We start from the raw sequence: 43554 nt of genomic DNA on the forward strand, positions 1-43554 counted from the left end.
TGTGACTGACGACGTCAGCGGGGGACGACGCGTGCTGGCGCCAGTCGGAGGAGCGAGGGTGTGCGGGCATGCACACAAAATGGCGGGTCCGGTCGATCCCGAGAACCGCTGGCCGTCACGCGCCTGCAGGTCCGGGGCGCGTCACGTGCGCGTCACGGACACTCAGGGCACCACGTCGATGCGCACCGAGCGCACGAGCGCCGTGTCGTTGCGCGCGGGCTGCGCAAACCGCATCACGCGCACCTGCACGGTGGTCGTGCCGGGCTTCGCGGCCAGCCACCGTCCATTGCCGACCTGCCGCACGCTGCTGCCGGCGGGGATCGGCCCCAGCAGCGGTACCACGCGCGGGACGAGCACTCCGGCGGAATCGAGGCCGCTCACGTGCAGCGCGATGAAGGGAGACAGCGTGTCGCCGACCCGCGCCACCAGGCGGTCCGGCTCGACCTGCAGCACCCGCACCCGCGCGTTCACCGCATCCGCCTGCGCGCGACTGTCGCGATCGATGCTCGACCCGGTGGGAATCGCCCGGCCGCTGCTGTCGCGGCGGATGACCGATGTGCTCCTGACGATGGTCACCGGTCCGGCGGCATCGCCCGTGGCCTGACTGGCGGGAAGCGCCACCAGCTCCACGTCGATGTGCAGCGTCGAATCCGGCGGCGTGTTCGCCGGATATCCCGTCCGCCGGCTCAGCGCGGGCGGCACGACGAGCAGTCGCCGTTCGCCCACGCGCATGCCCGTGACGCCCTCGTCCACGCCGGCGATCACCTGCCCGCCGCCGAGCAGGAACGTGATCGGTGCCCCGCTGCGACTCGTGTAGATCAGCCGGCCGCTCGGTAGCGTCGTGGTCTCGTGGATGGTGACCCGTTGTCCCGGCACGGCCGCGGGACCGTCACCGCGGCTGAGCACGCGGTACTGGAGTCCGCTCGGCGTGGGGACGAGGGCGGGGCGCGAGGCGCACGCGACGAGCACGACCGCCATCGAGAGCCGAGCCACGCGACGAAGGGAGAGGTCTGGCATGAGGTCTGGGGCTACGATCACACTGCACCAGTCTGCAGCGGGGGCAATTCGGGACAATCCGGTGACAGGGACAATCCGGTGACAGTGCACCAATATCCCCGGCAATTCGGTGACAGACAACAATCCGACAATCCGGTGACAGTGCACCAATATCCCCGGCAATTCGGTGACAGACAACAATCCGGTGACAGTGCACGAATATCTCCGCCACGCCGCGGCACACGACAATCCGGTGACAGTGCACCAATATCCCCGAACAATCCGGTGACAGTGCACGAATATCTCCGCCACGCCGCGGCACGGCCTGCCCGGCCGGGGGTCGCTCAGCGCGGAGACCGGTTCGCGTTGTCCATGTCGGAGGTGATGCGCCACACACCGTCACGCTCCCGGCGCAGCGTCAGCGTGAACTTGCCCACGTCGCTCGTGTCGTCGCCGTAGCCGTACCCGCCGACGATGTATCCGACCGTGCCGGAGACGGCGGCCGCGAGTGCCCGGAGCCTCAGCGCGTTCCCACCATGTCCGGCGTAAGCGGCGGCGATCGCGGCCCTGCCGCGCACCGGCGGATGGCCATCCTGGAGCACGAAACCATCCTCGGTGAAGAGGGCGGCCAGCGCAGCGGGGTCGGCGCGTCGCCAGGCCGACTCGTAGTCGCGAAGGACGCGGTCCAGGTCGGCGGGCAATGCCACCGCTGGCAGCGGCGTCGGTGCCTCGACCACCTGGGCGTCGAGTTGCGGCGCGCCGACCAGGAGTGCCGTGACCGCCAGAAGGACAGACCAGCGCATTGGAGCAGGGGCGAATGGTGACGGGTCAGTACGGTCAGGGGCAATACGGTGAGCAATACGGTGACAGTGCACGCATTGCTTCAATACGGTGACAGTGCCCACGAAAGCGCGCAATGAATGCACTGTCACCGATTTAGTGTCACCGATGTCGATGTCACCGATTCCGAAGGGGCCGTTGCACTCTGCGCGGCCACAGGCAATAGTCAGGGCTGCGGAGGCGCGCAGCGGCGCGCGCGGCTGGGTGCGATCATCACGGCGCTGCACAGGAGCACATATGTCGATCTCGTCCGTTCTGGCACGTCTGCGTCGTCTGGAGGTGCTGGCGGTATCGACGCTGACACTGGCCGCCTGCGGAGGTGGGGGCGGCGGGGGACCGACGGGTGGGGGCACCACCGGCTCGATGAGCGCGTCGATCGACGGGACGAGCTGGTCGAGCACGACGGCGTCGGCGACGGCGACCCCCGGCGGCATCTTCACGCTCACCGGGGTGCAAGCCGGCTCAGGCGTCGGCGTGACCATGACGATCTACCACATCGGTGCCCCCGGCACCTACCCACTCGGCGTCGGCAGCACGGTGGCGGGCGGACTCGCCTCCGTGGTCGAGGGCACCTCGGGCTGGTCCACGCCGCTCAGCGGTGCAGCGGGCACCGTCACCGTCACGTCCGTGTCACCGACTCGCATCGGCGGCAGCTTCGCGTTCACCGCCCCGCGCGTCACCGGCGCGTCCGGCCTCGCGACCCGGGCGATCACCACGGGCCTGTTCGATGTCCCGGTCTCCGGCCCCGCCACGCTCGTCGTGCCGGACAACGCCGGCGGCAAGATGACCTGGGGTGTCGGGTCCACGGCGCACACGGCGTCGTCGATCGCGTCGGTCTCCGCACCCTCGGCTGGCGTGCTGACCTTCGCCGGCTCCAACACCGCGCAGACGCTCAGCATCATCGTCTCGGAGTACACCGGAACTGGCATCTACATCCTGGGCAGCGGCGCCTCCCGCTCCGTGCGCCTGACGCAGGTCGCGCCCGGCGGCGTCTGGGGCGGCACGAACGCCAGCACGACCGGGTCGCTGACGGTGACCACTGCGACGGCCTCGCGCATCATCGGCAGCCTGTCGGTCACGCTGCAACCCGTCGGCGGCACGACGGGCGGAACGGTGCGGGTGTTCGCGACATTCGACATTGGGATCTGACGCGGCGCCTCAGCCAAGCGCATCACGGTTCACCGTGCTCCCTGCTGCGTGCGCTGGAACTGATCCCCGGCCGCACCCGGCTACCCGATCCGCCCGTCACCGTTGATGTCCTCTCCAAGCTTCTGCTCGAGGCGGATCATCAGCTCACGCACGACCGCGCGCGTGTCCTTCAGCTGGCGTTCCAGCCGATCGACACGCGCCTCGATGTTCTCCGCATCGGCGCGCTGATCCGACAGGCGCCAGTCCTGAATGAGATCCCAGAGCATCGGGTTGCCGGAATGAGGTGGATGGTGACGGCCACTGCATGGAGATACGGTGACACCGTGCCCATGTCCACCTGGGGCGCAGCCTGTCGCCCACCCGGCGGCACTACCGCTTCGCCGCCCCCTTCCGCGCCCGGTCGGCCTCCCACTCCTCGAACGGCCCGTCGAAGTCCACCAGCCGGTTCCCGTCGAACGACCACACCCGCGTCGCCACCTGCCGCAGGAACGCCCGGTCGTGGCTCACCAGCAGCACGGTCCCCTCGTACTCGTCGAGGGCGTCCTCCAGCACCTCGATGTTTTCGACGTCGAGATGGTTGGTGGGTTCGTCGAGCACCAGCAGGTTGGCCCGCGCCAGCGTCATCAGCGCCAGCGCCATGCGTGCCCGCTCGCCGCCGCTCAGCGTGTGGATCTCGCGGAACACCTCGTCGCCGCTGAACCCGAACGCGCCAAGATGGTTCTGCACGGCGCCGCGGCTCCAGGTGGGTCGCTGCTCCTGGATCGCATCCGCAAGCGACTTCCGCAGTGGCAGGTCGGACAGGTCCTGCCGGAACCACGCCGGCGTGATCGAGCCGCCCACGCGGACCTCACCACCCGCCGGCTCGCGATCGCCGAGGAGCGTGGAGATGAACGACGACTTGCCGGCTCCGTTCGGCCCGACCAGTGCCACGAAGTCGTTGCGGCGGAGCACGGCGGTGAAGTCGTCCACCAGCACGCGTCCCGGCACCTCCACGCGAAGCGCCTTCATCGTCGACACCTGGTCGCCACCGCGGTCCGCCACGTCGAAGCGCAACGACATCGCCGACGGGTCACCGGGCGGCGGCGCAAGGCGCGGCAGTCGCTCGAGCCGCTTGCGCTTGCCCTTCGCCTGGAACGAGTTCACGCCCGCCAGGTTCCGGCGGATGTACTCCTCCTCCTTCTTCACGTACGCGCGCTGCTTCTCCAGCTCGCGCTCGCGCGTGAGCCGTCGCTCCGCACGCTGCGGCACGAACTGGCTGTAGTTCCCCTTGTAGCTCTCGCTCGTCTTCGCCTCGACGTGCAGGATGTTGGTGCACACCGCGTCCATGAACGCGCGGTCGTGCGACACGACGATCACCGTCTCCGCCGCCTCGCCCAGCCACTCCTGCAGCCAGGTGGTGGTGTCGAGATCGAGGTGGTTGGTGGGCTCGTCGAGCAGCAGCAGGTCGGCCGGTGCGATGAGCTGCGCCGCGAGGCCCACGCGCCCGCGTTCACCACCGGACAGGGTGGACACGAGCCGCACCTTCGACTCCTCGGCATCGAATCCAAGCCCCTGCAGCACCGCGTCCACTCGCGCGTGGTATTCGTATCCACCGAGGTCCGCGAAGCGCTCCTGCTCGCGCCCGAACCGGTCGAGGAACTCGTCGGTGACCTTCTCACCCATCTCGCCAAGCTGCATCGCCAGGTCGGCGATCTTCTTCTCGAGGTCCACCACTTCACGCCAGGCGGCCGCTCCCGCCTCCCATACCGTGGTCGCCCCCTCGAAGGCGCGGTGCTGGTCGAGCAGCGCATGACGCAGGCCCGGCTTGCGCGCGACGCTCCCCACCGTGGGCTCGTACTCGCCGGTGATGATCTTGAAGATCGACGACTTGCCGGCGCCGTTGCGCCCGATGATGCCCCACCGCTCACCCTCGGCGACGGTGAAGGTGATGTTCTTGAAGAGTTCAGTCGCGCCGAAAGACAGGCCGACGTTCGAGACGGAGAGAAGGGTCACGCGGAGTTGGAAGGGGGCCGGTCAGCCGGCCGGAGAGCGCGGCATCGAAGCGGTGGAGAATACCGGATCCCGGGTGCGGGGACCATGTCGCGTGCACAGATCGCGAGGCCCGGCGAGCCACTGCGCTCCGGAACGGGCACCGACGGTTGTCCGCGCCGGTGCGAAGTCCCGCAGCGCTCAGTCGTCGATCGGCTCCTTTCCCGCGATGCCCTCCTGCATCGCCTGGATCTCCTCCGGCGTGTGGCCCTCCCACGCCAGCAGCTCTTCGACCACCCGCAACGGGTCGCGCGACCGGTACGACTTCGTGGGATTGCCGGGAAACTTCCGGTCCGTGAGGTTGGGGTCGTCGACGTAGGCACCGGTGGGTTCGACCACGTAGATGCGACCGCGTCCCTCACCCCGCGCCAGCTCCGCGCCCCACGTCGCGGCGCCGAGGGTTGCGCTGAAGTACGCCCACGGCGAGCGTCGCTCCGTGTAGTTGGAGGCGTAGCCGGGGTGAATCAGGTCACCGGGCGCCAGGTCGGCGCGGGTACCGTGGAAGAACCGTGTGCTCGGCGCGTCAGGTGCGGGCGGAGTGGACATCATGTGGTCAGCATCCCGGCCATCGATGTGAAAACCGGTGACAGTGCACTCATTGCGCGGAAAAACCGGTGACAGTGCACCCATCGCGCGACCTGGAACCGCCGTCATCGACTCAGCGGATCGAGTGCACTGTCACTGAATTGTTGTCACTGAATTGTGGTCGCCGGATCATCGTCACCACCCGCCGCCGCCACCTCCGCCGGAGCTGCCGCCGCCACTGCTGCTGCTGCCTCCCCCGCTCGAGCTGCTCGGTGCGGACACGCCACTCGACATCGCGCCCACCGCCGACCCGAAGGCCACCGTCGCGCCCGCGCCGCTGAAGCCGCCGCCGCCGCCGAAGCCGCCGAACGACCCACCACCCGACCCGCCGCCCGACGCGCCCGAGCCCTGACTGGCGACGCCGATGCCGCTGCCAGAACGGTCCGCGTCCTGGCCACCGAAGGCCCGGAACCACTTGTCGACGTGTCGCCCGAGCCCGAACGCGAGCAGGTAGGGGTACCAGCGGTCGTCCAGGGCAGGCGCGGGCTTCCGCAGCTCGACCCGGCAATACTCCCGCGCCGAGGCGAGCGTCTTGCGGAGCAGCAGCCGCTCGCGCGTGACGAGCGAGCGCGCGCCGTTGAACACGGAGCGCCAGGCGGCGACCAGCAGCACAGCCAACCCCACGGATGCGACGAGGCCGAGCATCCCGAATCCCGTCGCGAGGCCCCAGCAGAGCGCGCCGGTGAGGAGCGCCAGCGGGAGCAGGACGCGCACAAGGTGCCGCCCGGGGCGGACCACGCGCCGTCGCCAGAACGCGGCCTGCAGACGCGCGAAGAGGAAGCCGGGCACACCCGCGAGTGCGAGCGTCAGCAGCGCCAGCACGGCGTCGGCCTGCCGCGTGACGATCGTCAGCAGGATCAGCACGACACCCGTCAGGCACATCGCCAGCGTGAGTGGCCACCGTCGCGGCTGCGCGGCCGTCGTCGTCGCCATCCCGGACATGTGCGTGAACTGCTCCTCCAGCGGCCGGCGGATGATGGAGGACGGATCGAAGCCCTTGCTCTTGTAGCGCTCCCGGATGTCGTCGGTGCTGGTGGTCGTCTCATCCGGCCGGAAGAAGGCATCCACCAGTGACCGTTCGTATCCCTGGAGCGCGCCGCGGGGCACCAGCAGCTCGAGATGTAGCACGTGGCGCGCCGTCCAGCGCCCGCCCGACGATTCGACCCGGCTCCCCAGCTTCTTCTCGGTTACGAGTCGCGCCAGGACGGCCGAGACCTCAGCCGGTCCCACCTGCTCATCCCAGATGTAGCCCACGAGTTCCGGTCGGTACGGGAGGACGTGTGTCTCGAGCCAGGCCCGGTCGATGCTGCCCAGTGGCGTGAGCGGCACGAACCGACCGGCCGCCACCTCGGCTCGCACGAGCTGTGTGGTCATCACGACGATCACGAGCAGCACGGCCGCCGCGAGCCCGAGCCGCAGCGGGAGTGCCGGGCTTCGACGCACCGCCGAGGGGAGGCCGGCCGCGCGCCAGGCAAGCGGGATGTTCACGACGTATGCGACGCCCGGCTGGAGCACGGGCTGCCGGAAGGTGCCGGTGAATCCGTCGGGCGTGCGCCAGGCCGGGTCGACGCGCAGTGTGAGGTCGAAGTTCGCGATCGTGCCTGCCCGGTCGCGAAAGGCGAACTCGTGGTCGAGCCGGTAGCGTGACCCTTCGGAGACGAGGATGTCCGCGTATTCGTACTCGAGCACATACGTGATCTTCGTGTTCAGGAACGGCGGGTCGCCGGGCAGCCGGCTGCGCCAGCGGAGTGTCCGGCCCCCGGTCATCTCGTAGCCGTCGACGTCGTCGAGCGCCCCCTCGCGCATCGGCACCTCGGCGCCGGTGAGGCTGTCCACGCGCAGGATGCGCCGGAAGGCGAAGCGCTGCCCCTGCCGCAGGTCGAAGCGTCGCTCGCCGCCGTTCCAGTCTCCGGTGAAGAGCATCTCCTGCCGTTCGCGGACGAACAGGGTCCCGGTGCTGTCGAGCCGGGCCTCGACGGAGAAGGCGGTCCAGTCCAGGCTCTTCGCCGCCTGGGGAGACGCCGGGGCGGCGGCCAGCACGAACGCGGCCGCGAGCGCCGCGGCGCGCCGGCAGAGGGCCGCCAGAAATCCGGTGACAGCCAGAAATCCGGTGACAGTGCACCAATTCTCTAAGAATGAGTGCACTGTCACCACATTTCCGCCGAGTGCACTGTCACCACATTTCCGCCGAGATATGAGCGCACTGTCACCGTATCACCTGTCACCGTATTACCTCGAGATATGAGTGCACTGTCACCACATTTCCTGTCACCACATTTCCGTTGTCACCACATTTCCGTGTCACCACATTTCCGCTGAGTGCACTGTCACCGTATTTCCCGGGGTTGCCCGCGCAGGATCTTCTCCATCACCCTGCCGCGGGCGAGTTCGTCGATGAGCTTGTCCAGCTGCCGGATGCGGCGCATCAGCGGGTCCTCCACCGCCTCCACGCGCACGCCGCATACGGCCCCCGTGATCAGGGCGCTGTTGGGATGCATCGCCGGCGCCTGCTCGAAGAAGGCCCTGAAGTCGGTGCGGCGCTCGAGCTGGTCCCGCAGTCCGGCGTCGTCGTAGCCCGTGAGCCAGCAGATGATGCGATCGACCTCGGCTTTCGTGCGGCCCTTTCGCTCCGCCTTGTTCACGTACGCCGGGTAGACCGACGCGAAGGGCATCGAGAAGATCCGGTGTTCGGCCATGGGACGCCTCCTGGACAGGTGTGCAGCGAGTGAGGGTACCGCCCGCCGGACGTTCGAGGCAGCGCGGGAAGTCGCGGCCCGCCTACTTCCGCGCGAACGAGCGCAGTCCCTGGTGCAGGTACACCGGCTGTCCTGCGGCGTCGCGCACGATCGTGAAGACGCGCACCTGACCTCCGGGCGCGGTGACCTGGAGCTTCTCGGAGCCCACGAGCCGGGCGGGGAGCGCCGTGGTGCCCTGCACGAACACGAGTGCCCCATCGCGCTCGGCGAGAGCCACCGACACCGCTCCCATGGCGTACGTGCCGGCGAGCTGCTGCCGTTCCACCGCCGTCGCCTCGCGCGCCGGCGCGGACGGGGGCGCAGGCGGCGGCGCGATCCCCGCCACGCGCGATGCGACGGCATCGATCACCCCGTTCATCGGCGCACCGCCGCGGTTGTCCACCAGCACCACCGACAGCCTGCGATCGGGGAACATGACGACCTGTGCATCGAAGCCCGTGATCGCACCGCCATGCTGCCAGACGCGCTCACGCCCGCGCGTCCCGATCACCAGGCCGTAGCCGTACTTCGAGGTCGGGTCGGCGGGCATCACCTGATACCCGGTTGTCATGCGCCGCACGGCGGCCGTGTCGAGCACACGCGCACCATCGAGCATCCCGCCATCCATCAGCATGCGCGTGAACTGCGCCACCTCGGCCGCGCTGGCCATGAGGAAGCCGGCCGCCCATTGCGCCGTGTTCTCGGTGTAGGGCCGCACCACCGTCGGCGCACCGTTCCCGGAGGCCAGGTGCCCCTGCGAGAAGTCACGTGTCATCGCCTCCAGCGGGCGGAACGTGGCGTGTGGCATGTTCGCCTTCTTCAGCACCAGTCGGTCCACCAGCGCGGCGTAGCGCGCCTTCCCCGCCACCTCGGCCACGTACCCCGCCATGGAGAAGGCGGGATTCGAGTACGAGAGCACGCGACCCGGCTCGGTGAAGAGGAGCGTGTCCGTCACGACGCGGAACACTTCGCCCAGGGCACCCTCGCCCATCCGGCCGTACGCGACGGCGTTGTCGAGCCAGCCGGCCGAGTGCGTCAGCAGCTGGTGCGTGCTGACCATGCCCACGCGCTTGCCGGTGAGTTCCGGTACGTAGGCCTGGATCGGCGCCATGAGGTCGACTGTCCCCTCGGCCGCCAGCTGCGAGAGCGTGGCCGCCGTGAACATCTTCGTCACCGAGCCGACGCGAAACAGCGTCCGTGTGGTGACGGGGCGTCGCGTCTCGGCGTCGGCCACTCCGTACACTCCCGCATAGGCGAGCTGTCCGTCCACCACCACGGCGAGTTGCGCGCCGGGCGTCCCGGTCCGCGCCATCTCGCGCTGCACCAGCGAGTCGATCGAGGCCGCCCAGTCTGGCCGGGTCGAGGACGGCTGTGCGATCGCGAGCGCGGGAACGGTCAGCGCCAGGCAGAGGGAGCGAAACGTGGTCATCGTGGCGCGTGGTGAGAGGGCGGACGCGGGCTCCTGCGGCAAAGGTATGCGTCGAGCCGTACGATGTGCCCCAGCGCGTGTTTCGCGCCACCGCCACGACTTGTGTCCACTGCCGCCCGCCCGTACCCGTGCGGCAGTCGCGCCCGACCTCGTACGCATACGCGGATGCGCACGATGCGTGATCACGGCAATCGTCCGGCTCGGTATCCGGGGAGTTGACGTCGCGCGTCGCGCATTGCCATCACGCTGGGAATGACAACGTCCCGCAACCGCGGGTGAGCCGGTCCGAGCGGACGTCGTGTGATGGTGCACAGGGGGACATTCCGGGAACCTCGCGCTGCGGTGGCGCATAGCTCACCGGCTGCCTTCACCCGTTTCTGTGACCACCCGTGATCCCACTGTTCACACCTCCCTGGATCGCCGTCGCCCTGACGCTGCTGGCCGGCGCCGCCGACACTGGCCGCGTCCCTCGCGGGTGTCAGCACGCGCTGCTGACCTTTGCCGACGATGGGTTGCCGCGTGCGCTCCCTTCGGGATGGGCCGTCCGTGCAGTCCGTGGGTTCAGGGAGCCGCTCAGCGAGGTGGTCGATTCCGGTGGTCTCCGATTCCTTCGCCTGTCGGGGACCGGCCGCGCGGCGTTCTTCGTGCGCAGGCTCGAGACGCCGTTGCGATCGACCTCCGGCCGCCTGGGCTGGACCTGGCGCGTGCCGGTGACGCCCGTTGGTGCGTCCGCCGCGTCCCCCGCGACCGATGATGCGTCCCTGCGCGTCTTCGTCGTCTTCGAGCGGCACGCCACCTTCGCCCGCGCGCCGCGCGCGCTGTTCTACACCCTCGGCGACGGAGACCCCGCACAGCGCACCGCAGGGCGCGGGGCGGTACAGTCGATCAATGCCGGTCGTCCCCTGGCGGCGCGACACTGGGTCGATGTCCTGGTCGATCCCGTACGTGACTACGAGCGCATCTGGCGCGCCGCGGCGCCGGCGATCGTCGCGGTCGGGGTGATGCAGGACACCGACCAGACGGGAAGCGCCGCGGTCGGCGACATGCGTCGCCTCGAATGGACGGACGATGCGACACAGTGCCGGTAGTCCGCTTCGCCTGCTCGTGCCGCACTGCGTCGTGCTGCAGTGGAGCACGTCGCCCTTCAGCGGTTGATCACACCGATCCCCTTCAGCCATGCCGCTGCCAGGTCCGGCCACCCCGACGCCGACAGCCCAGTCTGTCGCAGCCCGAACGCGTGTCCGCCCGTCGCAAAGATGTGGATCTGCGCCGGCACACGCGCGCGGCGCAAGGCGTCCGCGTAGAGGAGCGAATTCTCCACCGGGTTCATGTCGTCGTCACGGGCGTGGACGAGGAACGTCGGCGGCGTCCGGTCGGTGACGCGGATGCCTGGATTCGGCCTGAAGTTGCTGTGCCGGTACGCCATCCGCCCGGGATAGAGGACCAGCGCGAAGTCCGGTCGCGAGCTCACGCTGTCGGCGGCATCCACCGGCGGGTACGTGTGCGAGAATCGCGTGCTGCTCATGATGGCCATGTGCGCGCCGGCCGAGAAACCCAGCACGCCGATGCGGCGGGGATCGATCGCCCATTCGCGGGCGCGTGATCGCACGAGGCGCATGGCCCGCTGCGCGTCCTGGTGCGCCTGCGGGCACTCGCGGTAGGCACCCACGTGCGCACACGGCACCCGGTACTTGAGCAGTACGCAGGTCACGCCGTGTGTGGTCAGCCAGTCACACACTTCCGTGCCTTCGATGTCCATGGCGAGCACGTTGAAGCCACCGCCCGGGTACACGATGACGGCCGCGCCTGTGGTGCGAGCCGTCGGCGTGTAGAGCGTGATCGTCGGCCGGGTGACGTTCTCGATGTACGAGTACGGCTTGCCGCCGACGAGGTTCTCCACGCCCGTCCGGGCATCGACGGCGACGTGCACAGCCTCGCCGCCGACGCCGGGTCGTGCGTTTGGCGGGGTGCCTGGCCAGAGGGGGATCTGCGTGTGGCCCGCGACCGGTTGCCAGCCCGGTTGCGCGATGACGTGGCTGGGCGAGCTGGTGCACAGCGCGAGGGCGAGCAGCATCGCACCGGTGCGAGGGAATCGATCAGGCACATCGGGACGTGACCGGGAGTCGGGAGGCACCTGCCGTTGCCTCGCATCTGCACGCCGCGCCAGCGCCAGCGAGCCCGCGGCGAGACTCGCGCTCCCGATCATCAGTGCGGGCCCGAAGAGCAGGAACTCCTTCACCACGTCCCCGCCCCGGTATGCGGCGCCGGCGGTGATGACGCTGGCGATCGCGAACCCACCCAGGGCGCCCCAGCCGGCGAAGCGCGGCAGCGACAGTCGCGACGCACCACGACGGCTCGACAGCACGAGGATGGCCGAAAACGCGATGCCTGCGATGAAACCGAGCGGGGCGAAGGCGAGCGGGAGCGGCAGATCCGAGTTCACGCCAGGCAGGCGCGCGATGACGAAGCCGATGGCGGATCCGGCGGCGGCCCAGGTGAGGCTGACGCTCAGTGCAGCACGGAAGCGTCGCCACATCACGCGACGCGTGCCCCGAACGACGCGAGCAACGCATCGACGGCTGGATCTCCGCAGGGATACTCGGCCTCCCGGACTTCCGCGCCAGCCTCCAGCAGCGACTGGATGACGGCCATGTGCCCTGGCTTCGTCTCGTGGACTGCAGCCCACACGGCGGCCCCCAGCACGGTGCCTCCGTATGCGTTCCGCGCCTCGAGCGCGGCGCCCGCACCGATCAGCACCAGGACCACCGCGGTTTGTCCGCGGTTCGCCGCCCAGTGCATGGCGTTGAGCCCCGTGCTGCGTCCGCCGTCGGGCGGCACACCAGCACCGATGAGATACTCGACGGTTTCGACCGCACCAACGAACGCGGCGCAGGTGAGTGCTTCCGCGAGTGCTGCCGCGTGGCCAGCGAAGCACCCGTCGCGGTACAACTGCACCATGCGGGAGTCCGTGTGTCCAGCCGACGTCACGACGGGCGCGAGGATCGTGAAGCTGCCCTCGCGCAGGTGACCCAGCACGACGTCGCAGCCGACATCAGCGTCAGGCGGGAACGGGAGTTGGTTCACTCAGGATCCTGTACGGCGGCCCGGGCGCGCCCATCGGCGACGCAGTGCGGCCCACCCGCCGAGCACGGCGAGCGCCCCGTCAGCAGGACGGTGGCAAGGGTGTGCGCCAGTGCGAAGGTGATGACGAATCGGGCTCTGCGCTGCATGCTGGGTGCGGTCGTGCGTGTCGGCGTGTGGAACCGGGACGAAACAGGTCGCGGCGGGTGACGTTCAGCGGACGATACCCCGCGCCCCATCGCGCTGGCAGCCCCGGGCGTGGCGGGCGACGCGTCGATACGTTTCCGGGAACTCAGCGAATGATGCACCCGTGATACGATCCGAGGATGTCGTAGAGCTCTATCAGCACCTGGACCGGCTTGGCGTCGCCATCTGGATCGACGGAGGCTGGGCGGTCGACGCAGTGGTCGGGCGCCAGACACGCGCGCATGACGACCTCGACATCGCCGTCGAAGCCACGTCGCTTGCCGCGCTGCGACGATTCCTGGAGCAGCGCTCGTTCCGCGACGTCCCCACCGACGACGCCTCGCCGTGGAACTTCGTGCTTGCCGATCCGGAGGGACGACGGATCGACGTGCACGCCGTGGTCCTCAGCGAACGTGACGGCGTGTGGGGCGATCCGCTCGATGGGATCGCGTACCCGGCCGGCTCCCTGACGGGCCGAGGCGACATCGCTGGCACGTCCGTCCGCTGCGTGTGCGCGGACGCGTTGCTGCGGTTCAAGACCAGTTACCCGCCGCGTCCGATCGACCGGGAGGACGTCGCCGAGTTGTGCGCGCTGCTGGACCGTCCGGTGCCTGAGACGCACAGCCTGGGCGGCTCGGGCGTCGGCGAGTGATCGCCAGCAGGTCGGTGGCTGACGCCTCATCGGGCGACGGTGCGCCGGAGCTGGTCCAGGTGATGTACTTCATGATCAGCGATGCGCCTCGCGTAGGTGAGCACGGTCGCGTCGCGCCCCGATGTCGTTCCCGTGACTGTCGCGCGACGAGACCAGCCGGCCGCGTCGAGGAGCCGCACGCGGTCGAGCAGTCTGGCTCGCGCCTCAGAGAACTCTCGCAGTGAGACCCGGAAGCCCTGATCGAGATAGTCCGTCTTCCTGATCCACGTGCGGGGTGACACATGCCGGATCGTCGGGTGGTCTTCCGTGATCATCCGGTCGATGCAGCGCCCCCACACCGCCGCGCAGGCCCGCAGGTGCGCCACGATGTCGCGGGCCGACCACTCACCCGCCGCCGGCTGACGCAGAAGCTGCCGATCATCATGCCCACGGACGATCCGGGCGATCTGTGTCGGCGTACTGGCCAGCGTCTCCAGTACCAGCTCGATTTCGGGCGGAGTGTGCGCTGCGGGCGGTGTCATCGCCATGCTCCTTGCGGGACCGCCGGGTCTGGCCAGGACCGCTGCAGTGTGCTGCAATGCAGACTCCAGAAACGACTCGTGCGCGCCAGCCTGATCACAGTAGCTCCGTGGCCGTGGCGTCAGCAACCCGTGCTGGAGGGAGGACGGCTGTGCGGATCATGCTCGCCCGTGGCGCGTGACGCACGGCAATCGCGAGAGGCGCGCGGCAGCCGGTTGTGGCTGACGACAGCTACGGACCCGGCTCGTGTGACCCAACTACCCGAGCTTCGACGCGTCATCGATCAGCGCCAGCGCGAGCAGCGACAGGGACGTCCACGCGCCGATCGCGAAACTGCGCTGCGGCGCGCACCGTACGCCCTGCCAGCCCTCGCTCGCTCCCCCGACCGCCCAGCAACTTCCTGGTGCCCACGCATGCCCCACGCAGAGACCGTCCCGCCAGACACCATCGCGGCGATCCGCCGCACCGCACGGCTCACGGGACTGTGCTATCTCGGCCTCGCCGTCACGGGAGTGTTCGGGTTCCTCCTGATTCGCGCACGGCTGTACGTTGCCGCTGATGCCGCAGCCACCCTGGCCAACCTCTCGACGCACACCGTACTGGCGCGCGCGGGCATCGGGATGGAGATGGGCATCGTCCTCGCGCAGTCGCTGGCGGCTGTGTGGTTCTACAGGCTTTTCCGCAGCATTGACACGTTCGCCGCCGGAACACTCGCCGCGTTCGGACTTATCAACGCGATCGCGATCCTCGGCAGCGCTGCCCTGCTCGCGAGCGCTCTTGCTGTCGCCGGCAACGCCACGCTCGCGGCGGGTGGTGATGCGGCCGCCACGGTGCAGCTGCTCTACGTGGTGAGCGGGAATCTTTGGGGTGTCGGCGCGATCTTCTTCGGGCTGTGGCTCATCCCGATGGGCTGGCTCGTGCTCCACTCCGGATGGATGCCGCGCGCACTCGGCCACGTGCTCATGGTGGGCGGTGTCGGATACGTGCTCAATGCATTCGTCGGCCAGACGGTCCCGGGGATCGGTGCGGTCGCTGATGCGCTCACGATTCCGGCCTCGGTCGGCGAGTTCTGGATGATCGGGTATCTGCTGTGGTTCGGGGTGCGCGAGCGGCCGTCAGGCCGGGCGGACGGCCGCAACTGACGGCGAAGCCAGGCATGGTGCCGGACGTCGGCGGCGGAGTATGTCATCGCCACATGCACGAGCTCCGCCGCCATCGCGCTGGTGATGCCACGCCCCTCCTCGCCTGGGAACGCGAAGTACGCGAGTTCCCCGCGACCGGACGCATCCGGTCCGCTCTTGAATCCGCACGTGCCGACCACGCGGTGCGACGTGCCTTCCAGCGCGAGGTACCCAAACCACGGCACGGAGACTGGAGCAGCCGCCAGCATGGCAGCCGTGGCCGAAGCGATGGCGACCGTCGTCGAATCGTGGGGCGCACGAGTTGTCGTGTGCTGCCGTCGCGTGTCCGGGATGGAGGGGCATCATGCTACGGCACCCGCGCCGGCGCGCCCCGCAGCGTCCGCACCAGGAACTCCGCCGCCGCCTCGTACACCCTTACCGAGTTTGCATGTCGCATCCAGTGATGCGTGTCGTCCACGATCACCAGCTCCTCGAACGGCACCCGCTGCGCCGTCAGCCGCTGTACCAGGTCCGTCGTCTGGCTGAAGCGCACGTTGCGATCGTCGTCGCCATGGATCAGCAGCACAGGTGACTTCCACGTCGACACGGAACTCACCGGCGACGACGTCCACGCCACCTTCGCGGCCTCCGCGCGCGCGGCCGGGTCCACCTGCACGTTGTTGAGCGCGGCCGCCAGCGCCGTGCCCGCGCCGGAGCCCGGCACCGTCATGTCGTGCACACCATGCAGGTCCACACCCGCTGCGAAGAGGTCGCTGTCGCGACCCAGCGCCAGCGCCGTGAGGTAGCCGCCATACGAGCCGCCGTAGATGCCGATGCGCGCCCCATCGACATCCGCACGCGCCTTCAGCCACTCGCCCGCCGCCTTCACGTCGAGGTACTCACTCGCGCCCTGCGCACCCGCGTGCGGCGCGCGGTGAAACTCGTACCCGTAGCCGATGCCGAGCCGGTAGTTCACCGCGAGTACGACGAAGCCGCGGCTCGCGAGGTACTGGTTCATCGCATACGTGGCCGAGTAGTAGTCGCTGTAGTGCCAGCCCGTCAGCATCTGCCGTGGCGGACCACCGTGCACGAACACCACGGCCGGCTTGCGCGCGGGACCACCTGCCGGCATGAAGAGCTGGCCGTACACCTTCCCGCCATCGCTCGCGGTGAACGTCACCGAGGTCGGCGTCACCAGTTGCGCGGCCGGATACGACGCGATCGCCGCCTCGCCGAGTAGTCGCGCGCGCGGCTCGCCCGCACCACGCACCGCCACCTGCGGCGGGCGCTGCGCCGTGGCTGCGATGTACGCCAGCGTGCCACCGCCCGTCACGGTCGGCGTCCACTCGAGCCCTGTGCCCGGTGTCACCACCACGGGCGCCGCCGTGTCCACCGGCACGCGCACGAGGTGGCGGCGATCGATGTCACCCGGTGTGCGCCCCATGTTCCCGCAGAACCACACCGTCGAGCCGTCCGGGCTCACTGTGATGTACTCGGCCATGCCATCACCCGGCGTGAGCAGCAACGGTTGGCCGCCCGTGCTCGCGATGGAGTACAGGTGCGGCCAGCCATCCACGTACGACAGGAATACGATACGGTCGCGCGCCGCCCAGTGCAGGTTCACGCCGCCCTCGGTGCTGGGTGGCGAGCCGCGCAGCGTGAACGGCGCCCGCCATAACTCGGTCGCCGTGCCGCGCGCGACATCACCGATCCACAGCGCCCAGGCCTGCGGCTGCGCCTCCAGCATCGGGGCCGGCGCGCCACCCGCACCCGGGCGCCGCATGAATACCAGCCGGGTGCCATCCGGACTCCACTGCGGCCGCGCGTCACGCGACGTGCCCGGCGCGACCCACTGGATGGGGGTGTTCGCGTCGGCGTAGACGCCGATGAAGGCGTGGTCGCCGCGGTCCGACACGAACGCGAGCCGCGAGCCATCGGGGCTGAAGGTCGCGCTGCCGTTCGTGCCGCGCGCCGCGACGATGCGCTGCGCCGCCGACGAGCCGTCGATCGGCACCGACCACAGGTGGCGATCCTTCTCGAACACCACGACATCACCCTTCGGCGAGATCACCGGCGCATCACCGTCGCCGAGCAGGTGCGGCTCACCGCCGCGCGTGGACACGCTCCAGAGCTGCACCTTCGGTGGCAGCGGCATGCCGACTGGGTTGACGGGCAACGCGTCGTCCCAGTTGGAACCGTGGTCGCCGCCGCGCACGTACACCGCCCACGCGCCATCGCGCGAGAGGGCGACGCTCGTCAGCTCCTGGCCATCGTCCGCCGTGACGCTGGTGAGCTGCTGCGGCGCCCACGACGGGCCTGCGGCCGTGAACAGGTTGCGACGGCCGTTGTCATTCGAGGCCCACGCGATGCGGTCGGCGCCGGCCGCGGCAACGAGCTCGTTCGGGAACGGCGCACCGCGGATCGCCGCGTACGTCAGCGGCGCGGGGCGCGCCTGGGCGTGGAGGGCGTGCGGTGCGACGGCGAGCAGCAGGCAGGCGGCCTGCCGAGCGCGGAGGAAGACGAGGGGTGTCACGGGATGCCTCTCGAAAGGCTCGGCGATGAGGGAGCGACGGCGTGCCATCACCATGCGGCACGGTGCAGCGCACCGCAACGGCACCGCATCTTCAGGGATCGGTGCCGATCCCCAGCTAGCGCTGCGCCACCCAGCCGGCCATGCCGGTACGCGAGTACACATCGGGGCGCCGGTCGTGCACGACGGCGGCGATCAGATCGCTGCCAAGCTGAACGCGCGACCGCGCAAACGCTTCAACTGGCAGGCCCCGGAGAAGCGGTATGTCCCGCAGCGCCAGGCAGTGCACGTCAATGGTGACTCAGCTGGCGCGCGCGAAGATGCTCACTTCCGACCGCAGGCGCCCACCGAGGCGGTCCTGCTCGACTTCGAGATCATACCGACTCTGCAGGTTCAGCCAGAACTGCGGGGAGGTGCCGAAGTAGCGCCCCAGGCGCAGGGCCGTATCCGCGGTCACCGCCCGCGTGCCGTGCACAATCTCATTGATGCGGCGTGGGGCGACACTGATGTCGCGTGCGAGGCGATACTGCGACAGCCCAAAGGGCTCCAGGAAGTCCGCCAGCAGCACTTCGCCCGGGTGAATCGGTGTCAGCTTGGTAGCCATGGTCCGACCTCAGTCATGATAGTCCACGATTTCGACGCCCTGCGGTGCTCCTTCCTTCCAGCGGAAACAGACGCGCCACTGGTCATTCACGCGGATGCTGTACTGGCCTGCGCGATCTCCCTGCAGCTTCTCGAGGCGATTGCCTGGCGGCACGCGCAGTTCGTCCAGCGCTGTCACGGCATCGAGCTGGACGAGCTTCCGCAGCATCACACGGTGGAGTTCGGCAGGAAACCGCCGCACCCGGTCGCGCTGGAACAGGCGCTCCGTCTCGCGATCCGCGAAGCTCGTGATCATGGACGATAGTAACGCGTCACGGTAATACCGTCAAGCGTTACTAGTGGCCGGTGGTGCCAGCGGACGAGGATCGGGCTGGTCCACTCAGACCGCCACCAGCACGATATGCCGGACCGCTGACGGAGCGCGCACGCGCACCACCGCCATCACCCCCCACGCACCACCTCACCCACTCCCGCCACGAACTCCTCCGCCACCACCGATCGCCCCACCTCCTTTCTCCACACCGCCACGATCTCCCGCTGCAACACCTGGTCACTGAGCGGCAGATACGCACACCACGGCGTGTTGTACCGCACGGCCGCCATCGCCGGCACGATACTCACCCCCACCCCCGCCCCCACCAGCTCGAACACCGTCGCCAGCTGCGCACTGCGACACACCACCGGCTGGCGCACATGCCGGCTCGCACAGAACCCCTCGATCTGCTCCCCCAGGCAATGCGCCGGATCGAGCGTCACCGCCGGCGACTCGCGCAACTGCGCCAGCGTGATCCGCCCCGCACGCGCCGCCGCATGCGCACTCGGCACCGCCACCACCAGCGCATCCGTGCCGATCAGCTCCACATCCAGGTGCTCGAACGCGTACGGCACCGCCGCGATCACCACGTCCAGCGCACCGTCGAGCAGCAGCTTCGCCAGCACCGCGCTGTAGTCCTCGCGCAGCTCCACCCGCACACCGGGCCCATGTCGCGCCCGCAGGCGCTGCACCGCACCGGGCAGCACGTACGGCGCCACGGTCGGGATCGCGCCAACCCGCAGGGTGGCCGACACCGCCGCCTGCTCGCCACGCACCGCCACCTCGGTCTCGCGCACCGTGTCGAGAATCCGTCGCGCCCTCGGCACCAGCGCCGCCCCAGCCTCGGTCAGCGTCACCCCGCGCGCATGCCGCACGAAGAGGCGCGCACCAATCGACGCCTCGAGGCGCTGCACCTGCGCCGTGAGCGAGGGCTGCGACATGCCGAGCTGGCGCGCCGCCGCACTCAGGGTGCCGGCGTCCGCGACCTCGAGAAAGCTCCGGAGCAGGGTGGTGTCCATTACTTGAAGTATAGCCGCATCCTATGCCTCGCATTGGCATATCACCAATTGCCGGCTATGACTCGGCCGCCTACCCTCCCCGTCACCACGCAGACCCACGACCCGAGGGGACCCACCAATGGAAGGACATCCAGCCAGCACCGGCGGCACCTGCCCCGTCAAACACGGCGCCCTGCCCACCGAGGAGCCGCGCCACGCCCGACGCGCCAGCGCCCACCGAGGCGGACGCGCGAACCGCGACTGGTGGCCCAACCAGCTCGACCTCTCCATGCTCCACCAGCACTCCGCCCTCTCCAACCCGATGGGTGAAGGCTTCGACTACTCGGCCGAGTTCCGCACGCTCGACCTGGCCGCCGTGAAGCAGGACCTGCTGACGCTCATGACCAGCTCGCAGGACTGGTGGCCCGCCGACTACGGCCACTACGGCCCGTTCTTCATCCGCATGGCCTGGCACGCCGCCGGCACCTATCGAACTGGCGATGGCCGCGGCGGCGCGGGTGCCGGCACCCAGCGATTCGCACCGCTCAACAGCTGGCCCGACAACGGGAACCTCGACAAGGCGCGGCGCCTGCTCTGGCCGATCAAGCAGAAGTACGGCCGCGCCCTCTCCTGGGCCGACCTGCTCGTGTACACGGGCAACGTCGCCCTCGAGTCGATGGGCTTCACCACCTTCGGCTTCGGTGGCGGGCGCGAGGATGTCTGGGAGGCGCCGAGCGACATCTACTGGGGCGCCGAGGCCGAGTGGCTGGGCGACAAGCGCTATGAGGGTGATCGCGAGCTCGAGAACCCGCTCGCCGCGGTGCAGATGGGCCTCATCTACGTGAACCCCGAGGGCCCGAACGGTACCCCCGATCCACTCGCGGCCGCGCGCGACATCCGGGAGACGTTCGCCCGCATGGCGATGGACGACGAGGAGACCGTCGCACTCATCGCCGGCGGACACACCTTCGGGAAGACACACGGCGCCGGTGACGTCGCACACGTGGGCCCGGAGCCGGAAGGTGCCGCGATCGAGCATCAGGGGCTGGGCTGGATCAACAGCCTGGGCTCCGGCAAGGGTGGCCACACCATCACCAGCGGCCTCGAAGGCGCGTGGAAGCCCAACCCGACGCAGTGGGACAACGGCTACTTCGACACGCTCTTCCGCTACGAGTGGACGCTCACGAAGAGCCCCGCCGGCGCACACCAGTGGACGCCCACCGATCCCGCGGCCGCCACCACCGTCGTGGATGCGCACGACCCGGCGACGTTCCACGCGCCGATGATGGCCACCACCGACCTCGCGCTGCGCCTGGACCCGGTGTACGAACCGATCTCGCGCCGCTTCCACGCCAACCCCGACCAGTTCGCCGACGCCTTCGCGCGCGCCTGGTTCAAGCTCACCCATCGTGACATGGGCCCGCGCGTGCGCTACCTCGGCCCGCTCGTGCCCGCCGAGGATCTGATCTGGCAGGACCCGATCCCCGCCGTGAACCACCCGCTGATCGACGCGCAGGACATCACGGCGCTCAAGGCTCGCATCCTCGACTCCGGCCTCTCCATCGCACAGCTCGTGCAGACGGCATGGGCCTCAGCCTCGACCTTCCGCGGCTCGGACAAGCGCGGCGGTGCCAACGGCGCGCGCCTCCGCCTCGCGCCACAGAAGGACTGGGAGGTGAACCAGCCGGCGAAGCTGGCGCGCGCGCTCGAGATCTTCGAGACGATCCAGGCCGCCTTCAACGCGGCGCAGGGTGGCGGCACGCGTGTGTCGATCGCGGACCTGATCGTGCTCGGTGGCGCCGCCGCCATCGAGGCCGCAGCGAAGCGGGCCGGCCATGACGTGACGGTGCCCTTCACCCCCGGGCGCATGGACGCCGCGCAGGAGCAGACCGACGTGGACTCGTTCGCGGTGCTCGAGCCCATCGCCGACGGCTTCCGCAATTACCAGAAGGGTGCGTACACACTCACGGCCGAGCAGCTGCTGGTGGACAAGGCGCAGTTGCTGACGCTCACCGCACCGGAGATGACCGCACTGGTCGGCGGGTTGCGGGTGCTGAACGCCAACCATGGCCAGTCACGTCACGGTGTCTTCACCACGCGCCCGGAGGTGCTCACCAACGACTTCTTCGTGCACCTGCTGGACCAGGGCACGGCCTGGAGCCCGATGACCGGCTCCTCGGAGCTGTTCGAGGGCCGCGACCGTGTCACCGGTGACGTGAAGTGGACCGCCACGCGCGTGGACCTGATCTTCGGCTCGCATTCGCAGCTGCGTGCGATTGCCGAGAGTTACGCCGAGGGGGGGTCACCGGCGCTGTTCATCGACGCGTTCGTGAAGGCGTGGGTGAAGGTCATGGACGCGGACCGGTTCGAGCTGGCCTGATGTGAGCACTCCCCCGGAACGCCCTCGCGCCGGAGGCGTTCCGGGGGTGCAGCAGTGCGGTGACGTTGCGCCGGCCGTCGTGACAGGCCGCGCGTACCACGGTCCGCCCGCACAGACGACTTCCACGTCCTCCCGACACCGGGCACCGCCGCGACCTGGACCATCCATGCCGCGACCTGCCGTTCGTCGAGGTCATCGACCGACGTCGGCTCCACCCCGCGCGTGACCATTCCGATCGCGACTGGCATGAGCGGCGGCACCGGGTCGTACGCCGTCCCGTTGATGAACACGAGCGTGACATGATCGGCGAACCCGCCGCAGGAGAAGCACCAGCCGTTGCCCGGCGCCGTCCTGCGAGCAGCAGTCAGTCCAGCGCCCACGCTGCCGCAATCCGTCCGACGTCCGCGAGCACCGCCTCGTGACGACGCTCCGTCTGCGCGGTGTATTCGCCGCTGTCGAAGTAGGCCGCGATGACGATCGGGCTCCTGCCGGGCGGGAAGGTGATGGCAATGTCGTTGCACTTGTTGGTCGTGCCCTCCGTGCGTCCCGTGCCGGTCTTGTTCCCGGTGCGCCACCCGCGTGGAAGCCCGGCACGCAGCCGATTGGGTCCGGTGTCGGTGCGCTGCATCCAGGACAGGAGGCGCTCCCGTGAGCCGTGCTGCAGGATGTCTCCCGTCGTGATCCGCCGGACGAGTTGCGCCATCGCCAGTGGCGAGGTCGTGTCGCGAAGGTCGGCCGAGAGCACGAGGCCCAGGTCCGGTTCATAGCGATCGAGACGGGTGACGGTATCACCCATCTCCCGGATCCTCGCGGTGACGGCGGCTGGACCGCCAAGGCGCCTGACCAGGAGGTTCGCCGCGGCGCCATCGCTCATCTCCTGTGCGGCCTGCGCCAGCGTGGCAATGCTCAAGCCGCCCTTTGCCAGGTTCGGGCGCGTGACGGGTGCCCATGGCAACAGGTCCGCCTCGGTGTACGACAACACCTCGTCGAGACGCAGCCGGCCCCGGTCCGCCTCACGCAGGCAGGCGGAAACCATCGCGAGCTTGAAGGTCGAGCACAACGCGAATCGTTCGTCCATCCGCGTGCCGCTCACTTCGCCCGTCGCGGTGTCGAGGAAGCAGACGCCCAGTCGCGCCTGTCCCACTTCCAGCGCCCGGAGTCGCGCGGCCGCATCGAATCGGCGCCGAGTGGATCGCAGGACCGGTGGCTTCGACAGCAGCGTGGCTGCGGTCACCGATGAAAACACGAAATCACGCCTGCTGATCATGCTTCTTGCACTCCTCTGGTGGTTGGGCAGGTGACGTGCAGTGCGGCTGCGGCGCGCTCCCCCGCCATGATCGTGCGACGATGCACGAAGGTACATGCGCACCGTCGCGACGTCGCCCGGAAGGGTCGGGGCGGGCGCCGCGGGCACGTCGCGCAGGACGCGGCTCAGGTACAGGACAGGCTGACGATCAAAAGGGCGGCGCTGGCGGCGCGGGCGGCGCGGGCGGCGCGAGCATCAGGGCCGGCCGGATCCCCCGAGCCAAGGCGGCACTGTCGAAGGCGGCGTGACGCGGAATCGGCAGTTGCCGTGTCTGGAGTCGAGCGTGGTGCGTGATGACGGCGACGACATGGGACAGCGGCATTGCAGCGCCATCGGACGAGCGCTCGCCACGGCCCCTCCGAATGCAGCACGGCTCGCCCCCGTGGCGGTCGCACCGTCCGCCACAGCGGCACCCCGTCACGAAACTTCGCCGCCGCCCTGCCGTAGCTGTCCGTGAGGGGCCACCACGTCGCGTCCACCCTGGCCACGCATGCGCACAGTCCCGCTCACTCTCGCAGCGCTCCTCGCGTCTGCCTCAGCGCCACTGGATGGCCAGGCACCGCGCGACACCCTGCGCACCAACTCCCGCGCACTGCTGGTGCGCGACGGGCACAGCACGACCGACTGGTGGGTCGAGCCCGGCGCACAGCCGGACACCTACTTCCTCGACTTCCCCCTGGTCGGCGGCGGCGTCACGTTCATGTCGGATCGCGACACGATGCATATCACCGTCAGGCCCGGCGAGCATCACGACTTCATCGTGCGCCTCCGCGACAGCATCAGCGTGCTCACGCGGGTGAGCGCAACTGCCATCCATCCCCGTCCCCGGATCCTCACCGGCGACTCCCTCGCGGTGCAGGTCGTGCCGTTCACGATGCGCGACGGCCGCATCCACGTGGAAGGCACGATCAACGGGTCGGCGCCGCTCCTGATGCAGTTCGACCTCGGTGCCGCGGGACTGAACTTCAACCGGCGGTCAACGGGCAAGGCGCCCGTGCGATGGGACGCCACCGATGTCCTCGTCAACTCCGACGGCCGCAACACGGTGCCGTCCAGCCGCAGCGTCACCATCCGCATCGGGGCGATGGAGTGGACACGGCAGTCGATGGTGCAGACGGGCAACATGGAGGAGTACGAGGACGTGATCGTCGGCAACTCGCTCTTCCGTGATCGTGTGGTGGAGATCGACTACGACCGCCGGGAACTCCGCGTCCACGCCAGGACACCGCCGATCGCCGCCGGCTTCGTGCGACACCCGCTCGCCCTCGACAATGGAGTCCGACCGCTGCTCCAGGCCGAACTGCTGGCAGACGGCGCCTGGCTCGAGTCGTGGTACCTGTTCGACACGGGACACACCGGCACCCTGCTGCTGTCGGCCAGGCAGCACCGCGACCAGCAGCTCGCGTCGCGACTCGGCTTCCGGTTCGGTCTCGGTGACCGCCGCGTGTTCCGTGCGCGTGGCTTTCGGATCGGCGGGGTGCAGATGCCGCCGGCCATGGCCGTGGTGCAGGTGATGACGGATGTCGATCGCGGCCTGCGGCACAGCCTCGTCGGCAACCGCTGGCTGAGCCGATTCAACGTGATCCTCGACAACCGGCAGGGTGCCATCTGGCTCGCGCCCACACGCGAGGCGCGCGCGGCGGCCGTTCGCCCGTGAGCCGGGAGCTGGACGACCTGCAGCACCAACGGCCGCCGAGTGTCAGCGATGATCGCCTGCCGGCAGCCGCACCGTGAACGTCGTCCCGACGCCGACGTGGCTGGCAACCCCGATGATCCCGCCCATCCCTTCCACCAGCCGCTTCGTGAGGGCGAGACCCAGCCCCATGCCGCCCGTGGCGCGATCGCGCGAGGCATCGACGCGGTAGAAGCGATCCCAGATCAGTGGCAGGTGCTCCGCCGGGATGCCGGTGCCGGTGTCGGCCACCTCGATGACCGTCGTCCCCGCGCCGTTGCGCCGGACCGTCACGTCGATCCGGCCATCCGTGGGCGTGTGTGTGATCGCGTTCTGGAGCAGGTTCCGCAGCACCTGCGCCAGCCGGCGTGGATCGGCGAACACGGGAAGACCCGGCTCCGGCACGGTCACGTGAATCGTCGTCCTCGATGCGCGAAAGGCATCGGCCGCCCGCTGCACCTCCACGCCGGCGTCCAGTACGCGCAGGTCGAACGTCCATTCGCCCGCGTCCGCCAGCGCCAGCTCCTGCAGCTCATCGATGAGCTGCTCGAGCAGCAGCGCCTCCTCGTGCGTCGAGAGCAACGCCGCGGCGTCGGGGGGGCGCAGGCCGTCGCGCATCGCTTCCAGCTGGCCGATGACGTTGGTGAGTGGCGTGCGCAGTTCGTGGGCGACGTCGGAGATGAGCTGCCGCTTGGCGGTCTCCGTCCGCTCGAGGGACTCGGCCATGCTGTTGAACGACTGCTCCAGGGCGCCCAGCTCGTCGCGCGAGCTCACGCGCACGCGGGTGGACAGGGCCTTGGATTGCACGCTGCCGGCGGCAGCCGTGAGCCGCTGCACCTGCGCCACCACCGGATACGCCGGCAGCCAGGTTCCGGCGCCGGCCAGCACACAGGCCAGGAGGACCGCGAGCCAGAGCGAACGCTGGATGCCGGCCACCATCGTCGCCGCACCCGACGGTCGCGGCATGGAGACGGGCAGCCGGTAGAGCCATCCCAGCGTGCCGCCGCGCGGCGCGATCAGGCGCGTCCCGCTCACGAGCAAGCGCCGCACTTCGTGCACGGCGGCGACACTGTCGGCCAGGCTCGTGGCGGCATCGACGTCACGGTCGGACAGCGTGCGCGACTCGAACTGCGCCAGCTCGACGCGCGCCGAGCACCGCGAACTCGCTCGGCGTGAGCTCCACCGGCGTCTCCGACAGGTGAACCTCCCGGCTGGCCGTGTCGAGCACCAGGTCGGCATAGCGCAGTGCGTGCGTGGCAGTGCGTGGGGTTCGCCGGAGTACCGCCTCGAGGCGTGCCACCAGTTCACGCTGGCTGAACGGCTTCGTGACGTAGTCGTCGGCGCCGGTGGCGAAGCCCTGCAGCCGGTCCTCCTCGACGGTGCGCGCCGTGAGGAAGATGATCGGCGTCGCGGCAACGGCGCGCACCTCGGTCGCGATCTGCAGGCCGCTCGCGCCCGGGAGCATGATGTCCAGCACCAGCAGGTCGAACGACTCGCTCCGGAGCGGCTCCAGCGCGCGGCTGCCCGACCGTTCGGTGGCCACCCGATGGCCGGCGTGACCGAGGTAGAGCGCGACCAGGTCGGCCGTCTTCGCATCATCCTCCACCACGAGGATGCTGGCCATGCCAGACCCGGGGCGCTCATTGGGATCATGCGTCAACCTTGTCCTCTGCGTGTGAACCCCGTGTGAAGGCAACCGGCGTGCCGGCCTTCACACGGGGTTCACCGCCCCGGAGTTTGTTGTGTGCCAGGAACAACGGCCACACCGTCCCGATGGAGACAACAGATGAAGGCTACGCCGCCGCGCCCCCACCAGCGCCCCTCCCGCCCCGTGCCGCAGTGTCTCGGCGCACTGGCCGTCACCCTGTCGATCGTCTCCGGTCTGCAGGCGCAGGGGGCCGCGCCCCGCGGCACACCCGAGCGCAGGCGACAGGCACCGACTGCCGAACAGGCCGACATCGCCGGCAGGCTCCGGATGATGGCCCGCACGCTCGCGAGGCAGGATCGCTTCTCCGGGGTCGTGCTGCTCACGCGCGACGGCCGGCCCGTGCTCGAGCAGGCCTACGGCTTCGCCGACCGGGAAGCGCGACGCCCGATGACGGTGGGTACGATCATGAACGTCAGTTCGGTGGGCAAGCTGTTCACCCAGGTGGCCATCGGCCAGCTCGCGGCGGCCGGCAGGCTGTCGCCGGACAGCACCATCGCTGCCTATTGGCCCGACTATCCCGATGCCGCAGTGGCGCGCAAGGTGACGATCCGGCACCTGCTCACGCACCGCTCGGGGATCAACGGCAACATCTTCGAGAACCTTCCCGCCATGCGCCGCAACCGGGACTACCTGCCGGCCGCAACACGAGGGCCACTGGCGTTCGAGCCTGGGAGCCGCGCGGAGTACTCGAACGCCGGATACGTGATCCTCGGCGAGATCATCGAGCGGGTGTCGGGGGAGGTGTACCACGAGTACATCCAGCGTCACGTGTTCGCACCGGCCGCAATGACCGTGAGCGCATTCCCCGCGCGTGATTCCCTGCCGCCGCGCGCCGCGATCGGCTATACGCGCGGCGCCGACGACGCCCCGACCGCGCGGCTGGTGCGCGCCACGGGCGTGCAGCCGATCCGCGGGAGTGCCGCGGGCGGCGCGTTCGCGAGCGCCGGTGACCTGCTCCGTTTCGTGATGGCGCGCCGGCGGGGGCAGCTCGGCGTGCCCGCGCGTCTGCTGTCCGACCAGTCGGCGGGCGGCAGTCCCGGCTCCAACGTGGTGATCAGCGAGGGACTTCCCGCCGGCTACCACCTGATCGTGCTGGCCAACGTCGATCCGCCGATCGCGGAGATGATGGCGGATTCGGTGGAGCGGTGGCTGGGCGGCGGCGAGCGCGTGGGCGGCCCGCCGCAGGGCCCGGGCCGTGGACCGCGCATCGTGCTGCGCGGGTCACCGGACGATGCGGATGATGGCCCGCAGGGTCCCCTGCTGGACGCGCTACCCGAGACGCCGCGCGGGCGCGCGGCTGCGGCCTACCTTCGTGCGTTCTCGTCAGGTGACAGCGCGTTGATGCGAACGGTGATCGAGACGCTGGTGGTGAAGGACGAACGCACCACCGACGACCGCGTCCGGCGCTACCTCGAGATCTTCGCCGACAACGGCCCGCTCACGATCCTCGGGGTGCGCGAGGCGCCGGACTCCTCGCTGGCGATAGAGGTCAGGTCGGAGAAGAACGGCGAGATGATGGTGGGCGTGTCGTTCGTGCCGGATGGGTCGGCGCGGATTGCCGGCGTGCGGTTCGAGGTCAGGCGGCGGTGAACAGCACCCGACCCGGGTGGATGAGGCACCATAGCGCCGGGAACGCCGCACCATGGCGCGCAGGGAACACGCCCACGTGACCACCGGCCTCAGCGCCGGAACGGATCCGAGAAACGGGGATCGGTGGTGATCATCTCGTCGGTCAGTGTCCGCAGGTACGCCACCAGCGCCGCCTTGTCCGCGGCACTCAGCCCGAGCCGGATCGGAGAGCGGTCGGCATTGCGCAGGCGCGAGTCCAGCGACGGTGCGGGCTGCATGCCGCTGTTGTAGTGCTCGACCACGGCCTCCAGGGTCGCGAAGCGGCCGTCGTGCATGAAGGCGCCGTCGAGCGCGACGTTGCGGAGCGACGGGGCCTTGAAGTGTCGCGTCTCGTCGGCATCGAGGCCATTCCCCTCCCCATCCAGCTCGAGCGCGAAGGTGGGTGGCAGGTGGCACTCGGCGCAGCCGGCACCGCCCTGGTTGATGCGGCGCTGGAACAGCGACTTGCCGCGGTTCTCGGCGTCGGTGAAGGTCGGGAACGGCGCACCCAGCCCGCTGTCTGGGAGGAGCGGATTGAAGGCGCGCGAGAATCCCTCGTCGAACCGGCTGTCGACGGAGACGATGCTGCGCACGTACTGCGCGAGCGCGCGGGCGATACGGTCGCCGGTCACCGTGGAGTCACCGAACGCGTAGGCGAACAGTTCGCGGTAGTACAGGTGGCCGCCCAGCCGAGCGACCAGCGCCGGGATGCCGCCGTGCGCGTCGTCGAAGCCCATCTCGACGGCGTCGCGGATCGGCTGGAGCGCCTGCGACTCGAGTGTCGGTGCACGCTGGTCCCAGAACGCCCGGCCCGACACGAAGAACCTGCTGTTCGCGAGGCGCATGGAGTGTGCGCCCGTGCGGCTCACCCCGTCGATGCCGAGGCTGAACCGCGCCGTGTCGGAGAAGCCTGCGGACTGGATGTGGCAGGAGGCACAGCTCCGGGTGTTGGTGCGGCTCAGTTGCGTTTCGTGGAAGAGGACGCGTCCGAGCAGGGCGCCCTGGTCCGTGACGGGGTTGTCGACCGGCGCATTCGTGCGCGCGCGCACGAGGGCGCGGTAATGCGCCGGGAATGCCGGCGTGGCGTACTGCGGCAGCGCGGCGAACGAGATCCGCAGCGCCGCCTGGATGCCGGGCGGGGTGTGCACCGTCGGCATCGGCGGCTCGAGCACGGTCGGCCGAGGCTCCGCGCGACAGGCGCCGAGGCTGAGCAGCGTGCCGGCGGACAGGAGGGCGCGGAGTGCGGTCATGCCGAACGTGGAGGGACTGGGAGCGACGGGCATCGGGCGTCTCGCACACCGATGGCGAGCACGGAGTCCGTGCCGGAAAGCTGACGATCCACCATGCCTGGCGCGACCCGTCGGGTCCGGTCGTCGGGCGCGCCTGCGCGCGCAGCACCTGGTCGGTGACTCTGAGTACCAGCGTCCACAACACCTCGCTGCGACTCTGAGTGCCAGTGTCCACTTCCGAGGACAGGGGTTGCCCTCTTGACAGTTTTTCTTGTCAACGGTATCCTCGTTTCCATGTTCGACATCCAGGTCATCGACTCCCCCGCCGCAGCCACCGCCGCGCTCGAACCCATCCGGAGCCGCCTGCTCTCCGAAATGGCCGAGCCTGCTTCGGCAGCGACGCTGGCCTCACGCGTCGGGCTGACGCGGCAGAAGGTGAACTACCACCTCCGGGCGCTCGAGGCGCACGGGCTGGTGCGGCTGGCCGGCGAGCGGAAGTGGGGCGGGCTGACGGAGCGACTCGTCGTGGCGACCGCGGCGTCCTACGTCGTGTCGCCGGGTGCGCTGGGGCCCATCGCCGCCGATCCGGGCCGCACCGTGGACCGTCTTTCCGCCAGCTACCTCATCGCACTCGGCGCGCGCGTGGTGCGCGAGGTGGGCGACCTCGTGCGGCGCGCGACCGACACCGGCAAGCGGCTCGCCACGCTCTCGGTGGATACCGAGATCCGTTTCCGGTCGCCGGCCGAGCGGGCCGACTTCAGCAGAGAGCTCACCGAAGCCATCGCGACACTCGTGTCGAAGTACCACGATGGCTCCGCCCCCGGCGGCCGCGCGCATCGGCTGGTGATCCTGGCGCACCCACTTCCACAGCAATCCGAACCCAGGGAGCTGCAATGAGCATCAGCACGGACGCCAGCGGACGCCGGTCCATCGCGATCGAGGTCGAGGTACACGGGACACCGGACGAAGTCTGGGCCGCCATCGCCACCGGTCCCGGCATCTCGTCATGGTTCATGCCCGCCGTGGTCGAGGAGCGCGACGGTGCGCCGGTGGCCTTCACGCTCACCTTCGGGCCGGGCATGGCGTCGCGCTCGGAGGTGACCGAGTGGGATGCGCCGCGGAAGCTCACGCGTGAATCGCCGGGCTGGATCCCGGGCTCACCGCCCATCGCGAACGAGTGGATCGTCGAGGCACGCGCCGGCGGCACCTGCATCGTGCGCATCGTGCACAGCCTGTTCGCCAGCACGGACGACTGGGACAACCAGCTCGAGGCCACCAAGTACGGCTGGCCGGCGTTCCTGCGCACGCTGCAGCTCTACCTCGAGCACTTCCGCGGCCAGTCCTGCACGCTGATGCAGGTATCCGCACCCGTCGCGGGCACGGAGGCCGAGGGGTGGGACGCGATGTTGTCGGCGCTGGGCCTGGCGGGGGCGAGCGTCGGCCAGCGTTGGACCGCGCCCGCCGGAGTCCCGTCGATGAGCGGCGTGGTGGAGTACCTCACGCGCACGCCGTACGACCTGCTCCTGCGCCTCGACACACCGGGTCCCGGCATCGCGGCGTTTGGCGTGGCCGGATACCCCGGCGGTCCGACCACGCTGGCGATCAACGGCTACATGTATGGTGCGCAGGGAGCGGGCCTCGTCACGAGCGAGACGCCGCGCTGGCAGGCGTGGATGGAGCAGTCGTTCCCGAAGCCGGCGTCACAGGCCCCGGGCGACTGACCCGGGGCGCGCGCGGCGATCGCGGGCTACTTCAGCTTGTCGATCGCCGCCTGCAGCCCGCGCGCGGCGGGGAACTTCGCCTTCAGGTCGGTCAGCAGCGTGCGTGCCGAGTCGGTGTGGCCGAGCGCGACGTAGCCGTCGGCCAGCAGCATGCCCTTGCGGACGGCGAGCATCGGCTGGTCAGCGGGGAGCGACATCGCGCGCAGGCTCGTCATCGCACCGGCAGCATCGGCGCGGTCGCGGAGTTGCGACTCGATGCCGAGCAGTGCGACGGTGGGATCATTGGGCCGCTGCAAGATGAGCTCCGCGGTGAGGCGCGCCGCCTCCTCCTTGCGTCCCGCCTCGCGCGCCAGTCGCGCCTGGTGAAAGAGGCCCGCCACGAGCAGGTTCGTGACGTCGGCCGAGTCGGACTTGAGCGTGCCGACACCGCCGGCGTATTCGTACACCAGCTCACCACCGTGCTTGCCGGCGCCGTAGATCAGCGCGGCAGCCGGCAGGCCGACGAGTGCCGACGCGACGCCGAGCCCGCGCGCCATCTTCGCGTTCTTGCGCAGCGCCAGCGCGATCAGTTCGAGTGCGGCCAGCGCGACAAGGATGTTGCGCGCCTTCTCGCCCAGCTCCTCGTGTTCCTGCACAATCGGTCGCGCGCCGGGGATCCGCTCGGCCGGGCCGTGCGAGGCATCACCCGACTTCACGGCCAGCGCGGAGGCGGCGGCGGCGAGCACGATCAGCACCGTGGCGGCGTGGGTGGCCCACTTGCCGAAGGGGAACAGGCTGAGGATCCGGAACGCGATACCGGCGACTCCGAGTGCGACGACGAAGTGCACGACGACAGGATGGAGCTCGGCAATCGGTGGCATGCTGGTGGTGTGTTGGTTGCGGAGGGCTGCGCGTCGGTCGTGACGCGTCAGGCGCGTTCCGTGCCGCTGAACGTTGGCGGGTGCCCGTCCGGAAAGCGAGCACCCGCGGCGGTCAGGCGACCGGACCGAGGGCGACCCGGTTTCGCGACCCGGACGCCCCTTCCCTCACTTGGTGGCCCGAGGGCCGGCGCGCTCACTCGGCGCGAAGCTCCCCCGCGCCTTCCAGGACAGTGCCGATCCCGGTGATGGACGAGACGATCGCGCCCCAGCCCTGCGTCTCCGGGCTCACCGGGAGCGTCAGCAGTCCACCGGCCATGCACACGTCCGCCAGGGTCAGTGCCGCCCCCTGCGCGATCTTGCCCAATCCCTTGAACCAGCGTCGCGAGGGGTGCCTGACGCCGACCGTCGGCACCACCGGCGGCCGGAGCGCGTCGCCGGCGTTCCTGAGGCGAGTCTCGATGCCGCGCAGCGACGACACGAGCGGGCTGATGGTGGGCTCCTGCCGCATCACGTCGAGCGTGCCGCGCCGCTTGACCTGCAGGAACGCGGCGAGCAACGCGCCGCGGGCACTCGTCTCGCCGAGGAGCCGGAGCGCGCGGATGTCCTCGGCGGGCAGGTCCTCGAACGTCATGCCCTCGATGATGAGGCCATCGTATTCCTCGACCACGTCGAGCATCCCGATGTCTTCCGCGATGTCGGTGGCACGCGACAGCACGCGTGCGACGGACTGGATGTACGCGGCATCGAAGGCGGCGTCCTGCCGTTCGTGGCGCTTGTGATCGGCATAGCCGGGCGCCATGTCCTGGATCAGGTCGTCCATCGAGCGATGGTCCGGGCCTGGCGCCGTGCGCGGCGCGACCCCCGACCGGCGGATCCGCTCGACCGAGAGATACGACAGGAACTCACGATACTCGTCGCGGTGCATCCACGCCTCCGTGTTGCCGGACCATGGTGGTGTCGATCAGATGTCCATCACCTGAAGGACGCTGGCCCGGTCCGTTCCTGATCACGATCGTGCGACGGCCGCATCCACGCAGACCCGTCCGCCGCCGGCTGCGGCGCGGGTCCGCGCGGCCGCGCGGGGCTCACGCGGTGCTTGGCCGGGCCTTCATCATCTTCGAGATCACGCCGCCGATTCCACCGCCTGCCGCACCGGAGATGGCGGGGAAGAGCAGCTGCGCGACGGCGAACCCGGGCCACTGTCCCGTCGCAACCGCGAGCAGTCCGCCCACGACGCTGCTGGCACCGCCGGCGGCGGCACCGGACGTGGCGGCAGCACCAGCGGTGCCGGTGGTGGCGCGTCCCGCGATTGCGCCCGTGAGTGCGGCCACCACCGTACCGCAGATGGCGAAGAAGTTGGGCATCGCGCCGAGTGATGGCACGGCCTTTCCGAGCAGCACCATCGCCAGTTGCAGGACGACACCGATGGCGGTGGACTTCACGATCGGATTCGAACCCATGGGCCAGCTCCTTGACGAGTCACGGGCGTGGGCGAGCCATCGGCGCTCGCGTGCGGCGACACACAGTCCGGAACGGGGCTCCGGTTGTCAAGGCTGCGTGGCTGCGGCGGACTTCCCCCAGTCGGGCCGGCAGAGCCGGTAGTGCGCCAGCAGCCGATCGGGTGGCCACTTCGGGTACATGTTGGGCACCACGCCGACGAGGGTGGCGCCAAGCTTCTGCAGCACGCGTCGTGACGCCGCGTTCTCCTGCAGCGGGAAGGCGTCGATGGCGGTGACGGACGTGTGGGCGAAGGCGAAGGTGGTGAGTGCGCGGCAGGCGGCCGTGGCATAACCGCAGCCCCAGAACGGTTTGCCGATCCAGTAGCCCATCTCGGCAGCCGACTCGGGCTCGGCACGCGCACCGGTGCGGCTCGCGGGAACCGTGTCGTCGCCAGCGGCAGCGGGTGTCGGCATCACGAGGCCGCACATACCGACCACGAAGAGTGCGGGGGCCGTCTCGATCTGTGCGCCGGTCGCGACGTCGGTGAGCGCGACGATGGCGAACGCGTATTCCAGTCCAGCCGCGTGTCGCGGCACGACCGAGGCGATCCAGGAGGCGGCGCCATCGGCGGGGTACGGCTCGGGGAGGTTGGTGGTGGCGGTGACGGCGGGGTTCGCCGCGAGCTGCTGGACGGCAGGGGCGTGCGCGGAGGCCACCGGGACGAGTGTGACGAGCCGCGCGGGGCTGCCGTGTTGCGTCACCGGCGGGAAATCACGTGTGCGGCGAAGCGGTCGAGGATGGCCTGCCATCCCTGCCGTTGCTGTTCGCCGGTGTGCGTCGACTCGGCCTCGAAGGTTTCGCGCACGGTGACGGCGTCACCCGCCTCCACGAACTCCACGGTCACGATGCGCTCGTCACCCATCGTGAACTCGATGCGCTCATGGGGCACGACGGTGGTGAAGGTACCGGCGAAGTCGAAGCCGAAACTGCCGTCGCGGGCTTCCATGCGGTAGGAAAAGTGGCCACCGGGGCGGAGGTCGATGGTGGCGGCGGGGCAGCACCAGTCGTCGGAGGCGGCGTTCCAGTGGGTGATGTCGGCGGGGGTGGTCCAGGCGGACCAGACGGTGGTGAGGGGGGCGGGGATGGTGGTATCGATGGTGATGTGCATGCGGGTCCTCGGTTGGGATCGCGGAATCGGAGACGCAGGACGGATGACACTATACCATGCGACAACCGCCGCCGGGCGAGCCTGCCCATTGATCGCAGGCGCCGCGATCGAGCACACCGGCGGCTGGCTCATCTCACCTGCGGTCTGATGGAGGCGCTGGCGCTGCGCCCCCACGTGATCCACCCATCACCCGCGCCGGCCGCCAGCGACCCGCCGGCGCGACGAAGAACGGCGCATCGGTGAAGCTGAAATGGTTGGCGTGCCTGATCTCGTAGCGGAAGCCGGCCGCGGTCATGTTCGCGAGCAGCCTCCCGTTGCCAGTGTGGAACAGGTCCCCGTGGGGGGACTCGGTGAGATCGCTCTGCAGCAACAGGAACGGCCGGGTGAGCTGGCGGCTGGGCAGGTCACCATACGGCGTGCCGTCGATGTTGGCGGCGGCGACAACGCGAGGGTCCTCGCTCAACGCCATGGCGGCCGCCGCGCCGCCGAAGGAGTGCCCGATCACGGCCCACCTTCGACGCGTCGATCCCGCCGCCCTGACGCACGATCTGGTCGATGACGAATACGCGATCAGATCCTGCCAGCTGCTGCCGCGGAGCGCCCATTGTGCCACTGCGAGGCACAGCCCGAGTCCGACAGCGGCGATACGAAGACGCGGGCGCCATTCCGGCGCGATCAGCCGCCACGCGGCGAGGGCATGCACCGCGGCCAGCAGGAGCACATCGGGGAGCAACATCGAAATCGCAGGAACAGGGAGTTCAACCGCATACCGGTGGCGCCGGACACTGGTTTCACCCGATCTGCCCGGGGCATTCGCGCGCACCGCGCATGCCTCGCGCCGCCCTCCCGCCGCTCAACGCTCCGGGTAATGCAATCGCTGCAGGAGGTCGCGCGCGACGGCTTTCAGGCTATCGGCCTCTACGCGCGTGACGTGTGCGCCGGTCAGGTCGAACGTGCGCACCGCCGAATCGGTGACTCGACCGCTCAGCGGCGCATCGTAGTGGAACGTCTGGTGCACGACGAAGAACGCGGCTGAGTCGAAGTAGAATGTGTCCGTGGCGCGACCCATCTCGCCGAAGTAGATGGCGCGGAGCCGGCGCAGCTGCATGCCGTCATACGCCGCCTCCAGCGTGGCCCCTTCCGTGGACAGTCCGAGGACAGTTGCCGTGTCGCGACGAAGGCGGCTCATGTCCGCCTCCAGGGCGGCGACACGTGCCTCTGCAGTCAGCGGCGGTGCGGCGCGCGGACCGGCGCATGCGGAGGCAGACAACCCGAGCCAAGCCAACACGCACCTCGTGTGCACGACACCTCGGATGTTGGAAGCGCGATCGGATTCCGCTGCACCGTGACCGCACCCTTCGATAGTCTGCGCACGATACACCGGTCTCGCTGCCAGCGGCAACCCGCGTGCCGTGGTGTGCAGGCGTGGCGCTGAGCACCGGCCGCCAGACGCTCGGCATGGTCGCGGAACGGTCGCTGTCCAGGCTCAGCCGCCTGCCGTGAGAATAACGGCCATCCGTCGTCGTCTGACGAGTGACCCCACCCCGAGCTCCGATGTCGCGAACTGTTCCGCTCGCTCTCACAGCCGCCGCCTGCGTGCTGGCCGCGTGCGCACCCGATCGGCACGCGCCCACGTCGGCCGCGCCACCGGCGCTGGCTCCCCTCCCGCCGCTGCCGCCCGAGTATCACCGCGACGTGCTCGGCTCGCCGGACACGGTGCACAGCGTCGCAGTGGCGATCAATGCCAGCGGCGCGATAGTCGGCACCATCGGCACCAGCCAGCTTGGGTTCTCGCCGCCGATGGGTGTGATGTGGGACGCATCCGGCCTGCCGGTCGCCCTCGGCAATGGACTCGGCCTCGCACCGACGGACATCAGCGACTACGGTCTGATCACCGGCAACCGGGCCGGGCGGAGCTGGGTGTATCTCACGCCGACGAAGTGGGTGCAGTTGCCGCTGCCGAGCGGCGCGACGACGACGATTGCCGCCGCGATCAACTGGCAGGGCACGATCGTGGGCGAGATGACGAACCGGAAAGGCACGCAACTGCCGGTGCGCTGGATGCAGGTCCGTGGCGGTCGGTGGTCTGCGGTCGCACTGCCGCTCGCAGCGCCCTGGATCGCCGGTGGTGCCGTCGACATCAACGCGCTCGGTGACATCAGCGGATGGGTCAGCGATGGGAGCGGCATCGATCGCGCGTGGGTCTGGTACGCGGACGGCCAGCAGCAGGAGGTCCACAAGATCGCCTCGCACGCCGGGCTCCGGATCAACAACAAGCAGGAGGTGCTGCTCCACACCTGGAACGCCCACGGCGTGGTGGAGCCGACGGTGGTGCACGCGCCAAGCGGGGACCAGAGTCCGAAGGTCGGCCTGCCGGTCGGGTCGGTGGCGTCCGGGCTCAACGACGCCGGACGCGTGGTCGGGATCGCGCCGGTCAGCCTCTCCTTCGGCGGCGCCTTCCCCGATGCGCCGGTGACCGTGTTGCGCGGCAGCGCGCGTCCCGCCGAGGATCTGCCATCGTCGCCAGCGGCCAACGTCGTGCCGCGGGGCACGGCGTCGGACGTGAACATCTGCGGAACGGCGGTCGGCAGCCTGACGCGCTTCGGGGTGGGATTCCGGCGCGCGATACGATGGGAGCGCATCGGCGACTGTGACTTCGACCCGGCGCCGGTGCTGCGGGTGGTGCCACGCTGAGGCGCCCCGCGACGAGCGCTGGTGTCATCGTCGTGCAGTCCGCACCTTGACTGCCGATGCCGACTGCTCACTATCTCACGTTCCCGACGGCGTTCGGCACCTGTGGCCTCGCCTGGTCTGACGTCGGGCTCCTTCGTGTCCAGCTGCCGGACTCTGATGAGCGCGCGACGGTGGCGCGGCTGCGTCGTGCCGGTGCCGAGGCTGCCTCGGACACACCGCCGGCGTGGCTGACTGACTGCATGTCACTGGTGACCCGGCACCTGAGCGGCGACCCGACCGACTACCGCCACCTCCCGCTCGACGACCGCGCACTTGCCGCCGGTGAACGCGCGATCTACGCGGCGCTGCGGAGCGTGGGATGGGGCGAGACGATCACCTACGGCACGCTGGCGCGGGCGACGGGCGCGCCAGGTGATGCACGCGTGGTTGGCCGCGCGATGGCGCGGAATCCGTGGCCGGTGGTGGTGCCATGCCATCGCGTGCTCGCGGCGGGGCAGTCGCTGGGCGGCTTTTCAGCGCCGGGCGGTGTGGCGACGAAGGTCCGGCTGCTCGCGCTGGAAGGGATCAGGCCGGGTGGTGGTCCGCCGGAGCAGCCGGACCTGTTCGACGACGCGCCGGGATAGCCGGGAATCGCGTGCCTGGCGGATCGGTTCCAGAGACCCGGAACATGCGGTCTCGTGTGTGTGCTCTACCGACAGTGACGTCCCCCCGGAAAAGTTGGGCAGGTCGAAACTAGGGGACTCGAGTGGTGTGTTCGCGGTCTGCACCTCCCTCCTGAATCGAAATCAGGTCAGGCTGGGTGTCCGCCAAACCGGGTCGGGGGCATGCTGGACACATTCGCCTGCCAGCATGGCAGCAAACGTCCTGGTGGCGGTCCGCTGTCTTGCTTACTCGCCTAAGTCGAGTGCATCCAGGACCAGAGCCCTTTCACCATCAGGGGTTCGGATGCCACTGCCACTGTTGTAGTCATAATAGCACCAGCCAATGTTGTTTCTCCTTGCAGCTGAAGCAAACGATGATACGAAGTTGTTCACCGACCGTGCGTCCTTGACTGTCCTTGGGTCAAACGGGTATCCCGTCCAGTAGCGAAAATGAGAAATGTACAGTTCTCGCCCTGGATGGTATTGCTCCATTTGCTGGCTTGCCAATTCAAACTTCTTGTCGAAGTAGTCCTGTTCCAGTCTGGCATTGGAAAATGGGATTGCCCAACGACCCAGATCGGTGATCATGGAGGTGTCAATGCCTGGCACGGTGCCCGGGAACGTGACAACCGGCATCGTTTCAGTGAAGAAATAGTCCTGGTGTTGCCACGCGAACACATCTATCGCCTCTGCTTTTCGCTCTGTGCTCTGAGAGATCTCTGCGGCAATGATGATGTTCGGATCAGCGCTTTGGATTTCCAGGTCAGGTATTCTGTCCAGGCTGAATGCTGTGATGTACAATTGTCTGTCAGGATTGGTTCTCCTGATCGCAGGCAGGACCATCTGGTAGTATCGATTTCGCAGTGCCTTCTCCTCGGTTCCTGTGCTCAACAGAAATCGCACATTGGGCCCGTGATTCCTGAAATGATTGGCAAATACAGCGAAGTTCGCTGCTTGCTTTCTCAGGTTCTGTTCGACTCGTTCCGCTCGTGGCAAGGTGCTGTCGGTGACGGCAATTGGCATCCTCGCTGGCGATAGGATCACACCAAGGCCGACCGCCTTGCTCCAGCTGATCAGAGAGTCGACGGCAACCACTTTATCGGCAATGATCTGCTCGTCCGCAGTCAGGATTTCCGTGCCGGTGATGTACAGTTGAATATGGTCCATGCCTGTTGTTGCGATCCATTCCACATCCTTCTTGCTGAACCACCGTGGGTCGGCATACGCAAATGAGTCAATCGGATAGCCTGTCCAGTGGTTCAGCGATACTCCGTTCTTGAAGGAGAAGGCTGATCCTGCTCTTCCTGCGTTGAGCTTCCTGCTCGCCGGGCACCCAAGCACGAACACGAGCAGAATGGTGATGCTTGACAAGTGGCTGACCCGCTTCAATGGTGTCATCTGCAATGCCGTGTGGTGTTGTGTGGCTGGCGCTTCACCATGACCGCTGACGACCGGGTGTTGCCGCAGTTGGGGAATCGACCAACTGTCCGCCCGGAACCGAAGCAAGAGTAATTGCGGAAAGCTGAACGTGACGTGGCCACGGGGGTTGGGCGCGGAATGGCGCCTTGGGCCGACGCGGCGCCGCGCCCCGCGAACACATCAACCGGGTGAGCGCAGGTTCCACGTCGGGCGCACTCATCCGACGCGGCCAGCGCCGGCTCGGAGTTTCACGACCCGGCTATCGGCGCCGCCTTTTCGCCTGCTCGAGCCGATTCAGGTGCCCGAGGATGTGATCCCTCACGATCTCCAGGTGCTCGTCGGGTGTGTACTCCCGCGAGCCCCTGCGATACGGTATCCTGGTGTCGGAAGGGAGCGTCAGGATCATGCGCCGGATCACTCGCTGCGCACGCCGGATTCGACCTCCGACCTGCGCGACACTCATCCCGCGCGAGCGCTCCAGGCTCGTCCGGTCACGACGCTCCCAATATGCGCGCGACGCTCAGTTCCCGCGAACGAACGTCAGGTCCAGCGACGCGGCACTGTCGGGTCTGAACCGCACGCGCAAGGTCTGCGCGTCGGGTGCTCGCGCCACGATCACACTGCGTGCCGCCGGCGCACCACTGACTGACAGCCTGCCGACCAGCGAGTCGCCGTCGATCTGTCCGCCGCCTTCCCACGCAACGCCTGAGAACGCGAGCCGCACACCAAGCACACCCGTCTGGCCCGAAGTCGATGCGACCGACAGGCCGATGAACGTGAGCGACGGTGTCACGGAGCGCCACGTCCCCGCGAACACCGCAGGTGACGACGCCCTGGGCGCACCGCCACCGGGCGCGGCCGGATCAGCCACGCACGCGATGGTCCCGCACACCGCGATCATCAACATTCGACGCATCATCTGGCCTCCGGACTGGGCTCCCCGCTCCAGCCTACTCCCGAAACCGAGGCTCCGTCACCTCGACGCTTCCGTGATCAGTCGTTGCAGCTCCGCCCGCACGCCGGGCAGCACCGCGTCGCCGCGGGGCGTACCCATCAGGTTGTCCATCTGGTACGGATCACGCTGGAGGTCGTACAGCTCGTCCATCCCCGGCAGTTCACGGTACGTGATGTAGGTGTACCGTTCCGTCCGCACGGCGTCGTACCCCATGCGGAACGTGCGTGGGAAGACGATGTCGGTGTAATACTCGAGGAACAGTGAGGACCGCCACGGCACCGTGCGCCCGCGAAGCAGCGGCACCAGTGACGCACCCTGGCGCCGCACGGTGTCGCGCACGCCGGCAAGCTCCAGCATCGTGGACGCGAAGTCGATCGTCTGCACCAGCTGACTCGGCGTGGATCCCGCGCGTGCCACGCCCGGGTAGCGAACGATCAGCGGGATGCGCGCCGTCTCCTCGTACGCCAGGCGACGCTCCTGGTCCAGGCCGTGCTCGCCATAGAAGTAGCCATGGTCGCTCGTCAGCACGATGACGGTGTTCTCGAGTTGGCCCAGCGAATCGAGTGTCGCGCGCAGCCGGCCCAGCGACTCGTCCACACCGAGCAGCATCTCCAGGCGCGCCCGGATGTCCGTGTCGCTCGTGCCGGTTGCGGGTGACAGGGCCGGCAGGCCGGGAAGGCGGCGTTCCAGCGCCGGCTTCCTGACGGGTGGCGTCAGCGCGTTCGGCCGACGCGGGACGACCGCCGTGGCATAGCGCCCGGCATGTCGTGGCGCCGGCACGAATCCCTCGGGCTGGCCCTCGCGCATCGCGCCTCGCGTGCCGTCATTCGCCTGCACGACGTTCGGGTGCAGCGCCTTGTGCGCGAGGAAGACCATGAACGGCGCCTGACTCGAGTCCTTGAGGAACGCCACCACCCGATCCGTGAGCACGTCGGTGACGTAGCCCTCGACGATGCGGCGGCTCCCGTCGATGTTCAGTGACGGATTGACCGCCTCGCCCTGCCCGCGCATGGCCACCCAGTGCGACCAACCGGGCCGCGGCGAGTCGTCGTTCCCCATGTGCCACTTGCCGAAGAAACCCGTGCGGTACCCCGCAGCCTGCAACGGGATCGCGAAGGTGGCGAGCCGATGGCTCGCCGAGTCGCGCGCCGTGTTGTCGACGATGCCATTCCTGCGGACATACTGGCCCGTGAGGATGCTGGCGCGGCTGGGGCTGCACAGCGGCGTGCTGGCGAAGGCGTTGGTGAATCGTGCGCCCTCGGCGGCCAGCCGGTCGATGTTCGGCGTCTGCACGAACGGGTGACCGGCGACACCGATGTCGTCCCACCGGAGGTCATCCACCAGCACGAACACGATGTTCGGGCGCTGGGTGCCTTCGGCGGGGCCGCGCTGCACCGCCGTCGCGCAACCGGACAGGGTGAGCAGCAGCGTCATCGACAGGACGGTGAGGAAGCGGCGCATCGGGAATACACTACCTCCCCCCGCGCCCGGGCACCACATTGAGGGCGTGCGCCAGTCTTTCACCGTCGTGACGATCGTTCTCCTGTCGTGCGCAGCCGGGTGTGCGCCCGCCGTCGACGCGCCACCACGCCGCGAGTCGGCAGCCAGCCCCGCCGCGGCGCCAGCGCCGGCGCCAGCGGGCTGGGTCTGGATCCCGGGAGGCACGTTCGCCATGGGCGACGCCGGCCCGCACGCCCTCGCCCACGAACAGCCCGTGCACCCCGTGCAGGTGGGCGGGTTCTACATGATGGTCGATGTCGTCACGAACGCGGAGTTCACCGCGTTCGTCGAGGCAACAGGCTACGTGACCGTGGCGGAGCGCGTGCCCGTGCTCGCGGAGATCATGCGTGGCTTGCCGCCTGGCAGCCCTCCGCCGCCCGCGGCAGCCTTGGTGCCTGGCTCACTGGTCTTCACGCCTGCGCCCGGCACCGTCGACCTGCACGACGTGTCACGGTGGTGGCGCTGGACCCCGGGGGCCAGCTGGCGGCATCCGGCGGGACCACGCAGCACGATCGCCGGCAAGCAGCAGCATCCGGTGGTGCACGTGGCGTGGGACGATGCGGTGGCCTACGCGCAGTGGATTGGCGGGCGCTTGCCGACCGAGGCCGAGTGGGAGTTCGCTGCGCGCGGCGGTCGCGAGCACGCCACGTACACGTGGGGTGACGCGCCACACGACTCGGCACACCCGCAGGCGCACATTTACGAAGGTACGTTCCCGTCGCACCCTGCAGAGCCGGTCGCTGTCGGCACGTTTCCGGCCAACGGCTACGGCCTGCACGACATGTCCGGCAATGTCTGGCAATGGACGGCAGACTGGTATCGCCCCGACACGTACCTGCGCCGCGCGGGAGCGGTCGCCGTCATCGATCCGACCGGACCCACGGGAGGGACCGACCCGCGCACCGAAGGCGAGCCGGCCCGGGTCATTCGTGGTGGCTCGTTCCTGTGCAGTGACGTGTATTGCCGCGGATATCGGGTGAGTGCGCGTGGCACCGGGGCGCCGGATACCGGTGCCTCGCACATCGGATTCCGGGTCGTGGTGCCGCGACTCGGTCCGGGCGTGCCGCGGCGGCTGACAGGACACGGGCGACGCACATCCGGGCGAGAGCCCGCGTGATGCGTGGTCGGGGGCGGCGGCGTGCCGGTTCCCGGCAGGGAACGCCGAAGTCGCGCTGAACCCGGTGTGCCGATGGGTGGTCGACGCCACACTCGCGCGCCATCGCAGCAGCCTCGAGGCGCTTCACACCCGTCATGCCGCATTCATCACCCGCAGCTGGTGGGCGTCCGACCGGATCGACCACATCCCCGCGCGCATCTGTGGGCAACAGACGGCGGAGCGGGCTGTCGCACGCCGGCTCGAGCGAAATTTCAGGCCTCGGCAATCGCTGCGATGGAGACTTTCAGTCCTGGAATGCGAACAGGCATCCTGGCCCCTTGCCGGGCGGGCGGCTGGGACGGGAACCACCTGAGCCACTCCTCATTCATGCC

The 43554-nt window shown here is 69.2% G+C and carries 42 protein-coding genes (1 of these 42 cut by a window edge); 12 read left to right on the top strand and 30 right to left on the bottom strand.

Annotation, left to right across the window (positions count from 1 at the left end; all coding sequences use genetic code 11):
* The 3 genes from IT355_06755 to IT355_06765 all read right to left on the bottom strand — a co-directional run.
* A protein-coding gene (locus tag IT355_06755; protein MCC7052952.1) for an acetyl-CoA hydrolase/transferase family protein crosses the window boundary here: on the bottom strand, positions 1-70 show its beginning. The gene continues 1241 nt to the left of window position 1, outside the view; 70 of the gene's 1311 nt are visible here — the first part of the coding sequence; its start codon is at positions 68-70; the stop codon falls past the left edge of the window.
* Between the two features lie 92 nt (positions 71-162).
* A complete protein-coding gene (locus tag IT355_06760) occupies positions 163-993 on the bottom strand; it encodes an FKBP-type peptidyl-prolyl cis-trans isomerase (GenBank protein ID MCC7052953.1) in 831 nt (276 codons plus the stop codon).
* 347 nt (positions 994-1340) lie between these two features.
* Positions 1341-1703: a DUF4440 domain-containing protein gene (locus IT355_06765; protein ID MCC7052954.1), complete on the bottom strand. Its 363-nt coding sequence runs from the start codon at positions 1701-1703 to the stop codon at positions 1341-1343.
* 370 nt (positions 1704-2073) lie between these two features.
* Here IT355_06765 and IT355_06770 point away from each other — a divergent pair, with 370 nt between their 5' ends.
* Positions 2074-2985 carry a hypothetical protein gene (locus IT355_06770; GenBank protein MCC7052955.1) on the top strand — a complete coding sequence of 304 codons (912 nt, stop codon included), beginning with the start codon at positions 2074-2076 and terminating at the stop codon, positions 2983-2985.
* An 80-nt stretch (positions 2986-3065) separates the two neighbouring features.
* Here the strand turns inward: IT355_06770 and IT355_06775 are convergent, their stop codons facing one another.
* The 6 genes from IT355_06775 to IT355_06800 all read right to left on the bottom strand — a co-directional run bounded on the left by IT355_06775 (position 3066) and on the right by IT355_06800 (position 9762).
* Entirely contained in the window at positions 3066-3251 is a 186-nt protein-coding gene (locus IT355_06775; protein MCC7052956.1) for a hypothetical protein, read from the bottom strand.
* A gap of 103 nt (positions 3252-3354) precedes the next feature.
* Entirely contained in the window at positions 3355-4977 is a 1623-nt protein-coding gene (locus IT355_06780; protein ID MCC7052957.1) for an ABC-F family ATP-binding cassette domain-containing protein, read from the bottom strand.
* A gap of 177 nt (positions 4978-5154) precedes the next feature.
* Positions 5155-5562: an NAD(+)--rifampin ADP-ribosyltransferase gene (gene arr / locus IT355_06785; protein ID MCC7052958.1), complete on the bottom strand. Its 408-nt coding sequence runs from the start codon at positions 5560-5562 to the stop codon at positions 5155-5157.
* Positions 5563-5733: 171 nt separating this feature from the next.
* Positions 5734-7638, bottom strand: a complete 1905-nt coding sequence (locus IT355_06790; protein ID MCC7052959.1) for a hypothetical protein — start codon at positions 7636-7638, stop codon at positions 5734-5736.
* Between the two features lie 287 nt (positions 7639-7925).
* A complete protein-coding gene (locus tag IT355_06795) occupies positions 7926-8294 on the bottom strand; it encodes a DUF2200 domain-containing protein (GenBank protein MCC7052960.1) in 369 nt (122 codons plus the stop codon).
* Between the two features lie 82 nt (positions 8295-8376).
* Positions 8377-9762 carry a beta-lactamase family protein gene (locus IT355_06800; GenBank protein MCC7052961.1) on the bottom strand — a complete coding sequence of 462 codons (1386 nt, stop codon included), beginning with the start codon at positions 9760-9762 and terminating at the stop codon, positions 8377-8379.
* A 389-nt stretch (positions 9763-10151) separates the two neighbouring features.
* On the opposite strand from IT355_06800, the gene IT355_06805 reads away from it, so the two are divergent.
* Positions 10152-10850, top strand: coding sequence for a DUF3047 domain-containing protein (locus IT355_06805; protein MCC7052962.1), 699 nt, complete (start codon positions 10152-10154; stop codon positions 10848-10850).
* A gap of 56 nt (positions 10851-10906) precedes the next feature.
* Here IT355_06805 and IT355_06810 read toward each other — a convergent pair whose 3' ends face one another.
* Together IT355_06810 and IT355_06815 are read right to left on the bottom strand one after the other, a co-directional pair.
* Positions 10907-12298 carry an alpha/beta hydrolase gene (locus IT355_06810; protein MCC7052963.1) on the bottom strand — a complete coding sequence of 464 codons (1392 nt, stop codon included), beginning with the start codon at positions 12296-12298 and terminating at the stop codon, positions 10907-10909.
* Entirely contained in the window at positions 12298-12846 is a 549-nt protein-coding gene (locus IT355_06815; protein ID MCC7052964.1) for an ankyrin repeat domain-containing protein, read from the bottom strand. The genes IT355_06810 and IT355_06815 overlap by 1 nt, the downstream gene beginning before the upstream one ends.
* Before the next feature lie 307 nt (positions 12847-13153).
* Here IT355_06815 and IT355_06820 point away from each other — a divergent pair, with 307 nt between their 5' ends.
* Positions 13154-13681 carry a hypothetical protein gene (locus IT355_06820; protein ID MCC7052965.1) on the top strand — a complete coding sequence of 176 codons (528 nt, stop codon included), beginning with the start codon at positions 13154-13156 and terminating at the stop codon, positions 13679-13681.
* A gap of 26 nt (positions 13682-13707) precedes the next feature.
* Here the strand turns inward: IT355_06820 and IT355_06825 are convergent, their stop codons facing one another.
* Positions 13708-14202, bottom strand: a complete 495-nt coding sequence (locus IT355_06825) for a DinB family protein (GenBank protein MCC7052966.1) — start codon at positions 14200-14202, stop codon at positions 13708-13710.
* 411 nt (positions 14203-14613) lie between these two features.
* Here IT355_06825 and IT355_06830 point away from each other — a divergent pair, with 411 nt between their 5' ends.
* Positions 14614-15342 carry a DUF4386 domain-containing protein gene (locus tag IT355_06830; protein MCC7052967.1) on the top strand — a complete coding sequence of 243 codons (729 nt, stop codon included), beginning with the start codon at positions 14614-14616 and terminating at the stop codon, positions 15340-15342.
* A 346-nt stretch (positions 15343-15688) separates the two neighbouring features.
* On the opposite strand, the gene IT355_06835 is transcribed toward IT355_06830, so the two are convergent.
* The 4 genes from IT355_06835 to IT355_06850 form a co-directional block, all read right to left on the bottom strand.
* Positions 15689-17854 carry a S9 family peptidase gene (locus IT355_06835; GenBank protein ID MCC7052968.1) on the bottom strand — a complete coding sequence of 722 codons (2166 nt, stop codon included), beginning with the start codon at positions 17852-17854 and terminating at the stop codon, positions 15689-15691.
* 298 nt (positions 17855-18152) lie between these two features.
* Positions 18153-18455, bottom strand: a complete 303-nt coding sequence (locus IT355_06840) for a HigA family addiction module antidote protein (protein MCC7052969.1) — start codon at positions 18453-18455, stop codon at positions 18153-18155.
* Positions 18456-18464: 9 nt separating this feature from the next.
* Positions 18465-18749, bottom strand: coding sequence for a type II toxin-antitoxin system RelE/ParE family toxin (locus tag IT355_06845; GenBank protein MCC7052970.1), 285 nt, complete (start codon positions 18747-18749; stop codon positions 18465-18467).
* Between the two features lie 146 nt (positions 18750-18895).
* The gene (locus IT355_06850) at positions 18896-19786 is read right to left on the bottom strand and encodes a LysR family transcriptional regulator (GenBank protein MCC7052971.1); all 891 of its coding nucleotides are present in this window, start codon (positions 19784-19786) and stop codon (positions 18896-18898) included.
* Between the two features lie 118 nt (positions 19787-19904).
* Here IT355_06850 and katG point away from each other — a divergent pair, with 118 nt between their 5' ends.
* Positions 19905-22145, top strand: a complete 2241-nt coding sequence (katG, locus tag IT355_06855) for a catalase/peroxidase HPI (GenBank protein MCC7052972.1) — start codon at positions 19905-19907, stop codon at positions 22143-22145.
* A 364-nt stretch (positions 22146-22509) separates the two neighbouring features.
* Here katG and bla read toward each other — a convergent pair whose 3' ends face one another.
* Positions 22510-23412, bottom strand: a complete 903-nt coding sequence (gene bla, locus IT355_06860) for a class A beta-lactamase (GenBank protein MCC7052973.1) — start codon at positions 23410-23412, stop codon at positions 22510-22512.
* Between the two features lie 529 nt (positions 23413-23941).
* Here bla and IT355_06865 point away from each other — a divergent pair.
* Positions 23942-25108 (top strand): hypothetical protein, encoded by a 1167-nt coding sequence (locus IT355_06865; protein ID MCC7052974.1) that lies wholly within the window; start codon positions 23942-23944, stop codon positions 25106-25108.
* Between the two features lie 42 nt (positions 25109-25150).
* Here the strand turns inward: IT355_06865 and IT355_06870 are convergent, their stop codons facing one another.
* Together IT355_06870 and IT355_06875 are read right to left on the bottom strand one after the other, a co-directional pair.
* Positions 25151-26173, bottom strand: a complete 1023-nt coding sequence (locus tag IT355_06870; protein ID MCC7052975.1) for a HAMP domain-containing protein — start codon at positions 26171-26173, stop codon at positions 25151-25153.
* A 49-nt stretch (positions 26174-26222) separates the two neighbouring features.
* A complete protein-coding gene (locus IT355_06875; protein ID MCC7052976.1) occupies positions 26223-26747 on the bottom strand; it encodes a response regulator transcription factor in 525 nt (174 codons plus the stop codon).
* A 162-nt stretch (positions 26748-26909) separates the two neighbouring features.
* Here IT355_06875 and IT355_06880 point away from each other — a divergent pair, with 162 nt between their 5' ends.
* On the top strand, positions 26910-28421 hold the full coding sequence (locus tag IT355_06880) for a beta-lactamase family protein (protein MCC7052977.1): 1512 nt from the start codon (positions 26910-26912) through the stop codon (positions 28419-28421).
* An 89-nt stretch (positions 28422-28510) separates the two neighbouring features.
* Here IT355_06880 and IT355_06885 read toward each other — a convergent pair whose 3' ends face one another.
* Positions 28511-29689: a hypothetical protein gene (locus tag IT355_06885; GenBank protein MCC7052978.1), complete on the bottom strand. Its 1179-nt coding sequence runs from the start codon at positions 29687-29689 to the stop codon at positions 28511-28513.
* A gap of 273 nt (positions 29690-29962) precedes the next feature.
* Here IT355_06885 and IT355_06890 point away from each other — a divergent pair, with 273 nt between their 5' ends.
* A complete protein-coding gene (locus tag IT355_06890; GenBank protein ID MCC7052979.1) occupies positions 29963-30565 on the top strand; it encodes a helix-turn-helix transcriptional regulator in 603 nt (200 codons plus the stop codon).
* Entirely contained in the window at positions 30562-31389 is an 828-nt protein-coding gene (locus IT355_06895) for an SRPBCC domain-containing protein (GenBank protein ID MCC7052980.1), read from the top strand. The genes IT355_06890 and IT355_06895 overlap by 4 nt, the downstream gene beginning before the upstream one ends.
* A gap of 26 nt (positions 31390-31415) precedes the next feature.
* Here the strand turns inward: IT355_06895 and IT355_06900 are convergent, their stop codons facing one another.
* The 7 genes from IT355_06900 to IT355_06930 all read right to left on the bottom strand — a co-directional run bounded on the left by IT355_06900 (position 31416) and on the right by IT355_06930 (position 36046).
* A complete protein-coding gene (locus IT355_06900) occupies positions 31416-32249 on the bottom strand; it encodes a hypothetical protein (GenBank protein ID MCC7052981.1) in 834 nt (277 codons plus the stop codon).
* A 193-nt stretch (positions 32250-32442) separates the two neighbouring features.
* Entirely contained in the window at positions 32443-33174 is a 732-nt protein-coding gene (locus tag IT355_06905; GenBank protein ID MCC7052982.1) for a hypothetical protein, read from the bottom strand.
* A gap of 160 nt (positions 33175-33334) precedes the next feature.
* A complete protein-coding gene (locus IT355_06910; protein ID MCC7052983.1) occupies positions 33335-33709 on the bottom strand; it encodes a hypothetical protein in 375 nt (124 codons plus the stop codon).
* A gap of 87 nt (positions 33710-33796) precedes the next feature.
* Complete coding sequence (locus IT355_06915) at positions 33797-34405, bottom strand: GNAT family N-acetyltransferase (protein MCC7052984.1); 609 nt, start codon at positions 34403-34405, stop codon at positions 33797-33799.
* Positions 34406-34446: 41 nt separating this feature from the next.
* Entirely contained in the window at positions 34447-34857 is a 411-nt protein-coding gene (locus IT355_06920; protein MCC7052985.1) for an SRPBCC family protein, read from the bottom strand.
* Between the two features lie 133 nt (positions 34858-34990).
* On the bottom strand, positions 34991-35578 hold the full coding sequence (locus tag IT355_06925) for a hypothetical protein (protein MCC7052986.1): 588 nt from the start codon (positions 35576-35578) through the stop codon (positions 34991-34993).
* A gap of 132 nt (positions 35579-35710) precedes the next feature.
* Positions 35711-36046, bottom strand: a complete 336-nt coding sequence (locus IT355_06930) for a hypothetical protein (protein ID MCC7052987.1) — start codon at positions 36044-36046, stop codon at positions 35711-35713.
* 365 nt (positions 36047-36411) lie between these two features.
* Here IT355_06930 and IT355_06935 point away from each other — a divergent pair, with 365 nt between their 5' ends.
* Both IT355_06935 and IT355_06940 read left to right on the top strand, forming a co-directional pair.
* Entirely contained in the window at positions 36412-37551 is a 1140-nt protein-coding gene (locus tag IT355_06935; GenBank protein ID MCC7052988.1) for a hypothetical protein, read from the top strand.
* 56 nt (positions 37552-37607) lie between these two features.
* Positions 37608-38174 (top strand): methylated-DNA--[protein]-cysteine S-methyltransferase, encoded by a 567-nt coding sequence (locus tag IT355_06940; protein MCC7052989.1) that lies wholly within the window; start codon positions 37608-37610, stop codon positions 38172-38174.
* Positions 38175-38438: 264 nt separating this feature from the next.
* On the opposite strand, the gene IT355_06945 is transcribed toward IT355_06940, so the two are convergent.
* From IT355_06945 to IT355_06955, 3 genes are all read right to left on the bottom strand, one after another.
* Positions 38439-39590 (bottom strand): hypothetical protein, encoded by a 1152-nt coding sequence (locus IT355_06945; GenBank protein MCC7052990.1) that lies wholly within the window; start codon positions 39588-39590, stop codon positions 38439-38441.
* A 541-nt stretch (positions 39591-40131) separates the two neighbouring features.
* Complete coding sequence (locus tag IT355_06950; GenBank protein MCC7052991.1) at positions 40132-40530, bottom strand: hypothetical protein; 399 nt, start codon at positions 40528-40530, stop codon at positions 40132-40134.
* Positions 40531-40584: 54 nt separating this feature from the next.
* Positions 40585-42027, bottom strand: coding sequence for a sulfatase (locus tag IT355_06955; protein ID MCC7052992.1), 1443 nt, complete (start codon positions 42025-42027; stop codon positions 40585-40587).
* Between the two features lie 46 nt (positions 42028-42073).
* Here IT355_06955 and IT355_06960 point away from each other — a divergent pair, with 46 nt between their 5' ends.
* A complete protein-coding gene (locus tag IT355_06960; protein ID MCC7052993.1) occupies positions 42074-43183 on the top strand; it encodes a formylglycine-generating enzyme family protein in 1110 nt (369 codons plus the stop codon).
* Positions 43184-43554 lie beyond the last annotated feature (371 nt).

The sequence above is a fragment of the Gemmatimonadaceae bacterium genome, assembly GCA_020851035.1.
In the GTDB taxonomy this organism is placed as follows: domain Bacteria; phylum Gemmatimonadota; class Gemmatimonadetes; order Gemmatimonadales; family Gemmatimonadaceae; genus JACMLX01.

Coding starts and splice junctions, on each gene's coding strand:
- IT355_06770 (MCC7052955.1), top strand. CDS start 2,074: ATGTCGATCTCGTCCGTTCTGGCACGTCTGCGTCGTCTGGAGGTGCTG.
- IT355_06775 (MCC7052956.1), bottom strand. CDS start 3,251: ATGCTCTGGGATCTCATTCAGGACTGGCGCCTGTCGGATCAGCGCGCC.
- arr (MCC7052958.1), bottom strand. CDS start 5,562: ATGATGTCCACTCCGCCCGCACCTGACGCGCCGAGCACACGGTTCTTC.
- IT355_06795 (MCC7052960.1), bottom strand. CDS start 8,294: ATGGCCGAACACCGGATCTTCTCGATGCCCTTCGCGTCGGTCTACCCG.
- IT355_06800 (MCC7052961.1), bottom strand. CDS start 9,762: ATGACCACGTTTCGCTCCCTCTGCCTGGCGCTGACCGTTCCCGCGCTC.
- IT355_06810 (MCC7052963.1), bottom strand. CDS start 12,298: ATGTGGCGACGCTTCCGTGCTGCACTGAGCGTCAGCCTCACCTGGGCC.
- IT355_06825 (MCC7052966.1), bottom strand. CDS start 14,202: ATGACACCGCCCGCAGCGCACACTCCGCCCGAAATCGAGCTGGTACTG.
- IT355_06830 (MCC7052967.1), top strand. CDS start 14,614: ATGCCCCACGCAGAGACCGTCCCGCCAGACACCATCGCGGCGATCCGC.
- IT355_06840 (MCC7052969.1), bottom strand. CDS start 18,455: ATGGCTACCAAGCTGACACCGATTCACCCGGGCGAAGTGCTGCTGGCG.
- IT355_06845 (MCC7052970.1), bottom strand. CDS start 18,749: ATGATCACGAGCTTCGCGGATCGCGAGACGGAGCGCCTGTTCCAGCGC.
- IT355_06850 (MCC7052971.1), bottom strand. CDS start 19,786: ATGGACACCACCCTGCTCCGGAGCTTTCTCGAGGTCGCGGACGCCGGC.
- katG (MCC7052972.1), top strand. CDS start 19,905: ATGGAAGGACATCCAGCCAGCACCGGCGGCACCTGCCCCGTCAAACAC.
- bla (MCC7052973.1), bottom strand. CDS start 23,412: ATGATCAGCAGGCGTGATTTCGTGTTTTCATCGGTGACCGCAGCCACG.
- IT355_06865 (MCC7052974.1), top strand. CDS start 23,942: ATGCGCACAGTCCCGCTCACTCTCGCAGCGCTCCTCGCGTCTGCCTCA.
- IT355_06875 (MCC7052976.1), bottom strand. CDS start 26,747: ATGGCCAGCATCCTCGTGGTGGAGGATGATGCGAAGACGGCCGACCTG.
- IT355_06880 (MCC7052977.1), top strand. CDS start 26,910: ATGAAGGCTACGCCGCCGCGCCCCCACCAGCGCCCCTCCCGCCCCGTG.
- IT355_06885 (MCC7052978.1), bottom strand. CDS start 29,689: ATGACCGCACTCCGCGCCCTCCTGTCCGCCGGCACGCTGCTCAGCCTC.
- IT355_06890 (MCC7052979.1), top strand. CDS start 29,963: ATGTTCGACATCCAGGTCATCGACTCCCCCGCCGCAGCCACCGCCGCG.
- IT355_06895 (MCC7052980.1), top strand. CDS start 30,562: ATGAGCATCAGCACGGACGCCAGCGGACGCCGGTCCATCGCGATCGAG.
- IT355_06900 (MCC7052981.1), bottom strand. CDS start 32,249: ATGCCACCGATTGCCGAGCTCCATCCTGTCGTCGTGCACTTCGTCGTC.
- IT355_06905 (MCC7052982.1), bottom strand. CDS start 33,174: ATGCACCGCGACGAGTATCGTGAGTTCCTGTCGTATCTCTCGGTCGAG.
- IT355_06910 (MCC7052983.1), bottom strand. CDS start 33,709: ATGGGTTCGAATCCGATCGTGAAGTCCACCGCCATCGGTGTCGTCCTG.
- IT355_06920 (MCC7052985.1), bottom strand. CDS start 34,857: ATGCACATCACCATCGATACCACCATCCCCGCCCCCCTCACCACCGTC.
- IT355_06930 (MCC7052987.1), bottom strand. CDS start 36,046: ATGAGCCGCCTTCGTCGCGACACGGCAACTGTCCTCGGACTGTCCACG.
- IT355_06935 (MCC7052988.1), top strand. CDS start 36,412: ATGTCGCGAACTGTTCCGCTCGCTCTCACAGCCGCCGCCTGCGTGCTG.
- IT355_06940 (MCC7052989.1), top strand. CDS start 37,608: ATGCCGACTGCTCACTATCTCACGTTCCCGACGGCGTTCGGCACCTGT.
- IT355_06945 (MCC7052990.1), bottom strand. CDS start 39,590: ATGACACCATTGAAGCGGGTCAGCCACTTGTCAAGCATCACCATTCTG.
- IT355_06950 (MCC7052991.1), bottom strand. CDS start 40,530: ATGATGCGTCGAATGTTGATGATCGCGGTGTGCGGGACCATCGCGTGC.
- IT355_06955 (MCC7052992.1), bottom strand. CDS start 42,027: ATGCGCCGCTTCCTCACCGTCCTGTCGATGACGCTGCTGCTCACCCTG.